Source organism: Mesorhizobium sp. M1348 (assembly GCF_040317925.1).
Classification (GTDB): domain Bacteria; phylum Pseudomonadota; class Alphaproteobacteria; order Rhizobiales; family Rhizobiaceae; genus Mesorhizobium.
In genome coordinates this window covers 108,622-166,292 of record NZ_JAMYLH010000006.1, presented here as the reverse complement: position 1 = coordinate 166,292, position 57,671 = coordinate 108,622, and the positions used below count along the sequence as shown (strand labels likewise).

The 57,671-nt window shown below is 63.3% G+C and carries 43 protein-coding genes and 2 pseudogenes (1 of these 45 running past the window's edge); 16 read left to right on the top strand and 29 right to left on the bottom strand.

What is annotated here, in order from left to right:
* The first annotated feature begins 106 nt into the window (after window positions 1–106).
* Complete coding sequence (locus NKH13_RS13300; RefSeq protein WP_352912730.1) at window positions 107–511, top strand: cupin domain-containing protein; 405 nt, start codon at window positions 107–109, stop codon at window positions 509–511.
* Between the two features lie 35 nt (window positions 512–546).
* On the opposite strand, the gene NKH13_RS13295 is transcribed toward NKH13_RS13300, so the two are convergent.
* The 5 genes from NKH13_RS13295 to aptA form a co-directional block, all read right to left on the bottom strand.
* Window positions 547–888 (bottom strand): hypothetical protein, encoded by a 342-nt coding sequence (locus tag NKH13_RS13295; protein WP_352912729.1) that lies wholly within the window; start codon window positions 886–888, stop codon window positions 547–549.
* Window positions 889–917: 29 nt separating this feature from the next.
* Window positions 918–2,369 carry a dihydropyrimidinase gene (gene hydA, locus NKH13_RS13290; RefSeq protein ID WP_352912728.1) on the bottom strand — a complete coding sequence of 484 codons (1,452 nt, stop codon included), beginning with the start codon at window positions 2,367–2,369 and terminating at the stop codon, window positions 918–920.
* 64 nt (window positions 2,370–2,433) lie between these two features.
* Complete coding sequence (locus tag NKH13_RS13285) at window positions 2,434–3,684, bottom strand: Zn-dependent hydrolase (RefSeq protein ID WP_352912727.1); 1,251 nt, start codon at window positions 3,682–3,684, stop codon at window positions 2,434–2,436.
* 3 nt (window positions 3,685–3,687) lie between these two features.
* Window positions 3,688–4,119 carry an endonuclease domain-containing protein gene (locus NKH13_RS13280; RefSeq protein ID WP_352912726.1) on the bottom strand — a complete coding sequence of 144 codons (432 nt, stop codon included), beginning with the start codon at window positions 4,117–4,119 and terminating at the stop codon, window positions 3,688–3,690.
* Window positions 4,120–4,243: 124 nt separating this feature from the next.
* Window positions 4,244–5,572 carry an omega-aminotransferase AptA gene (aptA, locus tag NKH13_RS13275; RefSeq protein WP_352465212.1) on the bottom strand — a complete coding sequence of 443 codons (1,329 nt, stop codon included), beginning with the start codon at window positions 5,570–5,572 and terminating at the stop codon, window positions 4,244–4,246.
* Window positions 5,573–5,815: 243 nt separating this feature from the next.
* On the opposite strand from aptA, the gene NKH13_RS13270 reads away from it, so the two are divergent.
* The gene (locus NKH13_RS13270) at window positions 5,816–6,457 is read left to right on the top strand and encodes a TetR family transcriptional regulator C-terminal domain-containing protein (RefSeq protein WP_352912725.1); all 642 of its coding nucleotides are present in this window, start codon (window positions 5,816–5,818) and stop codon (window positions 6,455–6,457) included.
* Window positions 6,458–6,467: 10 nt separating this feature from the next.
* On the opposite strand, the gene NKH13_RS13265 is transcribed toward NKH13_RS13270, so the two are convergent.
* The gene (locus NKH13_RS13265; RefSeq protein ID WP_352912724.1) at window positions 6,468–7,340 is read right to left on the bottom strand and encodes a helix-turn-helix transcriptional regulator; all 873 of its coding nucleotides are present in this window, start codon (window positions 7,338–7,340) and stop codon (window positions 6,468–6,470) included.
* Between the two features lie 105 nt (window positions 7,341–7,445).
* Between NKH13_RS13265 and NKH13_RS13260 the strand changes: the two genes are divergently transcribed.
* Both NKH13_RS13260 and NKH13_RS13255 read left to right on the top strand, forming a co-directional pair.
* The gene (locus NKH13_RS13260) at window positions 7,446–8,297 is read left to right on the top strand and encodes an SDR family oxidoreductase (protein WP_352912723.1); all 852 of its coding nucleotides are present in this window, start codon (window positions 7,446–7,448) and stop codon (window positions 8,295–8,297) included.
* Window positions 8,294–9,016 (top strand): SDR family oxidoreductase, encoded by a 723-nt coding sequence (locus NKH13_RS13255; RefSeq protein ID WP_352716893.1) that lies wholly within the window; start codon window positions 8,294–8,296, stop codon window positions 9,014–9,016. The genes NKH13_RS13260 and NKH13_RS13255 overlap by 4 nt, the downstream gene beginning before the upstream one ends.
* Window positions 9,017–9,043: 27 nt before the next feature.
* Here the strand turns inward: NKH13_RS13255 and NKH13_RS13250 are convergent, their stop codons facing one another.
* The 6 genes and pseudogenes from NKH13_RS13250 to NKH13_RS13225 all read right to left on the bottom strand — a co-directional run.
* Window positions 9,044–9,421, bottom strand: coding sequence for a DoxX family protein (locus NKH13_RS13250; RefSeq protein WP_352716895.1), 378 nt, complete (start codon window positions 9,419–9,421; stop codon window positions 9,044–9,046).
* A gap of 60 nt (window positions 9,422–9,481) precedes the next feature.
* Window positions 9,482–9,940 carry a carboxymuconolactone decarboxylase family protein gene (locus NKH13_RS13245; RefSeq protein WP_352912722.1) on the bottom strand — a complete coding sequence of 153 codons (459 nt, stop codon included), beginning with the start codon at window positions 9,938–9,940 and terminating at the stop codon, window positions 9,482–9,484.
* Window positions 9,941–9,953: 13 nt separating this feature from the next.
* A complete protein-coding gene (locus NKH13_RS13240) occupies window positions 9,954–10,472 on the bottom strand; it encodes an RrF2 family transcriptional regulator (RefSeq protein ID WP_352912721.1) in 519 nt (172 codons plus the stop codon).
* Window positions 10,473–10,573: 101 nt separating this feature from the next.
* Window positions 10,574–11,887: an NAD-dependent dihydropyrimidine dehydrogenase subunit PreA gene (gene preA, locus NKH13_RS13235; RefSeq protein WP_352717103.1), complete on the bottom strand. Its 1,314-nt coding sequence runs from the start codon at window positions 11,885–11,887 to the stop codon at window positions 10,574–10,576.
* Window positions 11,888–11,889: 2 nt separating this feature from the next.
* On the bottom strand, window positions 11,890–13,254 hold the full coding sequence (locus NKH13_RS13230; protein ID WP_352716900.1) for an NAD(P)-dependent oxidoreductase: 1,365 nt from the start codon (window positions 13,252–13,254) through the stop codon (window positions 11,890–11,892).
* A gap of 153 nt (window positions 13,255–13,407) precedes the next feature.
* Window positions 13,408–13,909: pseudogene (locus NKH13_RS13225) on the bottom strand (gamma-glutamylcyclotransferase); the annotation flags it as partial.
* A gap of 173 nt (window positions 13,910–14,082) precedes the next feature.
* On the opposite strand from NKH13_RS13225, the gene NKH13_RS13220 reads away from it, so the two are divergent.
* The gene (locus NKH13_RS13220; protein ID WP_352912720.1) at window positions 14,083–14,859 is read left to right on the top strand and encodes a VOC family protein; all 777 of its coding nucleotides are present in this window, start codon (window positions 14,083–14,085) and stop codon (window positions 14,857–14,859) included.
* Window positions 14,860–14,977: 118 nt separating this feature from the next.
* Here NKH13_RS13220 and NKH13_RS13215 read toward each other — a convergent pair whose 3' ends face one another.
* Window positions 14,978–15,484, bottom strand: a complete 507-nt coding sequence (locus NKH13_RS13215) for a hypothetical protein (RefSeq protein WP_352491127.1) — start codon at window positions 15,482–15,484, stop codon at window positions 14,978–14,980.
* Between the two features lie 180 nt (window positions 15,485–15,664).
* Between NKH13_RS13215 and NKH13_RS13210 the strand changes: the two are divergent.
* Window positions 15,665–16,041: pseudogene (locus tag NKH13_RS13210) on the top strand (DoxX family protein).
* 15 nt (window positions 16,042–16,056) lie between these two features.
* Here NKH13_RS13210 and NKH13_RS13205 read toward each other — a convergent pair.
* Both NKH13_RS13205 and NKH13_RS13200 read right to left on the bottom strand, forming a co-directional pair.
* Window positions 16,057–18,498, bottom strand: a complete 2,442-nt coding sequence (locus tag NKH13_RS13205; protein ID WP_352912719.1) for a GcvT family protein — start codon at window positions 18,496–18,498, stop codon at window positions 16,057–16,059.
* 83 nt (window positions 18,499–18,581) lie between these two features.
* Window positions 18,582–20,120, bottom strand: a complete 1,539-nt coding sequence (locus tag NKH13_RS13200; RefSeq protein ID WP_352912718.1) for a trimethylamine methyltransferase family protein — start codon at window positions 20,118–20,120, stop codon at window positions 18,582–18,584.
* Window positions 20,121–20,338: 218 nt separating this feature from the next.
* Here NKH13_RS13200 and NKH13_RS13195 point away from each other — a divergent pair, with 218 nt between their 5' ends.
* Entirely contained in the window at window positions 20,339–20,929 is a 591-nt protein-coding gene (locus NKH13_RS13195) for a transglycosylase SLT domain-containing protein (protein ID WP_352912717.1), read from the top strand.
* Window positions 20,930–20,943: 14 nt separating this feature from the next.
* Here the strand turns inward: NKH13_RS13195 and NKH13_RS13190 are convergent, their stop codons facing one another.
* From NKH13_RS13190 to NKH13_RS13165, 6 genes are all read right to left on the bottom strand, one after another.
* Window positions 20,944–23,367 (bottom strand): dipeptide ABC transporter ATP-binding protein, encoded by a 2,424-nt coding sequence (locus tag NKH13_RS13190; protein WP_352716910.1) that lies wholly within the window; start codon window positions 23,365–23,367, stop codon window positions 20,944–20,946.
* A 64-nt stretch (window positions 23,368–23,431) separates the two neighbouring features.
* Entirely contained in the window at window positions 23,432–24,589 is a 1,158-nt protein-coding gene (locus tag NKH13_RS13185; protein WP_292663612.1) for an ABC transporter permease, read from the bottom strand.
* 11 nt (window positions 24,590–24,600) lie between these two features.
* Window positions 24,601–25,635, bottom strand: coding sequence for an ABC transporter permease (locus NKH13_RS13180; protein ID WP_292663614.1), 1,035 nt, complete (start codon window positions 25,633–25,635; stop codon window positions 24,601–24,603).
* 221 nt (window positions 25,636–25,856) lie between these two features.
* Window positions 25,857–27,509 carry an ABC transporter substrate-binding protein gene (locus NKH13_RS13175; protein ID WP_352716912.1) on the bottom strand — a complete coding sequence of 551 codons (1,653 nt, stop codon included), beginning with the start codon at window positions 27,507–27,509 and terminating at the stop codon, window positions 25,857–25,859.
* Between the two features lie 261 nt (window positions 27,510–27,770).
* On the bottom strand, window positions 27,771–33,821 hold the full coding sequence (locus NKH13_RS13170) for a translocation/assembly module TamB domain-containing protein (RefSeq protein ID WP_352912716.1): 6,051 nt from the start codon (window positions 33,819–33,821) through the stop codon (window positions 27,771–27,773).
* On the bottom strand, window positions 33,821–35,746 hold the full coding sequence (locus NKH13_RS13165; protein ID WP_352912715.1) for an autotransporter assembly complex protein TamA: 1,926 nt from the start codon (window positions 35,744–35,746) through the stop codon (window positions 33,821–33,823). Before NKH13_RS13165 ends, NKH13_RS13170 begins: the two co-directional genes overlap by 1 nt.
* A gap of 272 nt (window positions 35,747–36,018) precedes the next feature.
* Here NKH13_RS13165 and NKH13_RS13160 point away from each other — a divergent pair, with 272 nt between their 5' ends.
* From NKH13_RS13160 to NKH13_RS13130, 7 genes are all read left to right on the top strand, one after another.
* Window positions 36,019–41,499, top strand: a complete 5,481-nt coding sequence (locus NKH13_RS13160) for an alpha-2-macroglobulin family protein (RefSeq protein ID WP_352912714.1) — start codon at window positions 36,019–36,021, stop codon at window positions 41,497–41,499.
* 178 nt (window positions 41,500–41,677) lie between these two features.
* Window positions 41,678–43,768 (top strand): penicillin-binding protein 1C, encoded by a 2,091-nt coding sequence (pbpC, locus tag NKH13_RS13155; protein ID WP_352912713.1) that lies wholly within the window; start codon window positions 41,678–41,680, stop codon window positions 43,766–43,768.
* Window positions 43,769–43,777: 9 nt separating this feature from the next.
* On the top strand, window positions 43,778–44,509 hold the full coding sequence (locus NKH13_RS13150; RefSeq protein ID WP_352912712.1) for a M15 family metallopeptidase: 732 nt from the start codon (window positions 43,778–43,780) through the stop codon (window positions 44,507–44,509).
* 219 nt (window positions 44,510–44,728) lie between these two features.
* The gene (locus NKH13_RS13145) at window positions 44,729–45,757 is read left to right on the top strand and encodes a sulfate ABC transporter substrate-binding protein (RefSeq protein WP_352912711.1); all 1,029 of its coding nucleotides are present in this window, start codon (window positions 44,729–44,731) and stop codon (window positions 45,755–45,757) included.
* An 18-nt stretch (window positions 45,758–45,775) separates the two neighbouring features.
* A complete protein-coding gene (gene cysT, locus NKH13_RS13140) occupies window positions 45,776–46,627 on the top strand; it encodes a sulfate ABC transporter permease subunit CysT (RefSeq protein ID WP_352665961.1) in 852 nt (283 codons plus the stop codon).
* Window positions 46,620–47,504: a sulfate ABC transporter permease subunit CysW gene (gene cysW, locus NKH13_RS13135; RefSeq protein WP_352912710.1), complete on the top strand. Its 885-nt coding sequence runs from the start codon at window positions 46,620–46,622 to the stop codon at window positions 47,502–47,504. The genes cysT and cysW overlap by 8 nt, the downstream gene beginning before the upstream one ends.
* Window positions 47,505–47,577: 73 nt before the next feature.
* On the top strand, window positions 47,578–48,618 hold the full coding sequence (locus tag NKH13_RS13130) for a sulfate/molybdate ABC transporter ATP-binding protein (RefSeq protein WP_352716926.1): 1,041 nt from the start codon (window positions 47,578–47,580) through the stop codon (window positions 48,616–48,618).
* 59 nt (window positions 48,619–48,677) lie between these two features.
* Here the strand turns inward: NKH13_RS13130 and NKH13_RS13125 are convergent, their stop codons facing one another.
* Window positions 48,678–49,154, bottom strand: coding sequence for a GNAT family N-acetyltransferase (locus tag NKH13_RS13125; protein ID WP_352912709.1), 477 nt, complete (start codon window positions 49,152–49,154; stop codon window positions 48,678–48,680).
* A complete protein-coding gene (locus NKH13_RS13120) occupies window positions 49,154–49,435 on the bottom strand; it encodes a type II toxin-antitoxin system TacA family antitoxin (RefSeq protein ID WP_352465242.1) in 282 nt (93 codons plus the stop codon). Before NKH13_RS13120 ends, NKH13_RS13125 begins: the two co-directional genes overlap by 1 nt.
* Window positions 49,436–49,706: 271 nt before the next feature.
* Here NKH13_RS13120 and NKH13_RS13115 point away from each other — a divergent pair, with 271 nt between their 5' ends.
* Window positions 49,707–50,693 carry a sulfate ABC transporter substrate-binding protein gene (locus tag NKH13_RS13115; protein WP_352912708.1) on the top strand — a complete coding sequence of 329 codons (987 nt, stop codon included), beginning with the start codon at window positions 49,707–49,709 and terminating at the stop codon, window positions 50,691–50,693.
* Window positions 50,694–50,943: 250 nt separating this feature from the next.
* Window positions 50,944–51,393 carry an RrF2 family transcriptional regulator gene (locus NKH13_RS13110; RefSeq protein WP_006202816.1) on the top strand — a complete coding sequence of 150 codons (450 nt, stop codon included), beginning with the start codon at window positions 50,944–50,946 and terminating at the stop codon, window positions 51,391–51,393.
* 121 nt (window positions 51,394–51,514) lie between these two features.
* On the opposite strand, the gene NKH13_RS13105 is transcribed toward NKH13_RS13110, so the two are convergent.
* From NKH13_RS13105 to gntR, 6 genes are all read right to left on the bottom strand, one after another.
* Window positions 51,515–52,012: a gluconokinase gene (locus NKH13_RS13105; protein ID WP_352912707.1), complete on the bottom strand. Its 498-nt coding sequence runs from the start codon at window positions 52,010–52,012 to the stop codon at window positions 51,515–51,517.
* Between the two features lie 53 nt (window positions 52,013–52,065).
* Window positions 52,066–53,052 carry an ABC transporter permease gene (locus tag NKH13_RS13100; protein WP_352912706.1) on the bottom strand — a complete coding sequence of 329 codons (987 nt, stop codon included), beginning with the start codon at window positions 53,050–53,052 and terminating at the stop codon, window positions 52,066–52,068.
* A complete protein-coding gene (locus tag NKH13_RS13095) occupies window positions 53,049–54,029 on the bottom strand; it encodes an ABC transporter permease (protein ID WP_292658929.1) in 981 nt (326 codons plus the stop codon). The genes NKH13_RS13100 and NKH13_RS13095 overlap by 4 nt, the downstream gene beginning before the upstream one ends.
* Entirely contained in the window at window positions 54,026–55,567 is a 1,542-nt protein-coding gene (locus NKH13_RS13090) for a sugar ABC transporter ATP-binding protein (RefSeq protein ID WP_352912705.1), read from the bottom strand. The genes NKH13_RS13095 and NKH13_RS13090 overlap by 4 nt, the downstream gene beginning before the upstream one ends.
* Before the next feature lie 80 nt (window positions 55,568–55,647).
* Window positions 55,648–56,772: a sugar ABC transporter substrate-binding protein gene (locus NKH13_RS13085; protein ID WP_352716936.1), complete on the bottom strand. Its 1,125-nt coding sequence runs from the start codon at window positions 56,770–56,772 to the stop codon at window positions 55,648–55,650.
* A gap of 296 nt (window positions 56,773–57,068) precedes the next feature.
* Window positions 57,069–57,671, bottom strand: the 3' portion of a protein-coding gene (gene gntR, locus NKH13_RS13080; protein WP_352716938.1) for an HTH-type transcriptional regulator GntR. It continues 426 nt past the right edge of the window; only the last 603 of its 1,029 coding nucleotides appear in the window; its start codon lies off the right edge, out of view; it ends in the stop codon at window positions 57,069–57,071.

Genomic DNA, 57,671 nt, shown 5'->3' with positions numbered 1-57,671 from the left:
TTACCCCGATGTTGCTTTCCACTCGCCCAGTCCTACTCGCCCCAGTTTTACTCGCCCCAGTTCTGCTCGCCCTTGTCGCATCAGATAGACGCCCGGAGTTGCCCCGATGTCGCCCAAACCCACTTGCCATCTTATCCGCCCTGAAAGCTCTTATGAAGGCAAACAGGGCCTGAGTTATTTCGCCGGTATCGCCGCCGAAACAGTCGGCTCGTCCGGCATCTGCATGCATCTGCTGACCATGCCTCCGGGCGCCCGCGCCAAGGCGCATATGCACGAAAACCATGAAACCGCGATCTATGTGCTCTCCGGCGAAGTTCATACCTGGTATGGCGAGCGGCTCGAACAGCACATCGTGGTCAAGGCCGGTGATCTTTTCTATATTCCCCCCGGCGTGCCGCATCTGCCGGCCAATCTGAGCGACAGCCCCGCCTCGGCGGTCATCGCCCGCACCGACCCCAACGAACAGGAAAGCGTCGTCCTGCTGCCGGAACTGGACGGGTTGGTCGCCTGACGCCGGCATCGAGGCAGCAGCCGTCATCGGCACCGTCACGAACATGATTTCAGCGGCCCTATCTCCTCAAGGCCGGGAATGGTCACGAAGAAACCGTCCCCTCCTTTGTTGATGACCTTGACGACATCAGTGCTCGTCCCCTCCTCGCCCTCGGCGAAACAGGTGGAACTCAACAACAGGGTGCCAGGCGCCGTCGTCAGTCGCTGTGCGAACTGGCAGCCGCTGCCATAGGTTTCGACGCCGTCGGCGGTCAGCACGACATAATCGTCGCTGTCCTGATAACCGAGCCGTACACCAACGCAACCGACCTCATTGCCAAAGGAGCCGGCAAGGACGTCCGCCGCCGCCGGCCCGGCGGCAAGGATCACCGCGGCCATTGAGATAATCGCTCCCTGGCTCGCCAAGCTCAAACGCCCGTCGCCGGGATGCCTGTCCGTTCCACCTTGCGCGGCGCGGAAATTTCCTTCCACGTCGACAGCGCCCGATTGACCGCCGCATTCGGTTCGCGAGCGACGAACTCGCCATGGCCGGGCTTTGCCTTGACTTCGTTTTCCTCGATCGACAGTTCGCCGCGCGAGAAGACGAAGCGCGGCAGGCCGGTTACCTCAAAACCTTCGAAGACATTGTAGTCGATCACCGACTGCTGCTTCTTGGCCGTGATCTTCTTCTTGCGCTTCGGGTCCCATACGAGGATGTCGGCGTCCGCGCCTTCGACGATGGCGCCCTTTTTCGGGTACATGTTGAGGATCTTGGCGATGTTGGTCGAGGTCACCGCGACGAACTCGTTCATCGTCAGCCGGCCGGTTTTGACGCCGGTCGTCCACAGCACCGGCAAACGATCCTCGAGCCCGCCCGTGCCGTTCGGGATCTTGGTGAAGTCGCCGACGCCGTTGCGCTTCTGTTTGGTGGTGAAGGCACAATGGTCGGTCGCCACCACTTGCAGCGACCCGGCCTGCAGGCCGGCCCACAGCGAATCCTGGTGCCATTTGTTGCGGAAGGGCGGGCTCATGACGCGCCGCGCCGCATGGTCCCAGTCCTTGTTGAAATATTCGCTCTCGTCCAGCGTCAGGTGCTGGACCAGCGGCTCGCCGAACACCCGCATGCCTTTCTGGCGCGCCCGGCGAATGGCCTCGTGCGCCTGCTCGCAGGAGACATGCACGACATAGAGCGGCACGCCGGCCATGTCGGCGATCATGATGGCACGATTGGTCGCCTCGCCTTCGACTTCCGGCGGGCGCGAATAGGCGTGTCCCTCCGGGCCGCTATTGCCCGCCGCCAGCAGCTTTTGCGACAGTGCCGCCACCACGTCGCCATTCTCGGCATGGACCAGCGGCAGCGCGCCAAGGTCGGCGCAGCGCTGGAACGACGAATACAACTCGTCGTCGTCGACCATCAGCGCCCCCTTGTAGGCCATGAAATGCTTGAACGAGGTAATGCCCCTGTCGACGACGGTGGCCATCTCGTCGAACACCTGCTTGCCCCACCAGGTGATCGCCATGTGGAAGGAATAGTCGCAGGACGCCTTCGAAGTCTTGTTGTCCCACATCTGCAGGGCCTCGAGCAGAGACTGCTGCGGCGCCGGCAGGCAGAAATCGACGACCATCGTCGTGCCGCCGGCAAGCGCGGCGCGCGTGCCGCTCTCGAAATCGTCGGACGAATAGGTGCCCATGAACGGCATTTCGAGATGGGTGTGCGGGTCGATGCCGCCCGGCATCACATAGCAGCCGGTGGCGTCGAACTCGTGGTCGCCATGCAGGTCCGGGCCGATGGCGATGATCTTGCCGTGCTTGAACAGCACATCGGCCTTCCACGTCCGGTCGGCGGTGACGATGGTGCCATTCTTGATGACTTTGGACATTTTCTTGTTCCCTTATTCTCTTCGCGCTTCTTGCGAGCGGCGTTGCGAGGCGGCAGCTATCCCATCATACGACAATCACCGCCGTGTCGACCACCGCATGGAACAGCACGTCGGCGCCGGCCGCCGCCCATTCCTTGGTGATTTCCTCGGCCTCGTTGTGGCTGAGACCGTCGACACAGGGGCACATCACCATTGCGGTGGGTGCAACGCGGTTGATCCAGCAAGCGTCATGGCCGGCGCCGGAGACGATGTTGCGATGCGTATAACCCAGGCGCTCCGCCGCATCCCGCACAGCCTTGACGCAGCCCGCGTCGAAGGTGACCGGATCGAAATGGCCGACCTGATCGATTTGATATTTGATGTCGAGCGCGTCACAGATCGTGTCGATGCCTTCGCGGATGCGGCCGTCCATGGCGTCCAGCACCTCCTTTTCCGGCGAGCGGATGTCGATGGTGAAGACGGTGCGCCCGGCAATGATGTTGCGCGAGTTCGGATAAACCTCCATATGGCCGACCGCGCCGACGGCGTCGGGTTGGTAGTCCATGGCGATCTCGTGCACCAATTCGATCACGCGCGCCATGCCGAGCCCGGCATTGCGGCGCTTCGGCATCGGCGTCGAGCCGGTATGCGCCTCCTTGCCGGTCAGCGTCACCTGCAGCCATTTCAGTCCCTGGCCATGGGTGACGACACCGATGTCGATGCCCTCATCCTCGAGGATCGGGCCCTGCTCGATGTGCAATTCGAAGAAGGCGTGGATCTTGCGCTCGCCGACTTTCTCGGTACCCTTCCAGCCGATCCGTTCGAGCTCCTCGCCGAATTTCTTGCCGTCCTTGTCGACATGCGAATAAACGTCGGCCTGATCGAGCACGCCGGCGAAAACGCCGGACGCCATCATGGCCGGCGCAAAGCGCGCGCCTTCCTCGTTGGTCCAGTTGGTGACGACGATCGGGTGCTTTGTCTTGATGCCGAGATCGTTGAGCGAGCGCACGACCTCCAGGCCGCCGAGCACGCCGAGCACGCCGTCATACTTGCCGCCGGTCGGCTGGGTGTCGAGATGGCTGCCGACATAGACCGGCGGCAGGCTGGGATCGGTGCCTTCGCGGCGGGCAAACATCGTGCCCATCTCGTCGACGCCCATTTCGAGCCCCGCCTCATCGCACCAGCGCTTGAACAGGTGCCGCCCTTCGCCATCCTCGTCGGTAACGGTCTGGCGATTGTTGCCGCCGGCAATGCCAGGGCCGATCTTCGCCATCTCCATTATCGAATCCCACAAACGGTCTGAATTGATTCGCAGATTCTCGCCGGGGGCGGCCATATTCTAAAACCTCATTGGTTGCGGCACGCCAGCGTCCCCCTCCCCCTCGAGGGGAGGGTGGCCGCGAAGCGGTCGGGTGGGGTCGGCTGACATGCGCGCGACCTTCTCCTTGACCACCTGTGCGACATGCCAAGCGCTGTTTATGACATCGGGCTCATCGACGCGAAAGATGTCGAACCCAAGCGATCGCAGATAGGCATCACGGACGGCGTCGTGCCGTTTGCCCTTCTCCTGTTCGTGCAGATCACCATCGACTTCAACGACCAGCTTTACCGCAAGGCAAGTAAAGTCGACGATATAAGGCCCGATCGGACACTGGCGGCGGAATTTCATGCCGGCCGATTTCAATTCGCGCAGTTCATACCAAAGCAGCGATTCGCCTTTGGTCGCATGAACTCGAAGCGCGCGCGCCTTTTGGCGCATTTCGAAGCTCACGCGGGTCCGGGGCATCAGAGACACCTATGCGGCCGAAGGTCAGGTTGGCGCGCTGCCGCACCGACCCCACCCGGCCGCTTCGCGGCCACCCTCCCCTCGAGGGGGAGGGAAAGCTGCACCTGGTTCAATCCACCGCCCTCAGCACTTCGCGCACATGGTCGATCAATTCGTTGATCTGGCCCTTGGTGATGATCAGCGGCGGCGACAGCGCGATGATGTCGCCGGTGGTGCGGATCAATGCACCACGCTCGAACGCCTTCACAAAGGCCGAGAAGGCCCGCTTCGTCGGCTGGCCGGCGATCGGCGCCAGCTCGATTGCACCGATCAGGCCGATGTTTCTGATATCGATGACGTTCGGCTCGCCCTTCAGCGAGTGCAGCGCGTCCTCCCAGTACGGCGCCAGTTCCTCGCCGCGCGTCAGCAGCCCCTCTTCCTTGTAGGTGTCGAGCGTGCCCAGCGCCGCCGCGCAGGCGATCGGATTGCCCGAATAGGTGTAGCCGTGGAAGAACTCGATCATGTGCTCGGGGCCGGTCATGAAGGCGTCGTGGATTTCCTTCTTGACGAACACCGCGCCCATCGGGATGACGCCGTTGGAGACGCCTTTGGCGGTGGTCATGATGTCCGGCGTGACGCCGAAATAGTCCGCGGCAAACGGCGTGCCGAGACGGCCGAAACCGGTGATGACCTCATCGAAAATCAGCAAGATGCCATGCTTGGTGCAGATCTCGCGCAGCTTCTGCAGATAGCCCTTCGGCGGCAGGATGACGCCAGTGGAACCGGCAACCGGTTCGACGATGACGGCGGCGATGGTCGACGCGTCGTGCAGGGCGACGATGCGCTCCAACTCGTTCGCCAATTCTGCGCCGTGCTCGGGCACGCCCTTGGTGAAGGAGTTCTTTTCCGGCAGATGCGTGTGTGGCATGTGATCGACGCCGCCGAGCAGCGTGCCGAACATCTTGCGGTTGGTGACGATGCCACCAACCGAAATGCCGCCGAAATTAACGCCGTGATAACCGCGCTCGCGGCCGATCAGGCGGGTGCGCGAGCCCTCGCCTTTTACGCGGTGATAGGCGATCGCCATCTTCAGCGCGGTCTCGACCGATTCCGATCCGGAATTGGTGAAGAACACATGGTCCATACCCTTCGGCGCGATGTCGACCAGCCGGTTCGCCAGCTCGAACACGATCGGGTGGCCCATCTGGAAAGCGGGTGCATAGTCGAGCTCGGCCGCCTGGCTCTGAATCGCCTCGGTGATCTTCGGACGGCAGTGGCCGGCATTGACGCACCACAGGCCGGCGGTGCCGTCGAGAACCTTGCGCCCGTCGCTGGTCGTGTAATGCATGTCCTTGGCCGACACCATCATGCGCGGCGCCTGCTTGAACTGCCGGTTTGCCGTGAACGGCATCCAGAATGCGCTGAGATCGTTCGGCGTGACTTTCAGCCGGTTGGACATGACCAAGACTTCCCCTTGTAACCTGTTTCGGTGCGGCTGACGCTTGGTCTTTCCAACACTTGGTCTTCGCGACGTTTTCGTGCTACGCAAATTTTTGACCGGTTGGACAAACGTTAGCACCGCCTTATCAGCGGTCAAGGGATTACTAGCGGAAATGCGGCTTTCGAAGTGCGCTCCACAGGGCGGAGAAAAACTGGTCCAGAGAATTGGTCCAGACACTCCTCGCAGTGAAGGTTTTTCGAGGTGACGGGGGCGGTCGAAAGCTCCGCTCCTCGCCGCACCCGCATCCAGCTGGAAAAGCGCGAGCTCATCCTCGAGGCGGCGCTCGAAGTCTTCTCGACCAACGGTTTTCGCGGCTCCACCATCGACCAGATCGCCGAAGCCGCCGGCATGTCGAAGCCGAACCTGCTCTATTATTTCCGCCGCAAGGAGGACATCCACGAGACGCTGATGCAGCGGCTTCTCGACACCTGGCTGGCGCCGCTGCGCGAACTCGACGACATCGGCGATCCCTTGACCGAACTGCGCAGCTACATCAGGCGCAAGCTCGAAATGGCGCGCGACTTCCCGCGCGAGAGCCGGCTGTTCGCCAACGAGATCCTGCAGGGCGCGCCGCGCATCATGCCGATGCTGGAGGGCGAGTTGAAGACACTGGTCGACGAGAAGGCCAACGTCATCAAGGGCTGGATGCGCGCCGGTAAGATTTCCCGCACCGACCCCTGGCACCTGATCTTCTCGATCTGGGCGACGACGCAGCATTATGCCGATTTCGACGTCCAGGTCCGCGCCGTGCTCGGCCCCGACCGCGGCGGCGATGGCCGCTTCGAGGATGCCGCAAGATTTCTCGAGCAATTGTTCATCGAGGGGCTGAAGCCGAAGGGCTAGCCTTGATGGTTCACGCGCTGCGCCGCTCGGCCGGAAGCGTCTCCAGCAGTTGTTCGAGCTTGGCGATCGAGTTCTGCTCGGCGAGCGGCGTGTAGACGATCAGCTTCATGTCCGAGCCGTCATCGATCGACAGGCTCATATGCTCGAACGCCATGGCGCCCGCTATCGGATGCCTGACATGCTTCACACCCGATAGGTTGCGGGCGACGTCGCGTAGCGGCCACCAGGCGCGAAACTCCGGGCTCGAGCGCGTCATCAGCGCGATCAGCCGCTCGAAATCCGGATCGCCGACATATCTGGCGCTTTCTGCCCGGAATGACGCCAGCACGGCACGCGCCAATTCCTCCCAGTCGACGAGCAGGCGCCGATGCTGCGGGCTGGTGAAAACCATGTGGACGATGTTACGGGCATCGCCTTCCAGCAGACCATAGTCGCCGAACACGGCTGCCGCGGCAGAGTTCCAGGCCAGCACGTCCCAGCGCCGCCCAACGACATAGGCCGGCTGCAGGACCAGGCTCTGCAGCATGTGCAGCAACGGGCCATCGACCTTTTCCGGCGCGTCGACGCGACGCTCCGGCTGCGGTCGGCCGGCAAGGATGAACAGATGCCGTTGCTCGGCCGCGTCCAGGCGCAGCGCCTGGCTGAGCGCCGTAAGCACTTCCACCGACGGCCGAACGTCGCGGCCCTGCTCCAGCCAGGTGTACCAGGTCGTGCCGACGCCGGCGATCATCGCCACCTCTTCGCGCCGCAGCCCGGGTGTGCGCCTGCGCAAGCCGGTCGAGATGCCCGTGGCCGAAGGCGTCAGCCTTTCGCGCCGCGAGCGCAGGAAGGCGCCAAGCTCGCGGCGGCGGCTGTCTTCGGCGGAGTGCGTGGTGGAATCCATCGGCGCTATTATAGCAGTATCGATACCAGGATAAAGTTTGAACTGTTTGGCAAGTGGCTGGTGCCCCATCTTTCCGCTCAGAACGATGAGACGGAGGCTCTGAACATGGAACTGAAAGACAAGACAATCCTCATCACAGGGTCGACCGACGGCGTCGGCCGCGTCGTCGCGCAAAGGCTCGGCGCCGGCGGCGCCCGCATCCTGGTGCATGGCCGCGACGCGACTAGGGGCAAGGCGATCGTGGCCGAGATCGAAGCCGCCGGCGGCAAGGCCGAGCTTCTCGTCGCCGATCTCTCCTCCCTGGCGGAAGTCCGCCGCCTCGCCGAGGCCGTGCGCGCAAGGACCAAGCGGCTCGATATCCTTATCAACAATGCCGGCGTCGGCACCGCCGGCCCCAACTCCAAACGGCAGGTCAGCGCCGACGGCTACGAACTGCGCTTTGCCGTCAATTATCTCGCCGGCTTCCTGCTCACCACGGAGCTGCTGCCGCTGCTCAAGGCCAGCGCGCCGGCGCGGATCGTCAACGTCGCCTCGGCAGGCCAGCAGGCGATCGATTTCGACGACGTCATGCTGACCCGCTCCTATGACGGCGTCCGTGCCTACTGCCAGAGCAAGCTGGCGCAGATCATGTTTACCATCGATCTGGCGGAGCAACTGAACGGCACCAATGTGACCGTCAACAGCCTGCATCCGGCAAGCTACATGAACACTACGATGGTGCGGCAGGCGGGCATCACGCCGTGGAGTTCGGTCAAAACCGGCGCCGAGGCCATCATCAATCTCGCGACGTCGCCGGCGCTCGAAGGGCGAAGCGGCCTCTATTTCGACGGCCAAAGAGAATCCCGCGCCGATGCCCAAGCCTATGACGCCAAGGCGAGGCAGCAGTTGCGCGAATTGACCCTCGGCCTAGTCGGGCTCGCACCCGCTTCCGCAACATCGAAGAAAGAAAATTCATGATCGAGAAAACCAGTCACACCGTGGTCGTCGGCGGCTCCTCCGGCATCGGCCTCGCCACCGCGAAAAAGCTGCTCGGGCCGGGCATGAAGGTGACGATCACCGGGCGCAACCGGGAAAGGCTCGACAATGCATGGCACAGCCTTGGCGGCGCGGTCGAAAGAGCTGCCTTCGATGCCGCGAAGCCGGACGAGGTTCGCCGGTTCTTCAGCGATCTCGGCCCTTTCGATCACCTGGTGCTGGCCGCCAGCGGCGGCAAGGGGCTCGGCCCGTTCGAAACGCTTGACCTGACCGACATCGGCGGCGGCGTCGACGAGAAGGTCCGGCCACAGCTCTCCTGCCTGCAGGCCGCCTTGCCGACGCTGAACAAGAGCGGTTCGGTGACTTTCATCTCGGCGGTGTCGGCGCAATTGTCGGCGCCGGGTGTCGCCGGCATCGCCGCCGTCAACGGCATGCTGCTGACCGTGGTGCCGATCCTGGCGATGGAGCTGAAGCCGTTACGCGTCAATGTCGTGGCACCGGGTGTCATCGACACGCCATGGTGGGATTTCCTGCCCAACGATCAGCGGCAGGCGGTGTTTGCCGAGTATGCCGGCAAGACGCCGGTCGGCCGTATCGGCCGGGCCGAGGACGTCGCCGAGGCGATTGCGTTCCTGGTTTCGAACAGCTTCGTCACCGGCCAGGTCCTGACCTGTGATGGCGGCTTGCGGTATGCGGCGTAACGGGCTACGTCGACGCGATGATCGCTGTCAAAGCAAGTGCGCGATCAGCGCCAGAAATCCTCCGGTCAGCGCGACGTTGCCGACAAAGCCATTGATACGGGACGCGCGCTCGGGCCCCTGGTGATCCCAGAAGTTATGGAACATCGGCGTGGCGACAATCAGGAACAGGATCAGGCATGCCGCCGCCGGAGCGGTCCAGATGCCCGCGATCACCAGCACTCCGGCGACGATCTGCAGGACAATCCCCAGCCACAGCACCAGCCGTGCCTGGGGCACGCCGCGCGTCGTCATCAATTGGGTCACAAAGGCCGCGTTCTGAATGTTGCGCAGGCCGGCAAAGACAAAGGCGCCGCCGAGCAGCAAGCGGGCGGCGACTAAAATCTCACTATCAAAGTTTGAAAACATGCTGTCGGTCCTTGGGCAGAAAAGAGGCGCGCGGCGCTAGGCCGCGCGCCTGGTCCATGGTCAAGCGGCCATGATCGCCGGCATCGGATGGATTGCATGGAACGGAACGCAAAGCCGGTTCCAGGTGTTGATCATGCCGAGCGCAACCGACAGCTTGACCAACTCTTCCTCCGAGAAATGCTTGAGCGTCCGTGCATAGAGTTCGTCCGACACACCGTTGTCGGCGATCCTGGTCAGCGCATCGGTCCAGGCGAAGGCTGCGCGTTCGCGCTCTGAAAACAGCGGCGATTCCTTCCAGGCGGAGACGAGATAGATCCGCTGCTCGCTTTCGCCTTCGCGGCGCGCTTCGCGGCTGTGCATCTCGACGCAATACGAGCAGCCGTTGATCTGCGACGCCCTGAGCTTGATCAGATGCAACAGGCTTTTTTCGAGCCCGCATTCGTCGACTGCCTTGTTGAGCGCCGACACCGCCTTCATGATCTCCGGCGCCGCGCCGAAAAATTGCAGCCTCTGTTTCATCGTCTGTAGCCTTTCATGCTTGCTTGGTTGAACTTGATTTCTGCGGCCGCTGGTGGCGCTCGACGAAGGCACAGTTGGCGGCGACCGAACGGGGATCGGCATCGGTCGTGTATTCTGCCACGATGTCGGACAGCCGGGCGTCGGCGAGCGCGGCGCGATAGGCACGCTCGGCCTTCAGCATGGCCACGTTGATGCCGCAAGGTTTGACATAGACCGAGGCATCGAGCTTCGCCGGGCCGCGCTGGCGGATTTCGGCGCAGCGGAATGCCGGTTCGCGCCCTTCGACGGCCAGCACGATATCGAGCAGCGTTATGCGTTCCGCCGGCCGCGCCAGCCGGTAGCCGCCGGACGGCCCCGGCACCGATTCCAGAATGCCCGACGCCGTCAGCGCGTTGAGATGCTTTAGGAGATAGCTCGGCGACAGCCCGAACGCTTCGGACATGGCCGCACCCGGCAAGGTCGCGGCGCCATCAACACCGGCAAGCATCGCGGCGCAATGAATGGCCGCTTCGACGCCTTCGCCCAGCTTCATTTCGCTCTCCTGTTCATGGATATAGATTATCGTGGATAGTTTTTATCCGCAATAGGAAAATTAAAAAGCGGCGCCCGTGAACGCCGCTTTTTTTCGCAATGCTATTCCGCCGCCACCTTGGCCATCGGATTGTTCGGATGCGTCGTCCAGTTGGCATAGATCGGCGACACCGGCTTGCCGGTGCGCTGATCCATCACACCGACCGCCAAAGGCTCCATGGTGATGCAGTTCTCGACCGGACAGACATTGACGCAGAGATTGCAGCCGACGCATTCGGCCTCGATCACCTCGAAATGCCTGACGCCGTCCACCATGCTGGTGATCGCCTGGTGCGCGGTGTCCTCGCAGGCGATGTGGCAGCGGCCGCATTTGATGCAGGCGTCCTGGTCGATATGCGCCTTGGCGATGTAGTTGAGGTTGAGATACTGCCAGTCGGTGACGTTGGGCGTGGCGCGGCCGATGATGTCGTCGAGCGTGGCATGGCCCTTCTCGTCCATCCAGTTTTCCAGGCCGGCCATCATCTCCTGCACGATCTTGAAGCCATAGGTCATCGCCGCCGTGCACACCTGCACATTGCCGGCGCCGAGCGCCATGAATTCGGCGGCGTCACGCCATGTGGTGATGCCGCCGATACCGGAGATCGGCAGGCCCTTCGTTTCAGGGTCGCGCGCGATCTCGGCCACCATGTTCATGGCGATCGGCTTCACCGCCGGACCGCAATAGCCGCCATGCGAACCCTTGCCGTCGATCGTCGGCTCCGGTGCGAAATTGTCGAGATTGACGCCGGTGATCGAATTGATGGTGTTGATCAGCGACACCGCATCGGTGCCGCCGGCAAGAGCGGCGCGTGCCGGCTTGCGTATGTCGGTGATGTTGGGCGTCAGCTTGGTGATCACCGGCATGCGGGTGTTGGCCTTGCACCAGCGCACCACCATTTCGATGTATTCCGGCACCTGGCCGACCGCCGCACCCATGCCTCGTTCCGACATGCCATGCGGGCAGCCGAAATTGAGCTCGATGCCGTCGGCGCCGGTCTCCTCGACCACCGGCAGGATCGCCTTCCACGCGTGCTCCTCGCAAGGCACCATCAGCGAGACGACAATCGCCCGGTCCGGCCAATCCTTCTTGACCTGCTTGATCTCGCGCAGGTTGACCTGCAGGTCGCGGTCTGTGATCAGCTCGATGTTGTTGAGGCCGAGCAGACGACGGTCGGCGCCCCAGATCGCGCCGTAGCGCGGACCGTTGACGTTGACCACCGGCGGCCCCTCTTCGCCGAGCGTCTTCCAGACAACGCCGCCCCAGCCGGCCTTGAAGGCGCGTATGACATTGTAGGCCTTGTCGGTCGGCGGCGCCGAGGCCAGCCAGAACGGGTTCGGCGACTTGATACCGACGAAATTGTTGCGGATGTCTGCCATGCTCATGCCCTCCCGTTCGAGGTCAGTGCCCGATGAATGCTTTCCGCCGCGTCGCGGCCTTGCGCGACGGCCGAGACTGTCAGGTCGTCGCCGCCAAAGATGCAGTCGCCGCCGGCCCAGACGTTTGGCAGCGACGTGCGGCCTTCGGCGTCGACCTTGATGCGGCCGGCTTCCAGCGCGATCTCCGCACCGCTGCCGTTGAGCGCAGCCGGGACAAAGCTCTGGCCGATTGCCTTGAACACCTGGTCGGCGGTCAGCGTCAGCCGCTCGCCGGTGCCGACGAGCCGGTCGCCGTCCATCGCGGTGTATTCGAGCTCGATCGCCGACACCTTGCCGCCGTCGGCAATGACCCGCTTCGGCTGCAACCAGTGCCGGATGATGACGCCGTTGGCGGCAGCCAGATCCTGCTCGAATTCGGAGGCGTTCATGTGCTCGGGGCCGCGCCGATAGCAGATCGTCACCTCTTCGGCTCCGAGCAGCTTCGATTGCACCGCCGCGTCGATCGCCGTCATGCCGCCGCCGATGACGACAACACGCCGGCCGACTGGCAGGCTGGCCAGATCACTGGCCTGACGAAGCTCCGCAATGAACTCGACAGCATTGGTGACGCCTTGCGCCTCCTCGCCATCCGCTCGCAAGGCATTGACGCCGGCAAGCCCCATGCCGAGGAACACCGCATCGTAATTCCTGGTCAGGTCCGACAGCTGGTAATCACGGCCGAGCGCCTTGCCGTTCTGGATGTCGATGCCGCCGATCGACGTGACATAGTCGACTTCGGCCTGGGCGAAATTGTCGACGCTCTTATAGGCCGCGATACCGTACTCATTGAGGCCGCCGGGCTTCGGCCGGGCTTCCAGGATGGTCACGTCATGGCCGTAGCGGGCGAGCCGATGCGCGGCTGCAAGCCCGGCCGGTCCGGCGCCGACCACGGCGACCGTTTTGCCGGTCGGTTCGGAGCGCTTGTAGAACTGCTTGCTTTCGGCCATGGCGACATCGGTGGCATAGCGCTGAAGGCGGCCAATCTGCACCGGCTTGCCTTCTGCCACCTCGCGCACGCAGACCTCTTCGCACAGCGTCTCGGTCGGGCAGACGCGGGCACACATGCCACCCAAAATATTCTGGTCGAAAATCGTCTTGGCTGAGCCGATCGGATTGCCGGTCGAAATCTGGCGGATGAACAGCGGGATGTCGATCGAGGTCGGGCATGCATTCATGCACGGCGCGTCATAGCAGAAATAGCAGCGATCGGACTCGACCAGTGCCTCGTGATGATCGAGCGGTGGATGCAGGTCGGCAAAATTATCGGCATATTGCTCCGGCGAGAGCCGCCCGCCGGCAATGCCTTGCTTGAACTGGCCTTCTGGCATCATCAGTTCCCCATGTTCTTGTTTTGGGGAAGGCTAGCACGTTTTATTTTTTTATCAATTGGTCAATTTTCGGCGCAAGCAACTGAAAAGCTTCAACAAACATGACAATAATAGTCATGTTTTCCAAACGGCCATGCGTCACGAAGCAGGTACGGAACCGCGTTCAGGACCGCCGACCCAGAAGCCCAGCGCCCTGACTGTGCCTTGGGCCGTATGCACGGGAAGCCACCTGACCGAACCGATGCTCTCGCGGTCGTCGATCTCGCGCCGCAACAGCCTTTCGACCTGCAGCGGTTTTTTCGCCTTCCGGCAAGCGGTAGATGACGCCGTTGCATCGCCCGCCCCGCTCGAGCGCCATCATCAGCCCGGGCTGCTCGACGCTGCCGCGCCAGCGGACCATGTCGAGACAGAAGGACCGGTGCCAGCCAAACGTGGTAGCGCGTTGTCGTTCGACGGACTCGAAGGCCGGCTTCCAGATCAGCGAACCATAAGCGAACACCCATAAGGGGGCCTTGTCTGCTTCGCCTGAGAGACGCAAGGCAAGAGCCCGGAAATCTTCGTCGGTCAGCTGCGTCCAGCTGCGGTCGGGGCCGAGATCGGTCTCTTCCCGATGGCACAGTGCGACAAGTTCGGAAGTGAGCGACATCCGGCGCATGGATCAACAACCCCTCGTTGACTGCAAGCAAAATCGAAAACCGCAGGGCGCGCAACCCGGTAACATTTCCAATTTGCCGTCATCTTTTTTGGTTGGCTGTCGGATTTTCGTCGTGAAGATCGTCTTAGAATAGATCGCGCATGATCGATGTACAAACCGCAAGGAGCACGACAATGCCACAGTCCCCGATGCCCTTCTTCTGGTACGAGCTGATGACCACCGATCTCGACGCCGCCGAGGCGTTTTACACCTCCGTGGTGGGCTGGCGGGGGCAGCCATTCGAAGGGGCCCCGGGCATGCCGCGCTATATCGTGATGAATGTCGGCGAGCGCGGCGTCGGCGGGCTGATGACGCTGCCCGAGGACGCGCGCAAGATGGGCATGCCGCCGGCCTGGATCGGTTATATCCTCACCAGGGATGTCGATGCCGCAACGGCCTCCCTCAAGAAGGCTGGTGGCGCGGTTCACCGCGAGCCCGACGACATTCCTGGCGTCGGCCGCTTTGCCGTCGTTGCCGATCCGCAAGGCGCGATGTTCAACTTCCTGCAGCCCAGCGGCCCCGACCAGCCGCCGCTACCGTTGGCGACACCCGGCAACATCGGCTGGCATGAGCTCTATACGTCAGACTGGAAGGCGGCGTCCGATTTCTATTCCAGCCAGTTCGGCTGGGAGAAGGGCGACGCCATGGATATGGGTCCGATGGGCGTCTACCAGCTCTTTGCCTTCGGCGGCGAGCCCGTTGGCGGTATGATGAACAAGCCCGAGCAGATCCCGGTCCCGGTCTGGCAGTTCTATTTCAACGTGCCCGGCATCGACGCGGCAGCCAAGCGTGTCACCGACAATGGCGGCAAGATCCTGATGGGTCCGATGGAGGTCCCCGGCGGCAGCTGGATCGTGCAGTGCACGGACCCGCAAGGCGCCCATTTCGCGCTAATGGCACCGGTGCGGTAGCAACGTCGCGTCGCGATTGGCGAAACCGGCAGCAAAAACCGATCTCCCCCCTCGAGGGGGGAGATGTCCGGCAGGACAGAGAGGGGCGCTGTCCCTCCAACCTTACGCTCTTTGAGAACTATTCCGGCGTCAGCACGGAAACTTTGAGATCGGGCTTCTTGGCGCCGCTGAGCTGGATGGTCGCCGGGCCGGCGGCTAGCTTGAAGCGCACGCTCTTGCGGATCCCCGGACAGGTTTTTATGCCACTGAAAGCCGCCGACTTCACCGCTTTACCGTCCTGAACGACATCGATCCAGGCCTCATCAGACAGGCTGATCTGGAGCTCTCCCTCCGGGGGCACGGCCACGCTCGCCGTCGCGCCGAATGTACCGGCTGCCGGCGCGCGTTCCGGCGGAACGGTGAAGCTGATCGTGCCGACCGGCGCCAACGCCACATCTGCAGCCTCGCCGACCGAAAGGTCAGCGCCGGACTGCGCGGCGGGCGCCGCCGCAAACAGGGCCTCCTCGCGCGTCACCGGCCATTTGAAAGCAGCACAGCCGGCGTCGTCGGCCATGGCGACGCTGGTGCCTGCAAGGATGGCGAATAGGCTGACGACGACTTTTCTCATGGCAAACGGAACCCACATGGTTTGGAGTGTCTGGATCTCAGTACAACTATAGCGGTTTAAATACAACCCTGGAGAGAAAAATATTGAAAGACGAGGAACATTTCCATCACTGATTGTTGATGGCGGGGCCATGCGAAGTGAATGGTCCCCTGCCGGGCGATAATCTATGGCCGGTTCGGGGGTAAAATGGAGTCTTAGATGAAGCTTTTCGACGGCCTTGCCAGATATCAGCCGCAGGCTCTGGCCGCATTGCGCATCATGACGGCACTGCAATTCATCGAACATGGTACGCAAAAGCTGTTCAATTTTCCCGCCGGCGACCATGCCGGTACATTGACCGGGCTGACGCTGACCGCTGGCCTCCTCGAATTCGTGCGCTTGGGCTCTTCGCCCGGCCGGTCGCCTTCCTCCTGGCTGGCGAGATGGCGATCGCCTATTTCATGGCGCACATGCCGCGCGACTTCTTCCCCATCAACAATGGCGGCGATTCGGCGATCTCGTTCTGCTTCATTTTCCTCTATCTGGTGTTTGCCGGTCCGGGTGCCCTGGCCCTCGACAACCGGCGCAACAGCTGAGGCGTCGGCGCGTCTTCACCCGCGCATCCGCTCGAAATTGGCGTCGAATAGCGGCGCCGATTGCATGCGCGCTGCATGACGTTTGCCCAGGACCTCGATCTCGAAACCGTCGGCCTCATCGGCGATCTCCTTCGGTACATAGCCCATGGCGACAGATTTCTTGGAATGATGTGCGTAGCCGCCCGACGTGACCCAACCGCGCACGGCACCGCCATGCCAGATTGGCTCGTCGCCGATGACGTCGGCATCGACAGTATCGACGACAAAGGCCCGCAGCCGCAGTCTGCCGCCTTGCTTGCGCTCGGCCAGCGCCGCCTGCTTGCCGATGAAATCGGCCTGCTTGCCGTAGGCGACGAAGCGGTCGAGCCCGGCTTCCAACGGCCCGTAGATCGGCCGGTATTCGCGCGCCCATGAGCCGTAATTCTTCTCAAGCCGCAGCGCATTGAGCGCGCGCGAGCCGAACAGGCCGATGCCGAATTCCTCCCCCGCGGCCATCAAGGCTTGCAATGCCGCACGCTGATATTCCGGAGCGACCCAGATTTCGTAGCCGAGATCGCCGGTGTAGCTGACGCGCCCGACCAGGCATGGCGCCATGCCGATGTCCATCCTGCTGATGGCCATGAACGGAAAGGCCGCATTCGACACGTCCGACCGTGTAACCTTTGCCAGCACGTCGCGCGCGCTCGGCCCGGCGATCGACAAGCCGGTGAGCTTTGCCCCGAGCGCCTCGATGCTGACAGAGCCGTCCTTCGGCAGATGCGCTTCGAACCAGCGCATGTGGTACTGCTCGGCGACGCCGGAGCCGGCCAGGAACCAATCGTTATTTTCAGAATTTGGACCGCCGAGATTGGCCAGCGTGAAATCGCCAATCAGCCTGCCGTCTTCCTTCAGCATCGGCGCCAGCGTCATGCGGCCGGGCCTTGGCAGCTTGCAGGCAAGCAGACGATCAAGCCAAGCCGCCGCCCCCTCGCCCGTCACCTTGTACTTGGCGAAGCTCGAAATCTCCGACAGGCCAACGCCTTCTCGAACGGTCTTGACCTCATTTGCGACATGCTCGAAATCGCTCGAGCGCCGCCAGGAGAATTCGTCCTTGACGCCTTCGGGCGCGTACCACAGCGGCACCTCCAGCCCATAGGCGACCCCCCATTGCGCGCCCTTGGCCGACAACAAATCGTAGACCGGCGTCGTCTTGAGCGGCCGTCCAGCCGACAGCTCCTCGTTCGGGAAGCGGATCGAAAACCGCCGCGAATAGTTTTCGCGCACCTTGGCGTTGGTATAGGCCATCGTCGCCCAGTCGCCGTAGCGCGACACATCCATCGCCCAGATATCGGCGCCGGGATCGCCTTCGATCATCCAGTTCGACAGCGCCAGCCCGACGCCGCCGCCCTGCGAGAACCCCGCCATGACACCACAGGCCACCCAGAACCCCGGCAGGCCGCGCACCGGCCCGATCAGCGGATTGCCGTCCGGCGCGAAGGTGAAGGGCCCGTTGATGATCTGCTTGATGCCGGTGTTCTGGAAGGCCGGGAAATGCCGGAAGCCGACCTCCAGCGACGGTGCGATGCGGTCGATGTCGGGTTCGAGCAGCTCGTGGCCGAAATTCCATGGCGTCTGGAACTCGGACCACGGCTTGTTGGCCTTTTCGTAGGTGCCCATCAGCATGCCGCCGCGCTCTTGGCGCAGATAGAGCTCGCCGTCGAAATCGACGGCATGGATGATCTCTGTGCCGGTCTTTTGGTTCCAGGCAGCGACTTCCGGCATGTCCTCGGTGATCAGGTACATGTGCTCCATCGCCAGCACCGGCAGCTCCAGCCCGACCATGCGGCCGACCTCGCGCGCCCACAGGCCGCCGGCGTTGACGACATGCTCGGCCACCACCTCACCCTTGTTGGTAATGACACGCCACAGGCCGTCGGCGCGCCGCACAATATCCTCGACCTTGGTGAAACGCTCGACCTCGGCACCAAGCTTCCTCGCCGCCTTGGCGTAGGCGTGGGTAACGCCGGACGGGTCGAGATGACCGTCCTCCTTGTTGCGAACGGCGCCGACGAACTGCTTGGGGTCGAGCAGCGGCATCAGCTCGGCCGCCTCATCAGGCGATATCTCCTCGAGCTCGATGCCGAGATAGCGGCCCTTGGCGACGACGCCGCGCAGCCAGTCGAGCCGCGCCTCGGTCGCCGCCAGCAAGACGCCGCCAGTCAGATGCACGCCGGTCGCCTGGCCGGACAGTTCCTCGATCTCCTTGTAGAGCGAGATTGTGTATTTCTGCAGCTTGGCGACATTGGGGTCGCCATTGATGGTGTGCATGCCGCCGGCCGCGTGCCAGGTCGAACCGGAGGTCAGCTCGTCGCGCTCCAGAAGCACGATGTCGGTCCAGCCGTGACGGGCCAGATGGAACAGCACGGAGCACCCGACGACGCCACCGCCGATGACCACGACCTTTGCATGCGATTTCATGGGATTCTCGTCATTTCAAAGAGTTGGTTGGGTTTCATGATTCTGTAGGAGAAGAGAATGAATCTGAACAAGAAGAGCAGCGCTTAAGGCTCGCTTTGCCCGATCGCTTCCTTGCGCTTGGCCACGTACGCCTCAAGCGCCTCGCGCCTGGAGATTTCCATCACCGGCTCGACATAGTCCTCCAGCGCCTTCTTCCACAGCCTCGTCGCCCGCGCCGTGGCATCGAGCCCGCCGGCCTCCTGCCAGGCCTCGAAATTCTGCCAGTTGGACAGCATCGGCTGGTAGAAGGCCGTGGCGTAGCGCTCCAGCGTGTGCGGCTCGCCGAAGAAGTGGCCGCCGGTCGGAACCGCACCCAGAGCCTCGACGGCAAGCTCGGCCTCGTTGACTTCGATCGGGCGCAAAAACTCCATCATGTGCTGGATCATCTCGACGTCGATGATGAACTTTTCGAACGACGCTGTCAGTCCGCCCTCCTGCCAGCCGGCGGCATGGTAGACGAGATTGCCGTGGCCGAGCACCGCGCCCCACAGCGCCATCAGCGTCTCATAGGCGCCTTGCGCGTCGGCGGCATTGGAAGCCGAGCCCGGTGTCGTGCGGTAAGGCAGCTTGTAGCGCCGCGCCAACTGTCCGGACGCTATATTCGCCTTGGTGTTTTCAGGCGTGCCAAAAGCCGGCGCTCCCGATTTCATATCGACATTGGAGGTGAAGGCGCCATACATCACCGGCGCGCCGGGGCGGACGAGCTGCGTCAGCACCACGCCGAACAGCGCCTCGGCATTCTGCTGGGCGAGCGCGCCGGCAAGCGTCACCGGGCTCATCGCCCCCATCAGCGTGAACGGCGTCACCGCGACGGACTGGCCGAATTCGGCCATCGTCATCAGCCCCTCGGCCATCATCTCGTCGAAGCGGCGCGGCGAGTTGACCGAAATGATCGTGGTGACGCCGGGATCGTCGCGCATCTCGTCAAGCGTCAGTCCGCGCGCGATTGCCATCATTTCGATGCCGTCGAGCGCCCTGCCGCGGCCGATGGCCGAGACGTGAAAGCTTTTGTCGGTTAGTGTCAGATTGGCGAAATAGGTGTCGAGGTGACGGGAATTCGCCGGCAGTTCCATCGGCGCGCAGACCTGGTTGCCGAGCATGTGGATGCAGTTGAAGTGCTGCGCCAGCCGGACGAGATCGGAATAATCGCGCAAATTGCCGGCACGGCGGCCGCGCTCCATGTCGTGCACATTCGGCGGCCCGGCGACGAGCGTGAAGTTGATTGTATTGCCGCCGAGGTGGACGGCATGGGCGGGATTGCGCGGCGTCAGCGTATAGCTGGACTGTGTCGTCCTCAGCGCTTCCTCGATCATGCCGCGATCGATGCGGACGTTCATCGAGGCATGATCGACCTTGGCCCCGGCCTTCTCGAACAGCGACAGCGCCCGCTGGCTCATCACCTCGATGCCGAAATTCTCCAGGATATGCATCGACGCCTGGTGGATCGCCTCGATCTGGTCGGCCGAGAGCATCGCCATCGGCGGATACGGATTTGTAACCCGCCTGAGCGGCAGTTGCGGGATGGCGGTCGGTCCCCTGTTGCTGGTTCGCTCGGCGCCGCGCTTGCGTCTTGGTTCGCTCATGCGGCGCATCAAAGCGCCGGCACGAAGATCGAGCTGTCAAGAATCCGCCACCTGCGGGCGTGATTTTAGCCAAGGCGCCATTGCGGGAATTTCACGTCGGTAAAAGCGACAACAAACGTCGGAATGTTCATACTTCCTCAGCGCCTGCCAAAGCGACCGACGAGCCGTTAAGAAACGCCGCAAGATTCCTTTTATGTTTTCGGCCTAATGCTCTTCCAATGCGTAGGTCGAGTTTTAGTAAAATTGTAGCGATTGCCGTGCCGCTGACACTTTCGGCCTGCGCGACGCCGCCGAACCACATCAACGATGTCTGTGCCGTTTTCGACCAGAATGACGGCTGGTTCGACAATTGGCAGGCGGCGGCACAACGCGCCGAGCAGAAATACGGTGTGCCGGTTCCCGTGCTGATGGCGACGGTGCGCAAGGAATCCGGCTTCAAGAGCAATGCCAGGCCGCCGCGCACCAAGCTGCTGGGTTTCATTCCCTGGAAACATATCTCCAGCGCCACCGGCTTCTCGCAGGCGCTCGACGGGACCTGGGCGCAATACCAGAACGAGACCGGCAGCTGGGCGGCGCGCCGCACCAGGTTTGCCGATGCCGTCGATTTTGTCGGCTGGTATCATTCCAAGACCGCCGACACACTCGGCGTCGCCCGCAACGACACCTACAATCTGTATCTCGCCTACTATCTCGGCTGGAACGCCTATAAGCGCGGCAATCGCGGCGACGCCGACGTGCAGCGCTATGCGCATGCCACCGAACAGATGGCGCAGGACTACGCCGCGCAGTTACGGCAATGCACGCCCTAGCGTATTAACGGCTCTCAGCCGCCCTTGGGTTTGCGCGGCTTGCGCGAGGCGTCCTCGGCCTGGCGGCCGTCGCCGACAATCGGCGGCATGATTGGTGCCACCGGGCTGCCGGCAGAGCTTGAGGTGCCGCCGGTCTCTGAAACCTCGTCGCGAACCTCGTGACTTCGGGCTTTGGCGACCGCTTCGGCATTCTCCGCTGCCTGACCCTCAGCATCGGCTTCAACGCTGCCAGTCTTTCCATGCGGGCGCTTGGGCGGATCTCCGGCAAAGCCTGGGCCAACACCGTGGTTTGCATCCTCGGGCACGCCCTCATTCGCGGCGTGCTCCTTGTCGAATTTGATCACCGGCTCCATTTTCGCCAGCACGTCGTCGGACAGCCAGCACAGGCTCATATGGCCGTCGCCGAGATTTTTGACTGGCGGCACCTTGGTTTCGCAAAGATTGTCCGGCACCAGTTTCTTGTAGCCGCAGCGCGTCTGGAACGGGCAGCCAGAGGGCGGGTTCATCGCCGACGGAATGTCGCCTTCGAGCACGATGTGCCTTTTCACCACGCTGGTATCGGCAATCGGAATCGCCGACAGCAGCGCCTCGGTGTAGGGGTGATAGGGCGGCGAAAAGATCTGGTCGGTCGTGCCTTGCTCGACGATATAGCCGAGATACATGACGACGACGCGGTCGGCGATGTAGCGCACCACCGACAGATCGTGGCTGATGAACAGCATCGTCGTCTTGTTCTTGCGCTGTATGTCCATCAAGAGCTCGGTCACCGCCGCCTGGACCGACACATCCAGCGCCGAGACCGGCTCGTCGGCCACCACCACCTTGGCGTCGCCGGCAAAGGCACGCGCCACGCCGATGCGCTGTTTCTGGCCACCTGAAAGCTGGCGCGGCTTGCGCGTCTCGAACGCCCTTGGCAGCTTCACCAGGTCGAGCAACTCCAGCATCCGCTTGCGGCGGTCGGCCACCGTGTTGCCGACATTGAACTTTTCCAGCGTACGGATGATCTGCGAACCGACCGAATGGCTAGGATTGAGTGTGTCGAACGGATTTTGAAACACCATCTGGATCGACGATACCGTGTCGACGGAACGCTTCTCGATCCCGGTCGACTGGATCTCCTTATTGCCGAGCTTCACGCGGCCAGAGCTTGCCGTTTCGAGGCCGAGCAGCACCTTGGCCAGGGTCGATTTTCCGCAGCCGGATTCGCCGACGATAGCGACGGTCTCGGATTCGCGCGCCATGAACGAGATCGTCTCGTTGGCCTTGACGACGCGGCCCTCGCTCGAGCCGAACACTTCGCTGCCGCCGACCTTGTAGTACTTCCGGAGGTCTTCGATCTGGAGCACCGGCGCACCGGGCACCACCCGCTCGTTGACCTTCTTGGCGCCGGGCGGCAGCGCCTCCCAGTCGATTTCGTTGAAGCGCACGCAGCGCGAGAAATGCCCGTCATGGCCGTCGACCGCGATCATCGGAATTTCGGCGGCGTTGCAGACGCCCTCGACGAAATGGTGGCAGCGCGGGCCGAAATTGCAGCCCTTCGGCCGCTCGTGCGGTAGCGGCAACTGACCCGGGATGGATATCAGCGGCCGCGAATTCTTGTCGGCGCCCGGCAACGGGATCGAGCGGAACAGGCCTTGCGTGTAGGGATGGCGCATCCGGTCGAAGACGTCCTTGATCTTGCCCGTCTCCACCGCTTCGCCCGAATACATCACCGTGATGCGGTCGCAGGTCTCCAGGATCAGGCCGAGATTGTGCGACACGAAGATCATCGAGGTGCCGAACTTCTCGCCCAGCCCCTTGACCAGGTCGACGATACCGGCCTCAACTGTCACGTCCAGAGCCGTCGTCGGCTCGTCGAGCAGAAGCAGCGCCGGTTTCGACAGCAGCGCCATGGCAATGACGATGCGCTGCTGCTGGCCGCCGGAAAGCTGGTGCGGGTAGGAACGCATCATGCGCTCGGGATCCGGCAACTTCACCGCGCGCACCATTTCCAAAGCGCGTTTATAAGCTTCGTCCTTCGACACCTTGTCGTGGATCAGCGGCACTTCCATCAGCTGCTGGCCGACCTTCATCGCCGGGTTCAGACTGGCCATTGGCTCCTGGTAGATCATGGCGATCTTGTTGCCGCGGATGGCGCGCAGTTCCTCGTCGGACAGTTCTCCCATGTCCTTGCCCTGGAACTTGATCTTTCCGCCGACGATCTTTCCGATGTTGGAGAGGTCACGCATGATGCCGAGCGACACGGTCGACTTGCCGCAGCCGGATTCGCCAACGATGCCCATCGCCTCGCCGGGCATGACCGTGCAGGAAAAATCCATGACGGCCGGGATCTCGCCCTTGCGGGTGAAGAAGGAGATCGACAGGTTCTCGATCTCGATGATCGGCCCATTGGTCGGCCCATTGGTCGGCTTGGCGGGATTTCGAACTGCCTCATTCATGGGTCGCTCCAATCCTTGTTCTTCAGGCATGTCGGGCCGAACCCGGCATCGATCTTTCCCGGTATCAATCTTTCATCGACTGTTCGCGCAACGAATCCGCCAGGAGGTTGAGGCCGAGCACGAACGACATCAATGCGATCGTCGGCGGCAGCGCCGGGTGGATGAACGAGCGCAGCAGCCGGCTGGCATCCTTGATCGCCGTGCCCCAGTCCGGGCTTTCCGGCGCCAGCCCCAGCCCGAAATAGCCGAGCGTGCCGAGCAGGATCGTAGTGTAGCCGATGCGCAGGCAGGCGTCGACGATCAGCGGCCCGCGCGCGTTGGGCAATATCTCCCACAGCATGATGTACCAGGGCGATTCACCGCGCGTCTGCGCCGCCGCAACATAGTCGCGCGTTTTGATATCCATGACCAGACCGCGCACGATGCGGAACACGCCCGGGCTGGAGGCGAACACCACCGCCACGAAGATGTTGAGCTGGTTGGGATCGATGTGGATGATCTTGAACGGATCGGCATCGAAGACAAGGCCGGCATAGATCCAGCCGCCAACGACCAACGTCAGGCCAAGCAGGATATAGAGGCGGTCGGGGCGGTTCTTGTAGCGCGTCCAGAACAGCACACTGAAGAAGATGATCGGAAACAGGAAGAACAGCCCTGCCATCGCGTAGGGGATCGGCGTGTCCATGATGCCCGGCGTCACCAGCAGGTAGAACAGCAGGATCACCGGGAAGGCCAGCACAAGGTTTGCGAGGAAGGACAGCACCGTATCGATCTTGCCGCCATAATAGCCGGCCGGAAGGCCGAGCGTAATGCCGACCATCAGTGCAAAACCGGTGGCCGCCGGCGCGATGATCAGCACGATCTGGCTGCCATAGACCATTCGGGAGAACACGTCACGGGCGAGCTTGTCGCCGCCGAAGAGATAGGCGAGCCCCGATTGCGGATCGATTGCCCCAGGCAGCGCGTCCTTCATGATCGGCACCTGGGCGAGCGGATCGAAGGGCGCGACCGTCGATGCGAAGATCGCCGTGAACAGCCAGAACAGGCAGATGCCGACGCCGACGATGCCGACGCCGCTGTCGAAAAGCTGGCCGTAAAGGCCAAGCTTCTTCTTGTAGCCGAAGCTCGCCCCCATCACCAGGGCGAGAGCGATCCAGACCGGCCAGAAGCGGGTAAGCACGCCGAGTACGACGTTGAAGGCGCTGAGATATTCGACCTGCATCCGCTGGTCTCCTATTGAACTCTGATGCGCGGATTGAGGAACGCGTAGCCGACATCGGAGATGAGCTGTGTGATCAGGACGATAAACACCGAGACCAGCGAGCAGCCGAGCAGAAGATCGATGTCGTTGTTGCCGGCGGCCTCGACCAGCGTGTAGCCGAACCCCTGGTAGCGGAACATCACCTCGACGATGACGACGCCGGTGAGCAGCCAGGGAAACTGCAGCATGATGACGGTGAACGGTGCGATCAGCGCGTTGCGCAGAGCGTGCTTTATCACCACGCTGCCGAAGGAGAGGCCCTTCAGCCGGGCGGTTCGGATATATTGCTGTGTCATCACCTCCACCATCGAGGCGCGGGTCATGCGGGCGATGTAGCCGATGCCGTAGATCGCCAGCGTCATCACCGGCAAGGTGAAATTGTAGAAGGTGATGCCCTGGCTGGCCGAGGCCGCCGAACCGTTCAGCACGCCGAGCCAGGAGGCGAAGATGACGGTGAAGATGACGCCCGAAACATATTCGGGCGTCGCCGTCGAGGCGATCGAAGCCACCGACAACGTGCGGTCGGTGCGGGAGCCCTCGCGCATGCCGGCAAGAATGCCGATCAGGAGCGAGACGGGCACCATAACCGCAAGCACGCAGAGCATCAGTATGCCGGTCGCGCTGAGCGCCGGAAAGAGCTTTGAGGCGACCGTCGTCTTGAACTTGGTCGAGCAGCCGAAATCGCCCTGCAGGATGCCGGAGAATGTCGGCACGACCGGATCGTTGCAGAAGGAGAAACGCTGTGCGGGCTTGCCGGTCGCCGGGTCGGTCACCGGCTGCTTGGGCATGACGCCCAGCCATTGGCCGTAGCGGATAAAGAAATTCTGCCGATAGCCATGGTTGACCAGCCAAGCTTCAAGCTGCTCGGCCGAGGTGTGCATTTCGGTCTGGCTGATCGCCAGCTTTTTCAGATTGGGCCCGAGATTGACCAGGAAGAAGACGATCATCGTCAGACACAGCATCGTCAATGCCATGGTGCCGAGACGCCTGATAACGAAAGAAAGCATGGCGGTCCCCTGCCGGTCGGGTTGGGGGTTGGAACCGGTTTGCAAGCCGTGCCCTGCCGCCAGCGGCAGAACAAGCCTTCAGACCAGTCCCAGATGCAACACCCTTTTTATTGCAGACCCCGACCGAAGAGTCCGCAACTTTTTGCTGCGCCGACTTCCGGTCCAAGGACCATGCAAAGAGCGACGGAAAGGGGCGAGACGCCCCTTTCCGGATCGTCCGGTCAGGCCTGGTCGAGCCAGACCTTGCCGTAGTCGCGCTCGAAGGTCGGGTGCATCTTGTAGTTCTGCACCGCCTTGACCGAATGGCTGTAGAGCTTGCGCCAATAAGGCTGGATGATAATGCCGGAATCCTGCAGGATCTGCTCGATATCCTTCATCATTTCCTTGCGCTTGGCTGCGTCGGCAACCGCGAGCGCAGCGTTGAGCTTGGCATCCCACTCCGGGTTCGACCAGGCCGTCTCGTTCCAGGCTTCACCTGTACGATAGCCGATCGCCAGAACCTGGACGCCGAGCGGCCGCATGTTCCAGTTGGTCATCGACAGCGGATACTTCGTCCAGTCGTTCCAGAAGGTCGAACCCGGCAGCACCGTACGCTTCACCTTGATGCCGGCGTCGCGCATCTGCGCGGCGATCGCATCGCCTGTGTTCTTGTGCCAGTCCTCGTCGACCGTGATCAGCTCGTGCTCGAAATCGGCTTGGCCGGCTTCCGCCATCAGCGCCTTTGCCTTGGCCGGGTCACGAGCAACCTTCGGCAACTCGTAGTATTCCGGATGGATCGGGGCGACATGGTGGTTTTCGGCAACCGTGCCGGCATTACCGTAGCCGAGCTGGAGGACGACAGCGTTGTCGACTGCGAGCTGCAGGGCGTTGCGAACCTTCTGGTCGCCGTAAGGCTTGTTGGTCACATTGGTGCGGCAGACGATCGTCGAGGCGGTGACAACCTCGGACTTCGCCAAGTCCATGCCGTCGAGGATCGACACATAGTCGGCCGAGGTTTCGAAATTGGTGTGCACTTCGCCAGCTTCGAAAGCGCTGACCATCGCCGCCGGATCGGTGCCGTAGTCGATGAACTCGATGCCGTCCAGGAACACCTCGCCATCCCACCACTTGTTGTCCTCACGACGCTTGTAGACCACTTTCTGGCCGACATCGTAGGAGACCAACTCGAACGGGCCGGTTCCGATCGGGCAGGCTTTGAAATCGCCGCCCTTCTCGTCGAAGGTCTTGTGGACGATAAGGCCGGGATAGTCGCACACGTTCGGAATGAGGGCGATATCCGGCTTGCTGAGCGTCAGCTTGATCGTGTGGTCATCGACCTTGGTCACCGCGCTCTCATCCAGCTTGTCGTCCTTGACCAGCGAACCGAGGCGACCGGGCATGGAATTGCCTTCGGCCTTCTTGTCGGCCCAACGCTTGAGGTTGAAGATGACGTCGTCTGCGGTGAACGGATCGCCGTTGTTCCAGGTGACGCCTTTGCGCACATGCAGCGTGTATTCGGTAGCGTCGTCATTCACGTCCCAGCTCTCCAGCAGATAGGGGCGGAATGTGTATTCGGTGGTATATTTGACCAGCGGCTCGAGCGCCTGACGCTCGGCATTGGCGATTTCCGACCAGTCGGACTTGCGCGGATCCTTCGGATCCTTGATCCATTGCGCGACCTTCAATACGCCGCCTTTCTTGCCCTGGACCTCTTCCGCCTTGGCCGGCGTCGGGTCTGCAAGGCCAAGCATGCCATAGGCCATCGCCGTCGACGCGCCGAAGACGCTGGCGAGAGCCAGAAATTCGCGACGATCCATCTTGCCTGCCTTGGCGTCTTCGGCCATGGCCAGGATGTGATCGGGAACGCGGTCGCCGTTACTCTTGTAGATCGTCATGAATAACTCCCATTGTTGGCTTTCTGCCTTTTAACATTCCGCATTCGCGCCATGATGTCAAAGACGGCACGGATTGGGAACATGCCAAGGAATGTGCAACTTTGAAAGCAGGGCGGTTCGCGCGATAACGACAGTCTTGGCGCAAATTTGCTACTGCGCCAGGGATTTCGTCCGAAATCTCAACGGGCGATTAAACTGGGACATTCGCGGCTGCGTCGCGCGTTCTTCGGACAAGCAACCGTTCTGCGCGAACGGCTGGTTTCAATATTCCCGTTCGTAGAAAACACCGCCTTTGGCTTCGCCGGCGTCGGTTGCCTCGCCACGCAGCTTGACGCCGCGCCCCACGTCGAGATCGACGGTTGCCTTGCCCGAGCCTGGCCTGTCGCCCTTCTGGATCGTCACATAGGTGCGGTCGTTGAGATACTTGCCCGCCGAGACGGCGGTGCCGCCCTGTTCGTCGGTGATTACGTCGAGATCGTCGACGCCGATCGCGCTGCGCAGGTTCTGCAGCAGGGAGGTCGAGCCGCCAACGCCGGCCAATTGTCCGGCAGCCTCGGCAAGCTGCGCGATCTGCAGCGGCGACAGGTTCGACATCGAACGGCCGAAGATCAGCTGCGCCAGCACCTCGTCCTCCGGCAGCGCCGGTACCGAGGAGAAGGTGAATTTCGGGTTGGTCGCCTCGCCCGACACCACGATGGTCACGGTGGCGCTGGTCGTCTTCGATTGCGCCGTGAGGTTGAGGTAGGGCACCAGAGAGCCGGAAAAGCCGACCGTGCCTTCCGTGAAGGTCAGCCGCTTGGCAAGGATCGTCAGCCGTCCGCGCCGCAACGTGAAGGTGCCGACCGCCTGGGGTGACGATGCCGGGCCGGTCAGCCGCAGCGAACCGCCGAGCTCGGCGTCGAGGCCCCTGCCCTGGATGAAGATCTGGCTCGGCGCATTGACCGTGACGTCGAGGTTGAGGCCGCTGCCGCCGCCACCGCTGCTTGCAGCGGCAGGGCGCAACGCCTTGTCCTGCGCACGCACGGCGGCAGGCGCATTCTTGTGCTTGACGTTGAGCTCGGCCAGCGAACCGGGCAGCTTTTCGGGTACAGTGATGACGGTCTTGGCCAGGTTGACGGTACCGGAAATCACCGGCGCGGAGGTGAGCGGTCCCTTGACGGTCAGGTCGCCGCCAAGATTGGCGGTGACCACCTTGCCGTCGGTATAGCGGCCGTCAACGAGCTTGACCGACAGATCGGCCGGAAAACCCTTAGCCGGATCGATGCCGACGGTGCCGCTTGCCGAAAGGCTGCCGCGCGTCGACAGCGTGCCGGTCAGGCGATTGATCCTTGCCACGCCGCCACCGATGGCGACATCGGCAGTGATGTCGTTGATCGCAAGCCCCGAGCGCGCGTCGAGCAGTCGGGCGCCTGACGTGCGAACCGTGCCTGAGATCACCGGCGACGTCGCCGGGCCGCGCACCTGCACATCGACGTCGGCCGTGCCGCTCAGAGACAGGCCTTGTGCGGCGAGGGTCCTGGTGAGGAAGGCGAACGGCACCTTGCCGGAAAAGTTGAGATCAAGGGTGGGCGCGCCTGATGTCGTCATCGTGCCGCCGCCCTTGAGGCCGAGGCCAGCGGCATCGCTCATGTTGGCGTCGAACGTCAGTCTGTTACCCGAATATGTACCTGAGGATGAAACACCCATGCCGCCGAAACCTGCACCACGGGTCTGCGAGGTCTGAACGCCTGCGGCCTCGATCTTGAAGGCAACGGCCGGATTGGCCGGCGCGCCCGTCACCTTCACAGTGCCCGAGATGGAACCGGCGGCATCGAGGCCCGGCGAAAAACTGTTGGCTATCGAGATCGGTACGCGCGCCAGCGTCGCGTTGAGGTCGAGCGCTTGCCCAGCCTTGCCCATGACCGTCGCCGTGCCGCCGCCGAGATTGAGCACCAGCCTGTCGAGGCTGGTCACTCCATTGGCGATGTTGATGGTCGAGGCCTGGGCGATGGCCGCCTTGATGCCGCGGATGGTCGCCTCCCCGGTGGCAAGTTCGACCGTCGTCGTGCCCTTGACCGCCTTGACCCGGCCGGCGGCCTTCAGGGGAATATCCTTGACGGAGGCGCCACCGGAGAAGCCGGTCCATTCGCCGTCGCGCTTGAGATCGACGTCGACGCCCCGAATAACCGTGCCGCCGGAGGTCACGTTGTCGGCACGGATTTTGCCCGAGATCACCGGTGCCGCCAGATAGTTGGCGATCAGCGCATCGATCGTCACGGCCTTGGCCGAGACATCGCCGCGCGAGATCGAGCCGGTCGTCGCCTTGACGGCGACTTGCGGCACGGTGCCCGCCTTGGAGAAGGCGATCGTGCCGCGCACATCGCCATTGGCCTTTTCCAGTGCCAGGGCCGCAAGCGGACCGATATCGGGCAGGTCGAGCGCCACGGTGCCGGCCGGTACGAAGGCATCGTCGAGCGCCAGGTCGCCGGAGATACGGTTCTTGCCGAGCGACAGCAAAAGCCCGTTGATGGCGCGTTTGCCGTCCGATGTCGCCAGCACGGCACTGCCCTGCAGCGGTTGGCCCCCGATATTTCCGATGAGTTGCACATTCGCAGCCGGGTTGGCGGCATCAGCCTTGCCGGTGGCAGTGAGCTTCAAGCCAGTGATCTCGCGCGCCGCGACCGAAAGCCTGTCGCTGTTGACAGTCAGCGACAGATCCGGCGCGGTGCTGGCGCCTTGCGCATTCAGCGCGAAAGAAATGGCGCCTTTGGCGTCCTTGGATAGCAGCGAGACGTCGCCTAGCGCGCCTTTGACGTCGGCGTTGAGCTTGTTGTCGGCAAGGCTCGCCTGCCCGTCTGCCGTCAGCGAACCGGACGACAGCCTGACGGCGTTGGCGGTGACATTGCCGTTGGCGTCCCGCTTCAGCGCGGCACTGAATTGCGTTCGCTCGGCGAGCACGCCACGCACCGCCACCGGCAGCGCCCCCGACGCGGCATCCGCCCTGATATTGAGGTCGATGTCACCGTCGGCCAGCGAGACCCGCCCGTTGAAGCCGCTGTTCAACGCGTCGCTGATCACAGTGCCGCTATCGATGATGACAGCGTCGGCGGCAAGGCTGCCGGCCAGTTTGGCAGTGACCTTGCCGGCGATCAGCGGCGCGATGGTCGGATTGTCGAGGCCGATTTTTTCGGCAGTCACGGTGCCGGAGATCGGCCCGCTCCGGGCTTTCACGTCGAAGCGATCGGAGTGCAGCGCAAGCGTGATGCCCTCGACCTTAGCGAGATTGGTGGCGGCCGATGGCAGCGTTGCGGAAATGTCGAGCTTCGGCTGGGTGCCCTGCCCGGCCGCCGTTAGCGATATCGCCTGCAGCTCAAGCTTGATCGGGCTCGCCTTGCTGCCGAGCGACAGCGGCAGGTTCGGGCCGGTCGAGGTGAGATCGAGCGAGAAATCGCTGGCGCCGTTCGGATTGATGGTGCCGGCTGCCTTGCCGGAGATTTTCTCGCCGGCAAGCGTCGCCTGCTCGATGGCCAGGCCGCTGACCGACGAGAAACGGCCTGCCGCATCGAGATCGAGCGGCCCGAGCCCAGCCTGCCGGGTCTGGCTGGTTTCGGCGCCGCTGAGCCGGGCGTTGAAGCGGATGTCGGGGGCAGCCGACGATCCCGTGACCTGCGCGGTGCCGCTGAGCGCGCCCACGGCATCGAGACCCGGTGAAAAATCATTGGCAAGCGCTGCCGGCACCGCCGACAAGGTGGCAGCGAGATCGAGCGCCTGGCCAGCCGTACCCGACACGGCAACCGAACCACCGCCGACACCGAGCGCCAGTTTCTCTATGCTCACCATGCCATTGGCGATTGTCAGCGCCGATGGCTGCGCGACCGCTGCCTTGATGCCGCGGATGGTCGCCTCGCCCGAGGCAAGCTCGATGCTGGTGATCCCGTTGGCGATCCTGATCCGTCCGACCGCATTTGCCGGAATGCCGGCGACTGTTGCGCCGCCGCCAAAGCCGGTCCAGTCGCCATCGCGCTTCAGGTCGACATCGATGCCGCTGATCACCGTGGTTCCGGAGGTGATCGTGTCGGCCTTGATCTTGCCGGAGATTGCCGGGGCTTTGAGATAATTGGCGACCAGCGCGTTGACGGCGATTGTCTTCGCCGCCAGTTCGCCGCGCGAGATCGCGGTGCTCGTCGCATCGATCGCGACCGTCGGCGCTCCGTTGTCGTTCGCAAAGCGGATGGTGCCGCGCACGTCGCCGGCTACCGACTGGTCTGCGAGTGTGGCCAGCGGAGCAATATCGGCGGCATCGAGGGTCAACGTGCCGAGCGGCAACAGGTTGTCGTCGAGCCCGAGGTCGCCGGAGACCTTGTTGTCGGCCAGTGAGACGGCAAGTCCATTGATGGAGCGCTTGCCGTCGGTGGTGACCAGCGATGCCTTGAGGTCCAGCGGCTGGTCGTCGACCGAGCCGGTCAGCGAGACATCGGCGGCGGGACTGGCGATATCGGCTTTGCCGCTCGCGCTCAGCTTGATCTGCTTCACCGCATGGCCGGACGCCGTCAGGCTGTCGCTGTTGGCCGAAACCGAGAAATCCGGTGCGCTGCGCGCGCCGCTTGCGGTCAGCGCGAAACCGACGGCGCCGCCGACCTTGGCGCCGACCAGCGGCGACAGCACCGACACGTCGCCCAGCGTGCCCTTGATATCGGCCCGGATATCGGTGCCTTGCGCACTGGCGGTGCCGCTGGCGCTAAGCGTGCCTGAGGTGAGTTGCAATGCGTTCGCGGCGAACGCACCGTCCGGGTCGCGTGTCGCGGTTGCGGAAAACTGCACCCGCTGGCCGAGAACCGAGCTGATCTGCGGCGGTAGCGCCGTCGAAGCCGCGTCGGCATTCATCTTGAGCGTCATCGACAGATCGGCAAGCGCCACTGTGGCCGTTACGGACGCATTGAGCGCGTCGCTGCGTAGCGTGCCTTCGTCGACGACAATCTGTTCCTTGCTGACCGAGCCGGCGAGACCGGCGCTGACCCTGCCCGTTACCAGCGGCGCCAAAGTCGCGACGTCGGTGTTCAGGCCGGCCGCCGTCAGCTTGATGGTGACGGGCCCGCTACGGTTCTGGATGTCGAAACCATCGGAATGCACTTGCCCGATCAGGTCGTCCACCCGCGTGCCGCCCGCCACCACCGAGACCAGCGACGCGCCGATGTCCACCATCGGCGCCTTGCCATCGCCGAAAGCGCGGGCCGTGGCATCCTTGATCGCCACGGTTATCGGCTGTGCCTCGCTGCCGAGGCTGAGCACGATCGGCGGCCCTTTCGCCGCGAGTTTCACAGAAAGATCGCTGGCGCCGTTCGGATCGACAATGCCGGCGGCGGTAGCGTGCATGGCGCCGCTGTCGATATTGGCGCGCTCGACATCGACGCCGCCGGCCGCGGTCGCTGTGCCGGCGAGGTCGAAGCTGGTCTTGCCGGCAAACAGCGGTTTCAGAGTTTCGGGCAGGAAGCGCTCGAATTCGCCATCGCCATTGGCCTCGACATAATGACCCTTGTCGGTGAGCTGATGGCGACCGGTAAGCTGGGTGACGATCCGGCCGTCGACAACGAAGGTCCCGATGCCATTCCAGTTGGCGAGCGGTCCGGTGCCGGAAACGACAATGTTGACCGGCGGCGCGCCCGGCAGGTTGAGCAGGTTGGCGATGATGCCGCCGGCCGGCTCGGATGCTTTAAGGTCGAGGTCGAGCTTGTTGTCGGCCGGCGCGAAATGGGCTTTGGCGTCGACCGTGCCTTGCTTGCCGTCGTGGCGAACGATGTTGAGGTTGGTCTCGATCGCCAATGGCGAGGCATCCGCCTTGAGCGCTCCCTTGGCTGTAAGTTCGGCGACCCCGCTGCCGGCCAGAGCCTGCCCGAGCGCGATTTCGGGAAGGTCGAGCTGCTTGACGTCGATGGAAACCGGCAGCGTCGTCGCTCCGCTTTGGCTCGGCTGTGTGCTGGCCACCGGCAGCCTTGCCAACTCGATACGCTCGGCGCCAATGCGATCGGCGCTGAAGCTCTTCGACAGAAGTGCCAGCGGCGACCAGTCGACAGCCACCTTGCGCGCCACCATCCAGGCGCCTTCGCGATCCTCCAGAACGACATGATCGACCCTGAGCGCGCCCGACCAGATGCCGTCGATGCCGACGACAGTGACCTTGCGATCACCGGTCGAGGCCATAGTCGAGATGATGCCGGCAAGGTTTTCGCGGCCGCCCTCGGTTTTGGTCAGCACGACGAGCGCCCCCACCGCCGCTGCCACGATGATGAGCAGCGTGTAGAAAAGGATACGGAGGATGCGCCTGAATATTGCCATCAGAATGCCTGGCCGATGCCGGCATAAATGCCGAAATGAGGATCGTCGGGGCCGCGGTTGAGCGGCACTGCCGCGTCGATGCGCAGCGGCCCGAACGCCGTCAGATAGCGCAAGCCTACACCCGCGCCGACCTTCATGTCCGAAAAATCGGGGACCTGCCTGGTCGACACCGTGCCGGCATCGACGAACGGCACGAGGCCGATCTTGTCGGTGACCGCGATGCGCATCTCGACCGAGGTCTCGAAGAAGGAAAGCCCGCCGATCGGCTCGCCGTTGCTGTCCTTCGGGCCGATGCCTTGATAGGCATAGCCGCGCACCGAGCCACCGCCGCCGGAGTAGAAGCGGCGGTCGGCCGGAACATCTTGAAGACCGGCGCCGATGATCGAGCCGATGGCGACACGTTCGGCGAAAACGAATTTCGAGGCCGAATCGAGCGACTGGTAGGCCGACCCCTCGCCCTTCAGCTTGACAAAGGCAGCCCCGCTCAAAATGTCGTAGCTCGGCTCGGCATAGGCCAGCACCCTGAAGCCCCGGGTCGGATTGAGCTTGTTGTCGCGATTGTCGTAGACATATTGCAGTGGAATGCTGGCGATCAGATACGTGTGCTTGCCGAAAGCGTCGTGGATTCTCGAATAATCAAGCGCGACTTGCGCGGAAACCGTCTGCTTCTTGTCGAGTTCGTAGGATAGGCCGGTGCTGCCCTTGACCGAGAAATGGTCGTAGGCGTCGGGGTGCTCCAGCACGGTATTGACGCTGGCAATGAATTTCGACGCCGGCCCTACCACGCCCGGCTTTTCGAACATGACGCCGGCATTGTAATTGAGCTGGGTCAAGTCGTTGCTGCCGATGCCGCTGATCTTGCCGTCGATGCGCAGCTTTTCGGCGCGGCCAAACAGATTGCGGTGCCCCCAATAGCCTTCGAGGCCCAGCCCTTCGGTATTTGAGAAGCTGCCGCCAATGCCGAAATAGCGCGGCTTGCGTTCGCTTACCTGGACACCGATCGGGATGTTGCCCTCGGCGTCGAGGGCGTCGGCTTCCTTCACCGTCACGCTGTTGAAGACCTCGAGCCCGAGCAGCCGGTCGCGTGCATCGTCGATCTCATCGGGCGAATATTGGCGGCCGCGCTTCAGGCCGGTCATATATTCGGTGAAGTCGCGGTCGACCTTTTCTGCGCCCTCGACAGTGGTGTCGCCATAGCCGGCGACCGGGCCGGCCGCGACGGTAAGCGTCACGTCGAGCGTCGAACCGGCGTGCTCGGCGACGATCTCGCGGCCCGTCACCTTGGCCAGCGGCCTGCCTTCTTGCTTGAGTGCCCGCACGATCGCCGCCTCGGCTTTGAGCACGGCGCCCGAACTGGCGTCACCGCCGGCGATCAGACCGAAATCGGCACTTGCCAGCCCCGCTGCATCGCCTTTCAGCCTGATGTTGCCAAGCGTGAATTTCGGCCCGGCTGCTATGCTTATCACCACCGGAATCGGCTGCGGGCCGGAAAACTCGGCATCGGGCGGCAGATCGTCGAGCGGCTTGCCCTGAATCGTGATGGTGACGACACCCTCGTAGCGGGCGTCCGCGTAGAGCGCGGCAACAAGTTGCTCACGGTCGCTGCGCGCCTTGGCCAAAAGACCCAGCGAACCTGATACCGGGTGTTCCTCGTCGGCTTTCAGCGCCGAGGCGTTTTCGAGCTTCTCGGCGAGATCCTTGTCGGCGTCCGGCGCCTCGATCGTCACCGCATAGCGCAGCGGGTCGACGATGTCGGCATCTTCGTCTTTGGATCCCCACAGTTTGATGCCGAAAATCTCGAAGGCGGCAGCGCTTCCGGTTTCGGCAACAAGTGCCGTCGAGCACAACAATGCGAAAAGCAGGGCGCGCGAAAGCGCGCGCCGTGGCGCGGTTCCTCCCGACATCTGCCTTTCATACGCCGGCATTACGCTCCTAGCCTAGTTCGCAAACCTAAAATTGGAATGAAGTTCTGAAGCACTCGTAAAGGGGCCACAATCCAATTGCTGAAATAGACAGGGCTTGGAACTCACACCTTCTGCGTCGCCGCAAGAAAGCGTGATCCCCTGTCCTATGGAGCTACTACCGGTCACCGGCCGGAAAGCAAACCGTTGGCAGGCGGATCCTGCCGCGTCCTGATGTTGACAAGCGCGATTGAAGCTTGAACATTTCTGGACGTAAGCACTGTCTGGAGGGGTTTATGGCAATGCGCGCGGCTCGTGGTCTATCGATTCTTTTCCTTCTGTTTTTCGCCTGGAGCGGGGTCGCGCAAGCGGCCGAAGCCCGGCGGGTGATGACATCGGACAATTCCGACTATTTTGGTTTCGATCTCAGATCCGACCAGAATGTCAGCCTCGACCAGTGCAAGACCACCTGCCTCGGCGACCCGGCCTGCCGCGCCTTCACCTACAACCTCAAGGCCAAATGGTGCTTCCTTAAATCCGATTACAATTCATTGAAACCCTTCGGCGGCGCCGTCGCCGGCAAGGTCGTCAACATCGATGGCGATCCCGACATCGGCGCGCCACCCGAGCTCGCCTTCTTCCCCAACTGGATGGCCGACCAGGCCCAGCAATACCGCAACAAGCTCACTGGCCCGACCTACACCAAGCCGACCGAGGGGCTGACGGCGCTGAGGGCGGCCGCCGAACAGTCGGCGCTGACGGGCGATCATCGCTCGGCCATGCACAAATACGAGGCGGCGGTTTCGGTGTTACCTGATGATGGCCAGCTCTGGCTCGAGCTGGCGCGCGAAACGCTTGCCGTCCATCCGACCGCCAACAGTTCGGAGCCATCGACGCTGCCGGCGAACGCCACTTCCGCCGCCTTCAACGCCTACAAATTGCTGCGTACCACCAAGACGCGCGCCGACGTGCTGGCGCTGCTCGGGGACGGCCTTGATCGCCGCGATCTCTACAGGCCGGCCCTGCAGGCCTACGAGGCGAGCCTCGCTTTGGTCAATTCGCCGGCAGTCAGGGCCGCCTATCAGGATCTCAAGGCCCGCAAGGGCTTCCGCGTCATCGATCATACCGTCGATGCCGACACCAGCGCGCCACGCATCTGCGCGCAGTTCTCCGAGGAGCTGGTCAAGACCGGCGTCGACTACTCGCAATTCGTTACCGTCGACAACGCCGCTCCCAAGGGCGTCGAAGCCAAGGACAAGCAGATCTGCGTCGAAGGGCTCGAGCACGGCCAACATTATGACGTGACCTTCCGCGCCGGCCTGCCGGCCGCCATTGGCGAGGTCACCGCGGCACCGGTGGTTTTGTCGATCTATGTGCAGGACCGCGCGCCTTCGGCTCGCTTCACCGGCGACAGCTTCGTGCTGCCCGCCGGCGCACGCCGCGGCATACCGGTCGTCACCGTCAACATGAATGCCGCCGAAATGAAGCTCTTCCGCATCGGCGACCGCTCGCTGGCCCAGCTTCTGTCGGGATATCAGTTCCTGCGCCAACTTGACGGCTACGACATTTCGAACATCTCCGAACAGATGGGCGAGCCGGTCTGGCAAGGCCAGCTCGAAATCGCCAACGACCTCAACAAGGAAGTCACCACCTCCTTCCCCATCGACGAGGCGTTGCCGAAGCGCAAGCCCGGCGTCTATGTGCTGACCGCACAAGCCGTCAACGATCGCAGCGACGACTATGATTCGCACGCCACGCAGTGGTTCGTCGTCTCCGATATCGGCCTGTCGACCTATACCGGACAGGATGGGCTGAACGTCTTTGCGCGTTCGCTCGCAACCGCCAAGCCGATTGCCGGCGCCGAGCTGACGCTGCTGGCCAGGAACAACGAAGTCCTTGGCACCGCGACTACCGACGCGGAAGGGCGGGCGGTGTTTAATCCCGGCCTGACGCGCGGCGACAGCGGCATGGCGCCGGCCGTGCTGATGGCCAAACAGGGCGGCGACGATTTCGTCTTCCTCGATATGGGCCGCGCCGGCTTCGACCTGTCCGACCGTGGCGTCGCCGGACGGCCGGCGCCTGGCGCGCTCGACGTCTATGCCTGGACCGAGCGCGGCATCTACCGCGCCGGCGAGGACGTCCATGTCGCGGCTCTTGCCCGCGACAGTGCCGCCAAGGCGGTCGAGAACCTGCCGCTGACCTTCATCTTCTCGCGGCCCGACGGCGTCGAGGACCGCCGCATCGTCAGCGACGGCGCATCGGCCGGCGGTCACGCGGTCGACCTGCCGCTGGAACCCAACGCCATGCGCGGCACCTGGACGGTGGCGATCCATACCGATCCCAAGCAGGCGGCGGTCGCCAGCCAGATGTTCCTGGTCGAGGACTTCGTACCGGATCGCATCGAGTTCGACCTGTCCTCCGACAAGCAGGAGATCGCCCAGGGCGAGACCGCCAACATTACCGTCGACGGCCGCTTTCTCTATGGCGCGCCGGCCGCGGGCCTGGCGCTCGAAGGCGAATTGACGCTGTCGACCGGCCGCGACTGGGACCGCTTCAAGGGCTATTCCTTCGGTCTGGCTGACGAACAGTCGGCAGAACCGACGGTGACGCCCTTCACCGGCCTGCCGGTGGTCGGCGAGGACGGCAAGGCGACCTTCCCGGTTTCCGTCGATCAATTGCCGTCGACCACCAAGCTGGTCGATGCAAAGGTCACGGTCAGGATGCGCGAAACCGGCGGCCGTGCGATCGAGCGCTCGCTGAACATCGGCATCCGCCCGCAGGGCCACATGATCGGCATCCGCCCGGATTTCGACGACGACGAGGTGCCGCAGGGCGGCACGGCCAAGTTCAGCCTGATCGCCGTCGACCCAGACGGCAAGCGTGAGGCGCTGAAGGGCGCGCAGTGGTCGCTGGTCAAGGTCGAGCGCAGCTACCAGTGGTACCGCTCGAGCAACTCCTGGAACTATGAGCCGGTCACCTTCACCAAGGCGGTGGCCAACGGCCAGGTCGACCTGAGCGCCGATGGCGAGGCTACCATGTCGCTGCCGGTCGACTGGGGCCGCTACCGGCTCGAGATCGAGACAGCCGATCCGGAAGGCCCGGCCACCAGCTACGAGTTCGACGCCGGCTGGTATGTCAGTTCCACCACCACCGAAACGCCCGACGGGCTCGAGATCGCCCTCGACAAGGATACCTATGCGGCGGGTGAAGTGGCCAAGCTCAAAGTGTCGCCGCACTTTGCCGGCGAGCTGCTCGTCACCATCGGCGCCGACAAGCTCCTGAAGACCGTAACCGCCAGCGTGCCGGCAGGCGGCAGCACCGTCGACATCCCGGTCGGCGACGACTGGGGCGCCGGCGCCTACGTCACGGCAACGCTGTTCAGGCCGGGCGATGCGCAAGAGACACGCATGCCGGCCCGCGCCATCGGCGTCAAATGGCTGAAGCTCGATCCCGGCTCGCGTAAGCTTGCCGTCACCTTGGCGCCGCCGGACAAGACCATGCCGCGCCAGCAGCTGTCGATCCCGGTCGCCGTCGCCGGCGTGCAGCCCGGCACCAACGCCTATGTCATGGTCGCGGCCGTCGACGTCGGCATCCTCAACCTGACCAACTACAAGGTACCGGATCCGGAGAACTGGTTCTTCGGGCAGCGCATGCTCGGTCTTGAGGTTCGCGACATCTATGGCCGGCTGATCGACGGCTCGCTGGGCACGACCGGCAAGCTGCGCACCGGCGGCGACGGCGCCAACATGCAGTCCCAAGGCAGTCCGCCGACCGAAAAGCTGGTCGCCTTCTTCTCCGGCCCGGTTCAGCTCGATGCCGACGGCAAGGCGCGGATCGACTTCGACATTCCGCAGTTCAACGGCACCGTGCGCGTCATGGCCGTCGCCTGGACCAAGGAGGCGGTCGGCCATGCCCAGTCCGATGTCATCGTGCGCGATCCGGTGGTGATCACCGCCGGCCTGCCGCGCTTCCTGGCGCCCGGCGATTCCGCCGTCATGCGGCTCGACGTCGCCGACACCGACGGCCCCGCTGGCGACTACAAGCTGACCATCGACACGACGGGCGACCTGTCTACCGGCAGTGCCGCCTTGCCTGAAAAGCTGACGCTGGCCAAAGGCAAGCGGCAGACACTGACCGTGCCGTTGATTGCGCAGACCGCGGGCAACGCCTCAATCACCGTCAAGCTTGCGCATGCCGACGGCACCGCCGTCGAGCAGACGCTCTATGTGCCGGTGCGCCCGGCGCAACTGCCGGTGACCACCCGCATGGTCGTCGACCTCAAGGGCAATGGCGGCGCGCTGCGCGTCGACAAGGAACTGCTGGCGGCAAGCCTGCTCGATGGCGCTTCGGTCAGCGTCGGCGTTTCGCAGGCGGCTGCCTTCGATGTGCCGTCACTGCTGATGACGCTCGACCGCTATCCTTATGGTTGCGCCGAACAGACCACCAGCCGCGCCATGCCGCTTCTCTACGTCAACGAGATGGCTTCCGGTATCGGCATGGCCAGCGACCCCGATCTGCATGGCCGCGTCCAGGACGCCATCTACAAGGTGCTGAGCTACCAGGCCTCGGCCGGCAGCTTCGGCCTATGGGGTCCGGGTTCCGGCGATCTGTGGCTCGACGCCTATGTCACCGATTTCCTGACCCGGGCGCGCGAGCAGAAGTACGACGTACCGGCCCTGGCAATGAACCAGGCGCTGAGTAATCTGCAGAACGCGATCGGCTACGATCAGGACGTCCAGGATCGCGGCAGCGAGATCGCCTATGCGCTCTATGTGCTTGCCCGCAACAAGAAGGCTTCGGTCGGCGATCTGCGTTATTATGCCGACACCCAGCTCGAAGCCTTTACCAGCCCGATGGCCGTCGCCCAATTGGCGGCGTCTCTCGCGCTCTACGGTGACACGCAGCGCTCGGAGGCAACCTTCCAGGCCGCGCTGCAACTGGCCAAGTCGACGCCCGAATATGACTATTACCGGTCCGACTATGGCTCGCCACTGCGTGACGGCGCGGCGATCCTGGCGCTTGCCGCGGAAAGCAAGCCGGTGCCGACCATTGTGCCGGCGCTGATCCAACTGGTGACCAGGGAACGCGCCGACGCCAGGTGGACCAGCACGCAGGACGAGTCCTGGATGCTGCTGGCGGCCCGCGCGCTGAAGGCCGGCAATGATTCGATCGCGCTGACCGTCAACGGCGCACCGCACGCCGGCGGTTATTCGGACCAGATCGCCGGCAGCGACCTGGCCGACAGTCCGCTGACCATCGTTAATACCGGCAGAAATCCGCTGCAGGCGGTCGTCACCACTGTGGCCTCGCCGATCCAGCCTCTGCCGGCCGGCGGCAACGGCTTTACCATCGGCCGTACCTACTACAAGCTCGACGGCACAGGGGCCAACGTGACGGAGGTCAAGCAGAACGAACGCTATGTCGTCGTGCTCAAGGTTTACGAGCAGAACACTTGGCCTTCGCGGCTGCTGATCACCGACCTGTTGCCGGCCGGCTTCGAGATCGACAATCCGGGCCTGGTCTCCAGCGCCCAATTGACGAACTTCTCCTGGCTGGCGCAGACCGATGCCGCCCATCTCGAATTCCGCGACGACCGTTTCGTCGCGGCGTTCAATCCGAACGACGGCGACGGCGACCGCAATATCACGCTCGCCTACGTCGTGCGCGCAGTGACGCCGGGCACCTACGCCCACCCGGCAGCAACGATCGAGGACATGTACCGGCCGCAATATTCGGCCCGCACCGCCACCGGCATGATGGAGGTCAAGGCGCCGTAACGATGGAGAGGGACGCAAACTGGTTGGTTGTAGCTAACGACGTGATGCGGCGCCGCCCCTCACCCTTACCCTCTCCCCGTGAAGGACGGGGAGAGGGGGTCGCCAGCGTTGCGGACAAGCCCCTTCTCCCCGTCCTTCACGGGGAGAAGGTGCCGGCAGGCGGATGAGGGGCGGCGCCATGCTCTCCAGAAAATTCCTGCGCCGAGCGGCCATCACGGGCATTTCCTTCGCCGGTCTCGCTGCAATCACCGCCGCCGCCCTCTGGCAGCTCGACCGCGCTTTTCCGCCGCCGCTGCCAGCTGCGCTGACGGTCTCGACCGAGGTGCATGACCGAGACGGCCAGCTGCTGCGCGCCTCCGCTACGCCGGATGGCTATTGGCGGCTCGCTACCAGCCTGGACCAGGTCGACAAGCAGTTCGTCGACATGCTGGTCACTTATGAGGACAAGCGCTTCTGGGATCATCAAGGCGTCGACGTGCTGGCACTGGCGCGTGCCGCCGGCCAGTTCGCGACCAGCGGCCATATCGTCTCCGGCGGTTCGACGCTATCGATGCAGCTCGCCCGGCTGATCGAACCGCGCGACAGCCGCAGCCTCGGCTCGAAGATCAAGCAGATGCTGCGCGCCGTCCAGATCGAACGGCGGCTTTCCAAGCGCGAGATCCTCGAACGCTATCTGACGCTGGCGCCCTATGGCGGCAATCTCGAAGGTGTGCGCGCCGCTTCGCTTGCCTATTTCGGCAAGGAGCCGAAACGGCTGACGGTCTCGGAGGCGGCCCTGCTCGTCGCTTTGCCGCAATTGCCGGAAAAGCGGCGCCCTGACCGCAACCTCGACGTCGCCCATGCGGCCCGCGACCGCGTGCTGACCCGCATGGTCTCGGCAGGCCTGCTCGGCGAACGCGAGGCCGCGCGAGCGGCGCTCGACGATGTGTCGGGGCTGCGGCGCACCTTGCCGGCACTCGCCGCCCATGCGGCCTATGCAATGCTGTCCAAGGCCATCCCCGGCCAGAAGCTGCAACTGACGATCCGCAAGAGTGTCCAGGAAGGGCTGGAGCAGGTGGCCAAGGACGCCGCCGCCAGGCTCGGCCCTCGCCTCTCGGTGGCCATGGTACTGGCCGATGCCCGTACCGGCGATATCCTTGGTGAGGTCGGCTCTGCCGATTTCTTCGATGCCAGCCGTTCGGGCTGGATCGACATGACCAAGGTCGTTCGCTCGCCTGGCTCGACGCTGAAGCCGTTCATCTACGGCCTCGCCTTCGAACAAGGCCTGGTGGCGCAGGAGACGCTGATCGAGGACAGCCCCGCCGATTTCTCCGGGTATCGGCCGAAAAACTTCGACATGGGCTATCAGGGCGATGTCAGCATCAGGCAGGCGCTGCAATTGTCGCTCAACGTCCCGGCGATCCGCGTGCTCGACGCGGTTGGCCCGGCCCGGCTGATGGCGCGCTTTCGCCAGGCCGATGTGACCCCTATCTTGCCCATCAACGAAGCGCCCGGCCTGGCGATCGGCCTCGGCGGCGTCGGGGTGACCCTGCGCGACCTGGTTCAACTGTATGCCGGCCTTGCCAATGGCGGCAAGGCACACACGCTGCATGACGGCACCGAGCCGGCGAACGCCGAACGCTCGACCACCACCATCCTCGACGGGCAGGCGAATTGGCAGATCACCGACATCCTGTCAGGCGTCAAGCCGCCCCAGGGTGCCGCCCAACGCGGCATCGCCTACAAGACCGGCACCTCCTACGGCTATCGCGACGCCTGGTCGGTCGGCTTCGACGGCCGCTACGTGCTCGGCGTCTGGGTCGGCCGCCCGGATGCCGGCGCGGTGCCTGGCCTGTCCGGCTACGTCTCGGCCGCGCCCATCCTGTTCGAAGGCTTTGTCCGTTCCGGTTTGGCCGCAGTGCCGCTGCCAAGCCAGCCGGCCGGTGTCCGGCGGCCAAAGCGCGAGGAGCTACCGGTGACGCTGACGCGCTTCGGCGCCGGCACCGATGGGCTGGTGCAGGCGACGCCGACCGAACCTGCGCCAACCATCATCTTTCCGCCCGACGGCGCCCGCGTCGATCTCGGCACTTCCTCGGCCGATGCCTCGCCGCTGGTGCTCAAGCTGCAGGGCGGCCGCGCACCATTCCGCTGGCTGGCCAACGGCAAGCCGCTGGTCGGCATTGACAGGCGGCGCACCGCGACCTGGCAGCCGGACGGCGCCGGCTATTCGACCCTGACCGTGATCGACGCGGCGGGACGCGCGGCCAGTGTGAAGGTTTTCGTCGAGTGAAAGTTTCCCTTGAATAGATTCTGGCAGGTGATTCAGGGGATTGGGTTTTACGTCTTGCTTTCGGCCGCCGGTATTTCCTCGGCCTCTGCTGACACCCTCCCCGCCGGCTTTGTTCGGCTGGCCGACATCGATCCCAGTATCCGGCAGGATATCCGCTATGCCGGCCTCGAAAATTTCCTGCATCGCAAGGTAAGCGGCTACGATGCGCCGGCATGTGTCCTCACCAGGCAAGCGGCGCAAGCGCTTTCGGGAGTGCAGAAAGCGATTGCTGCCGAAGGGCTGACGTTGGTCGTGTTCGACTGCTATCGCCCTGCGCGGGCTGTCTCCGACATGGGTGAATGGACAAAAACGGGCGGACCACCGGACCCGCAATGGTACCCAAAGGTCAAGCGCAAGGATCTCATCGCCAAGGGTTATATCGGCGAACTGTCCACCCATTCGCGCGGATCGACGGTTGATGTCGCGATCGCGCGAGCCGACCGCAAGAGCGCTCCGAAACCGGCCTGCGGCGCGACGAATGCCGACACGCTCGACTTCGGCACCGGTTTCGACTGTTTCGATCCGGCGAGCGAAACGGCTCATAGGCCGCTCGCCAGTGAAGCGGCGGCAAACCGCAAAAAACTTGTCGAGGCGATGCGCGCCGGCGGCTTCAAGAATTACGCCCGCGAATGGTGGCACTTCACGCTGGAAAACGAGCCGTTTCCAAGAGAGCGCTTCAACTTTCCCGTTACCGCCGAATAGCCGGCCGAAACCTTCGGACGCGACGCAGCCATTGCCGAAGAGCTAGCCGTCTCTAGATAATCGCGTCGGGAGCGCGATCATGGTCCATGCGGGGAAAATAGTTTCTCGCATCGCCGAAAGTAGGCGAAAAATTGCTTCAATAGGCCAAAAAAGGCAACATTGAATGCATCTAAATTCTATCAATTCGGTAGATTTGGCGCGAGTTCAACGGAGGCGGAAATGACCAAACCTCATTTCAGGAAACTGCTCGGCGCACTGGTCGCCACGTCTGTCCAGTTCGGCACGCTCGGTTTCGCGTTTGCCGACACCACCATTCTCAACGTGTCCTATGATCCGACGCGAGAGCTCTACAAGCAATTCGACGAGGCCTTCATTGCCCACTGGAAGGCCGAGACAGGCGAGACGGTCACCGTCCAGCAGTCGCATGGCGGATCCGGCGCGCAGGCGCGCGCCGTGATCGACGGGCTCGATGCCGACGTGGTGACGCTGGCGCTCGAAGGCGATATCAACGCCATTGTCTCGAAAGCGAAGAGGATCAATCCCGACTGGCGGACGAAATTCGAAAACAATTCGGCGCCCTACACCTCGACCATCATCTTCCTCGTCCGCAAGGGAAACCCCAAGGGCATCCATGACTGGGGCGATCTGGTCAAGGACGACGTCCAGGTGATCACGCCGAATCCCAAGACCTCCGGTGGCGCGCGCTGGAACTATCTCGCCGCCTGGGCCTACGCCAGCGCCAAGGATGGCGGCGACGAGGCCAAGACCAAGGAATTCGTCGGCAATCTCTACGCGCATGTCCCGGTTCTCGACACGGGTGCGCGCGGCGCCACCGTGACATTCGCGCAAAAAGGGCTGGGCGACGTGCTGCTCGCCTGGGAAAACGAGGCCTATCTGGCGCTCGCCGAGTTCGGCGCCGACAATTTCGATATCGTCTACCCGCCGACCTCGATCCTGGCCGAGCCGCCGGTCGCCGTGGTCGACGCCAATGTCGACGCCAAAGGCACGCGGAAAGTTGCCGAAGCCTATCTGAGCTATCTCTATTCCAAGGAAGGCCAGACGATCATCGCCAAGAACCATTATCGCCCTTCGAAGCCCGACCTGGTACCGGCGGAGGACCTGGCCAAGCTGCCTGAGATCAAGCTGATCACCATCGACGACCCGCTTTTTGGCGGCTGGAAGAAGGCACAGCCTTATCATTTCGGCGATGGTGGTATATTCGACCAGATCTACAAGCCGGCCCAGTAGCATTTAGATCAGGACGACATGACCACAGCACCCGCCAAGGCGGGGTGGCGATTCAGGCAGCCGAGCGTCATTCCGGGTTTCGGATTGACGCTCGGCTTCTCGCTTGCCTACCTCACCCTCATCATCCTCATTCCCCTGTCCGGGCTGATCTGGCGCTCGGCGGCGCTCGGCTGGACCGACTTCTGGGCGATCGTCACCGATCGCCGCACCATCAACGCGCTTGAAATAAGCTTCGGCACCGCCTTCATTGCCGCCGCCGTCAACGTCGTCTTCGGCACGATCGTGGCCTGGGTGCTGGTGCGCTACAGCTTTCCCGGCCGCCGCATCGTCGATGCCATGGTCGACCTGCCCTTCGCGCTGCCGACGGCGGTCGCCGGCATCGCGCTGACAACGCTTTACGCACCGAACGGCTGGATCGGAAGCCTGCTGACGCCGCTCGGCATCAAGGTCGCCTACACGCCGCTCGGCATCGTCATCGCGCTGGTCTTCATCGGCCTGCCCTTCGTCGTACGCACCGTGCAGCCGATCATGGAGGAGATCGACAAGGAGGTAGAGGAAGTGGCCGCCACGCTCGGCGCCAATCGCTTCCAGATCATCAGCCGCGTTCTGCTACCCGGACTGGCGCCTGCCATCGTCACCGGTTTCGCGCTGGCCTTCGCGCGCGGTGTCGGCGAGTACGGTTCCGTCATCTTTATCGCCGGCAACCTGCCCTTCAAATCCGAGATCGCACCACTTCTGATCGTCATCCGGCTGGAGGAATATAATTACGCGGCGGCGACCGCGATCGCGGCGATCATGCTGGCGCTGTCCTTCGTCATGCTGCTGGTCATCAACCTGGTGCAGACCTGGAGCCGCAAGCGCTATGGCTGACCCGGAGATCAAATCCTACGCGCTGCACCACGAGAGCCAGTCGCCGGCGGTGACTGAAAGCCCCACGGCGAGAACCGTGCTGATGATCGTGACCTTTGCCTTCCTCGGCATTTTCCTGCTCCTGCCGCTGATCATCGTCTTCAAGGAAGCTTTCGCCAAAGGTATCGAGGCTTACACACAGGCGCTGGGCGAACCGGACACGCGCTCGGCGATCCGCCTGACGCTTCTGGTCGCGGCGATCTCGGTGCCGCTCAACATCGTCTTCGGTATTTCCGCCGCCTGGGCGATCGCCAAGTTCGAGTTCAAGGGCAAGGCGTTTCTGACCACACTAATCGACCTGCCGTTTTCGGTCTCGCCGGTCATTTCCGGCCTGGTCTATGTGCTTCTGTTCGGGGCGCAAGGCCTGCTCGGCGCCTGGCTCAAGGCGCATGGCATTGTCATCCTGTTTGCCGTGCCGGGCATCGTGCTGGCCACGATCTTCGTCACCTTCCCCTTCGTCGCCCGCGAATTGATCCCGCTGATGCAGGAACAGGGCAATGGCGACGAGGAGGCAGCCCTGTCGCTCGGGGCCAATGGCTGGCAGGCGTTCTGGTACGTGACGTTGCCCAACGTCAAATGGGGATTGCTCTACGGCGTGCTGTTGTGCAATGCCCGCGCGATGGGCGAGTTCGGCGCGGTCTCGGTGGTGTCGGGCCACATACGCGGGCTGACGAACACCATGCCACTGCATGTCGAAATCCTTTATAACGAGTACAATGCCGCCGCCGCCTTTGCCGTCGCTTCGCTGCTTGCCGGCCTGGCGCTCGTCACGCTGGTCTTGAAAACACTTCTCGAGATGCGCTACGGCGCCGAGATCGCCGCGACGCGCGGACACTGACAAAATGCATGTCGCCCAAAAGTGGGAACCGGTTTTGGGATAACGACATGCATCAACCACAAAAGGGATTTGCATGGAAGTTCGCGTTGCCAACGTGCGCAAGGAGTTTGAGCGGTTTCCGGCCCTCCACGACGTTTCGCTTGACATCAGGTCCGGTGAGTTGATCGCGTTGCTGGGGCCATCCGGTTCCGGCAAGACGACGCTGCTCAGGCTGATTGCCGGGTTGGAGCGGCCGACCCGCGGAAAGATCTTCTTCGGCGAAGAGGATGCTTCGCAAAAGTCGATCCAGGAGCGCAATGTCGGCTTCGTCTTCCAGCACTACGCGCTGTTTCGCCATATGACGGTCGCCGACAATATCGGCTTCGGACTCAAGGTCCGGCACGGGCCGTCACGCCCGTCGGCGAAGGAAATCCGCCGCCGCGCCTCGGAACTCCTCAACCTCGTTCAGCTTTCCGGTCTGGAAAAACGCTATCCGGCGCAACTTTCGGGCGGCCAGCGCCAGCGCGTGGCGCTAGCCCGCGCCATGGCGATCGAGCCAGCCGTGCTTTTGCTCGACGAGCCGTTCGGCGCGCTCGACGCGCAGGTGCGCCGCGAGCTGCGCCGCTGGCTGCGTGACATCCACGACGCCACCGGCCATACCACGGTCTTCGTCACCCATGACCAGGAAGAGGCGCTGGAGCTTGCCGACCGCGTCGTGGTGATGAGCCAGGGCCGCATCGAGCAGGTCGGCACCGCCGACGAAATCTACGACACGCCGAACTCGCCCTTCGTCTACGGCTTCATCGGCGAATCGAGCTCGCTTCCGGTCAAGGTCGAGGACGGCCAGGTCTGGATCGCCGACCGGCCGATCGGGCTTTCCGCGCCACACGCACCGCAAGGCGAAGCGACGCTGTTCTTCCGCCCACACGACGTCGATCTTGTGGAAGAATGCAACGGCTGCATCGCCGGCACGGTCGCCGCCAGCCGCCGCGTCGCCGGCACCAGGCGGGTCGAGCTCGAAATCGGCGGCGAACGACAGCGGGTCGAGATCGAATTGCCCGTCGACCATCCGGCGGCGCAGAAAAGTCGAGTGGCTTTTCGGCCGCGGCGCTGGAAGCTTTTTCCGGCTGCTTAGCTACAAGGCAATTGTGGATCCGTACTGCGGTCGCGCTTTCATGCAGAGCGACATTGCCTTCAACGCGCCTTTAGCGAAAGCACCAGGGTCATCGGATTCTTCGGGGAAGCCGAAAAGCCGTAGTGCTCATAGAAAGCTTTCGCTTCAGCCGATATGGCATGAACAAAAATGCCGCGAATCCCGAGGATCGTCGCGGCGTGACCGGTGCGCAGAACGGCGTCTTGCAACAGCGCTGAGCCTAGTCCCTTCCCTTGCCAGCTTGCGTCCACGGCGAGACGCCCGAGTACGACCATCGGAACAGGGTCTGGCATATTGCGGCGAATGGCGCCTGGAGCTTCCGCAAGATCAAGCCCACCCGAGGAGAGACAGTAGTAGCTGACAACGCGCACGCCTTCCGTCACGACATACGCACGCGAGGCGCCGCTGATCTGGTTGATCCGCGCCCTGCGACGAAGCCATTGATCCAGGTTCTCGGTCCCGCATTGGAAAAGTTCGAGATCGTGGCTGTCGGCAAGGGGCGTGGGCGCCGAAAGCATCAGTCCTGCCAGGGCTTGGGCGCATTCATCAGGCGTGCAAAACCTTCACCACTCGGTGGCGCATCAAGAATGCCGAGGTAATGCTGGTAACTCTCGGGATCGACCTTGATCAGCGCTTGGTCGAGCAGCGTGTCTTCGGCCGCGCGGTAGGCGGCATCGATCATAAACTCGGAACGGGTTTTCCCGCGCATTTTCGCGGCGCGATCAATCAGAACACGCACATCCTCTCGGATGCGGAGATTGACAGGCTTGGCATGGGTCTCTGGTGTAGTCTTTGTCATGAGGGCTCCTCTCTCCTACCTGTAGCACATTCGCATACACAATGTGTATCTATTTCGCAGCCTGACCAGAGAAGTGTGGAAACGACCGGGGGCGGCAGAACGCGTCGAAATGCGGCCGCTTGGAAGAAAATTCCAGTAATGGGCCATTTCAGCAATACTTTTCTCGCAGCCAGGCCATAGATCCGACCGGCATGCCTCGTCGCGTCGAGCACTGCCCGACTATTCTTCGGCATTCCATTCGATGTACGGTGTTTCAAGGAGCCCTGTTTTTATGAAGCGATTTTTGCTTGGCGTCGCCACGTTGGCCGGCCTGTTCCTCGCATCCTCCCAAGCCTGGTCGGCCGACAAATTGCTGAACGCTTCTTACGATGTCGGCCGCGAACTGTTTGCACAGGTCAACAAGGCGTTCGTCGCCGCGCACCCAGGCGTCACCATCGATCAGTCGCATGCCGGGACGTCTGCGCAGGCACGCGCCATTGCCGAAGGCCTCGGCGCCGACGTGGTCACGTTCAACCAGGTCATCGACATCGACTTCCTGGTCAAGAAGGGCCTCATCTCCGCCGACTGGCAGAAGGACTTTCCGGACAACGCCTCGCCCTTCTATTCGCTGCCGTCCTTCCTGGTGCGCGCCGGCAATCCGAAGCACATCAAGGATTGGAACGATCTCGTGCGCGACGACGTCCAGGTGATCTTCCCCAATCCGAAAACATCGGGCAATGCGCGCTACACCTACCTCGCGGCCACCGCCTACGCCAAGGAAGCCTTCAAGGGCGACGATGCCAAGGTGAAGGAGTTTGTGACAAAGCTGTTTAACAACGTGCCGGTCTTCGACAGCGGCGGACGCGCTGCGACCACCACTTTCGTGCAGCGCGAGATCGGCGACGTGCTGATCACCTTCGAGTCGGAAACGCGCGGCGTCCGCAAGGAATATGGCGACGACAAATTCGAGCAGGTGACGCCTTCGGTCAGTCTGTTGGCGGAATTTCCGGTGGCGATCGTCGACACGGTCGCCGACGAGCATGGCACACGCGATCTCGCCAAGACCTATCTCGACTTCCTCTATACGCCGGAGGGCCAGGACATCGCCGCCCGCAACGGCCTGCGGGCCCGCGACCCGGCGGTCGCCGCCAAATACAAGGCTGAGTTTCCCGATGTCCGCCTGCTGACGGTGGAGGACGTCTTCGGCGGCTGGGCCAAGGTCCAGGCCGAGCATTTTGCAGCGGGCGGCCTGCTCGACCAGACTTACGGCAGTCGCTGACGTCGCCAACCTCGCGAACTGATTGAAAGCCGGCGTTTGCCGGCTTTCTTCATTTGCCCGCCGAAATTGCAGCTTCCGCCCGTTCCGACCGCCCGCCCGCCAAAACGTTACGAAGAATCAACGCGTTTGCGCGCAATATGTCGTCGGACGGCCTGTCTGCGCGAACGGCATCGCGCGGCCAAACCGTCATTATTTGCACACAAACAGCCGCCAGATGCGGGTGGTTGGGGCTTTATGGGTTGACTCGGGCATGCTTACCAAAAAAGGCAAATACGGCCTCAAGGCCCTCGTGCATCTGTCAGGCCTGCCGGTCGGCCAGCTCGCATTCGTCAACGACATTGCGGTCGCCAACAACATCCCCAAGAAATTTCTGGATGCCATCCTGGGCGAGTTGCGCAACGCCGGCTTCGTCCAGAGCCGCAAGGGCAAGGAAGGCGGCTATCGCCTCGCCCGGCCGGCCTCCGAGATCAAGATCGGCCATGTCGTGCGCGTCCTCGATGGGCCGCTGGCGCCGATCCCTTGCGCCAGCCGCACGCAATACCAGCGCTGTGAGGATTGCGACGAGGCGACCTGCCAGGTCCGGCACATGATGCTGGAGGTCCGTCAGGCAATCGCCGAGGTGCTCGACAACCGCAGCCTCGCGGCCATGCGCGACGCCGACAATGACGATTTCCCGGTCGAGCTGACGTCGCAGATCTAGAGCAATTCCAGGAAAAGTGAGAAACGGTTTTCCCGGGAAAAGCGCGTAGCGCTTTCCCTAGGGAATTGCGCAAAAACAACAGATAGAGCGGTTCGGCGTTTCGATGAAACGATGAACCGCTTTAGCGCGCGAGCAGGCTCAAGGCCGTCGCGACAGTGTCGGCGGTCGGACGCGTGCCATCCAAGGTTATCGCCGCCTCGTCCGCCGCTGGCGCCTCGAGCGTGGCGAACTGGCTGTCGACCAGGCTTGCCGGCATGAAATGACCCTTGCGATTGCCGACGCGCTGTTTTGCCGTTGCCGGGTCGATCTCCAAATAGACGAAAACGATATCCGGGCAAAAGCCGCGCAGGCGATCGCGATAGCTGCGCTTCAGCGCCGAGCAGGCGGCGACCACACCTTGCCCGCTTGCGACCGATGCTGCCATGCGCTGGCCGATCGCGTCGAGCCAGCCCTCGCGCAGCGCGTCGGTAAGTGGCTGCCCGCTCGCCATGCGCGCGACGTTTTCGGGCGGATGCAGCCTGTCGCCTTCGATAAAGAGGGCGCCTAATGCTGCTGCAAGCGCTTCGCCGATGACCGACTTGCCGCAGCCGGCAACGCCCATCACCACGATGGCAGGCATCGTTCGAACAGTGCTCGCCGGCTTATATGCCACGTCTTTCCCGGTCATGCAGGTCAGCGGCTTGCCGGCGCGCGGCCATAGAGCAGCAGCATGGCGACGATAACGACGCCGTAGATGATCTGCCGCCCCGCCTCCGGCATCTGCATGACAGAGAGAATGGATTGCAAGAGGGTGATCAGGATTACCCCGGCGACGGTGCCGAGATAGGAGCCGCGCCCGCCGAGGATCGAGGTGCCGCCGAGCACCACGGCGGCGATCGACGGCAGCAGATAGGCATCGCCCATCGATTGTGCCGCCTTGGAGGCATAGCCGGCCAACAGCACGCCGCCGAAGGCCGAGAGCCCGCCCGAAACCGCAAAGGCGATCATCACTACGCGCCTTGTATCGATGCCGGAAAGATAGGCGGCACGCTCGCGATTGCCGATGCCGTAGACGGTGCGGCCGAAGCCGGTGCGGGTCAGCACGAACACCATTGCGGCGCCGATCAATGACCAGATGAGAACTGCGTTGGGCACGCCAGGAACGGCAAAGCCGGTCGCCAGATAGCGCATCGCACCGGTCGCCGAATCCTGCGGCGAGAAACCGCCGGTGTAGACCACCATCAGCCCCTGCGCGACGGCGTTGGTGGCAAGCGTGATGATCATCGAGGGAATGCGCAGATAGGCGACGCCGATGCCGTTGACGATGCCGATCAGAACACCGCAGAAGATGCCGAACGGAATGGCAAGCGCCACGCCGACCGGGCCGTATGCGGCCGCGGCACAGGCCATCATCGCGCCGGCCGCCACCGACCAGGGTACCGACAGGTCGATCTGGCCGAGCAGGATGACCAGCATCATGCCGGTGGCGATGACGCCGAGAAACGACGCCACCTTGAGCTGCTGCAAAAGGTATTCAGGCGACAGGAAGCTGCGCGAATAGAGGCTGCCGAGGAACAGCAGCAGCACGATACAGGCGAACGCCGTCAGCACCGCCGGATCGGCGCGGCGGAGGAATTTCGGCATGCGGCCGGCGAGACCACTTACAGTCGTTTCGCTCACAAGAACCACTCCAGCCGGTTGCGGACCCGAAACAGGGCGAAGGCGCCGAGGCTGACCGCGATCAGCAGGATGACGCCCTGGAACAGGGGCTGCCAGAGCGGATCGAAATCGAAGACGAACAGCAGGTCGCCGATGGTGCGGAAGGCAAGCGCGCCGAAGATCGCGCCGATGGCGCTGCCCTTGCCGCCGAACAGCGACACGCCGCCGAGCACGACCGCGGCGATCGAAAACAGCGTATAGGCGTTGCCGCTGGCATAGGCCGCATCGCCGGTATAGGTGAAGAACGTCAGGAACAGTCCGCCGATCGCGGCAAGCAGCCCGGCAAGCGCATAGGCGGCGAACTTTCCGCGCCGGATCGGCACGCCGGACATGTAGGCCGCCATCTCCGAGGAGCCGGCTGCATAAGCGGCGCGGCCGAGCACCGACCGGCTGAACGGCACCCAGACCACGAGCACGACCGCCAGCAGCGTCACCAGGCTCGCCGGCACAATACCAAACAGGCGCCCGGTCAGCGCATCGGCGAGCCCCTCATTGACCGAGCCGCCCGGAAACGGCCGCAGCAGCAGCGCGATGCCGAAATAGACCGCGCCGGTGGCGATGGTGGCGACGATCGGCTGCAGGCGTCCATAGATGACGATGGCGCCGTTGATTGCCCCGCACAGCAGCCCGGTGCCGAGCACGGCGATGACGCCGAAGGCGGTCTCGATGCCGGTGCCGACGACCAGCCACGACGCCAGGCAGTTGGTCAGCGTGAAGATCATGCCGACCGAAAGATCGATGCCGGCGGTGATGACCACCAGCGTCTGCGCCATGGCGACGAAGGCGAGCAGCACGCCCTTGTTCGAGGCCGTCTGTACGACATTGGCGGTGAAGCCCGCTGGATGGTTCGAGGTGTAGATGACGAACATGACGATGAAGATGCCGAACGCCAGGAGCGTTCCGCGCTGTTCGGCAAGCCAGTAGCGCCAATCCTTCACGCGTCCGCTCCTTGCCTTGGCATCTCTTCGTGAATGTTGAGCGCGCTGGCGATCAAGGCCCGCTCGGTGATTTCGGCGCCGACCAGTTCACGCTTGACCGCGCCGTCATAGAGCACCAGCACCCGGTCGCAGCAGCCGATCAGCTCGTCATAATCGGTCGAATAGAACAGGATTGCCGCGCCCTGGTCGGCAAGCTTGCGCATCAGCTGGTAAAGCTCCTGCTTGGTCCCGACATCGATGCCGCGCGTCGGATCGTTGAGCAGGATGATCCGCGGCTGCCGCATCAGCCATTTGGCGATGACGACCTTCTGCTGGTTGCCGCCGGACAGTGCGCCGACCGGAATGTCGAGCCCGGCCGTCTTGATGGCCAGAAGGCCGACCATGTCGTCGATCAGCCGTTGCTCGGCGGCGCGATCGATGATGCCGGCCCTGGACAGCCGGTCGAGGGCGGCGAAGGAGAGGTTTTCGCGCACCGTCATCGGCAGCATCAGCCCCTCGGTCTTGCGGTCCTCCGGGATCAGCGCCATGCCGATCCGGTCATCGCGCGCCGCGGCCGGGCTGGCGATCGCCACCGGCCTGCCGTCGATCAGGATCTGCCCTGACAGGCCGCGCAGCACACCGAAGAAGGCGAGCAGCAATTCGCGCTGGCCCTGGCCGTCGAGACCGCCGAGGCCGACCACCTCGCCCGCCCCGACCGATAGCGAGACATCGTGCAGCCGATCCGTCCATGACAGGCTGCGCGCCTCCAGAACCGGCGTGGCTGCAGCAGCCGCCCGCGCGGGCTTGGGCGGAAAGATGTGGCTGTATTCGCGCCCGATCATCAGTTCGACGACCTCGTTGTCGCTCTTGGTGCCGGCAGCATAGCTGGCGACATTGCGGCCGTTGCGGAACACCGTGCACTGGTCTGCCAGCTCGGCGATCTCGTTCATGCGGTGCGAGATGTAGAGCAGCGCCAGCCCTTCCGAACGCAGCCGCTTCAACACGGCGAAAACCCTGGCGACGTCGGCGGCGGTCAGCGCCGAGGTCGCCTCGTCGAGGATCAGGATGCGTGGCTTGCGCGCCAGTGCCTTGGCGATCTCGACCATCTGCCTTCTCGAAAGTGGAAGATCCTTGACCAGCGCCAGCGGATGGATATCGGAGGCGCCGGCGCGAGCAAGGGCCTCTTCGGCGATGCGGCGCTGCGCCTTGCGGTCGATCATGCCGAAACGCTTCGGCGGATCGGAAATGACTATGTTGTCGGCAACGCTGAGTTCGGGGACGAGCGACAGTTCCTGGAAGATGCAGACAATGCCGGCCTGGTTGGCAGCGGCCGGCGAAGCGAAGCTCACTTCGTTTCCGTCCAGCATCATGCGGCCCTCGTCGGACGCGACGACCCCCGCCATGACCTTGATCAGCGTCGATTTGCCGGCGCCGTTCTCGCCGAGAATGGCGTGGATGCTGCCTGGAGTGACCGACAGCTCGGCCTTCTCCAGCGCCCGCACGCCGCCATAGCGCTTGGATATGCCTTCCATGCGGAAGAGCGGAACCGCACCGTCCATCGGCCCTCCCCAGGCGCTTGGCAATCAGGATGTCGAGCGCCGACGCCGCGGAATTTCCCGCGGCGTCGGGCTATCGGAGTTTACTGGTTTTCCTTGCTCTGGCCCATGATTTCCTGCGCCGTGAAATTGATCCCGCAGGTCGGGAAGGAATTGCCGACGAAGAAATTGTCGGATTGGTCGGGGAAGAAATCCTGGCCTGCCTTGAAGTTCGGATCCTCGACGATCGCCAGCGGCAGCTTGACCGCTTGCGGCACGACCTGGCCTTCAAGCGCTGCAATCGCCGTCTTGATGGCAACCGCCACCTGAGCCGGGCCGGTGCCGGCCGACGAGCATTTCAGGCCGTCAGCGGCGAATTTGGCGCAGAATTTGCGGAAGCCATTCTCCGTCTCGCCGCCGAACGGCACGAACGGATGCTTGGCATCGATCATCGCCTGCACGATGCCGGTATCGCCGCCCTGTCCGGTAATGCCGTCGAAGGGACCGTTGGTGGCAATGGCATCGGCCGTAGCCTTTTGCGCAACGCCGTCATCCCATTTGCCGACGACCTCGGTGACATCCCATTTCTTGCCGGAAGCGTCGAGAACCTCGTGGATCCCGTTGTGGCGGTCGGTGTCGACGGACGTGCCGGCTACGCCGCGCACTTCCAGCACCTTGCCGCCGTTCGGCACGTGCTTGACCAGCCAGTTGCCCCACAATTCGCCAAGGCCTTTCTGGTCGACATTGACGTTGATGGCATCCTTGGTGTCGAGGATGTTGTCGAAGGCGACCAGCACCACGCCGGCTTCCTTGGCCCGCTTGATGACAGGGCCGAATGCGGTCGGGTTCTGGGCGTTGACGACAATCGCGTCATAGCCGGAATCGATGAAATTGTTGATTGCCGAAATCTGCGCCGGCACGTCCTCCCCGGTCGAGACCACCTTGAATTCCTTGAGCTTGGCCGCGACATCCGGCTGCGCTGCATAGGCCTTCGCCGTCTGCACCATCTGGATGCGCCACGTATTGGCGATGTAGCCGTTGGCCAGAGCGATGCGGTACGGGCCGTCTTTCTTGGGGAACTTGAAGAACTGCGTATCGGCCGACCAGGGCGCGAAGCACTCAGGCTCGGCCGATGGCCCCTTGACGATTTCAGGATCGGCGATTGCCGACGAGCTCAGCATGACAAAAGCAGTGGCGGCAACGATACCGCCAACGAGTGACTTGATCATCGATATTCCTCCCAGTTGCAGTTTTGTTTGTTCTTACGCCGATGAATTTGCGCATTACCGGCCCGGCACCTCCCGCCGTACCCGTTGCGCGTTCAGGTGGCCGAACGCCGACCCGATCCCCTCCTTTGTTGCCCGGCTAGTCCCGCAAAAACTATCATATTATACATAATAAACAAGCGTGAGCTGTCGCTTATGTATAATAAACAGCCTCCCATCTTCGGGGCGAAGTACCGCCCGGCGGTAAGTGGTAGCGCTACCATGACGTTGTGTAAAGCACCATTGCGTTGAAGCACGCTTCAGCGCGCCGTGCTTTCACGTCGCTTGAGTTCGAAGCCAAGGTCGACGACCCGCTGCTCCGGCCTGTTGCCCTCGATAGCCGCAAGCGCCATGGCGACCGCCCGCCGGCCGATCTCGTAACGGTAGGTCCGAACGCTGGTGACCGACGGAAAGGCCACCTCCATCATGTCCAGATCATTGAAGCCGACGATGCCGATCGTCTTCGGCACGGCGATCGAAGCGCGATGGCATTCGAACAGCACGCCGAGGGCGATATCGTCATTGTTGCAGAACACCGCGTCGAGGCTCGGCAACTTGGCCAGCGCGTCGCGGAACAATTCGCGGCCGAGGGTGACGCTGGAGGGCACCGGCGTCGTGGTGGTAAGCCGCGCGTCGAACAGGCCGGCCGCCTCCATCGCCGCGCGATAGCCGGCAAGCCGCCGCTGCGAACGCGGATCCATGCGCGCGCCGATGAAGCCGATCCGGCGATAGCCTGCCTCGATCAGATGTTCCGCAGCCGCCTTGCCGCCCTGGAAATGTGAGAACCCGACCATCATGTCGACCGGATCGGGCCCGGTCTCCATCACCTGCACCACCGGACAGCCTGCCGCTTCCAGCAGTTT

Excerpts from the sequence above, each read along its gene's own strand:
- NKH13_RS13250 (WP_352716895.1), bottom strand. The coding sequence starts at position 9,421 with ATGTTTTCAAACTTTGATAGTGAGATTTTAGTCGCCGCCCGCTTGCTG.
- cysW (WP_352912710.1), top strand. The coding sequence starts at position 46,620 with ATGGCTGACCCGGAGATCAAATCCTACGCGCTGCACCACGAGAGCCAG.
- NKH13_RS13185 (WP_292663612.1), bottom strand. The coding sequence starts at position 24,589 with ATGCAGGTCGAATATCTCAGCGCCTTCAACGTCGTACTCGGCGTGCTT.
- NKH13_RS13240 (WP_352912721.1), bottom strand. The coding sequence starts at position 10,472 with ATGAAGCTGGGCGAAGGCGTCGAAGCGGCCATTCATTGCGCCGCGATG.
- pbpC (WP_352912713.1), top strand. The coding sequence starts at position 41,678 with ATGCTCTCCAGAAAATTCCTGCGCCGAGCGGCCATCACGGGCATTTCC.
- NKH13_RS13130 (WP_352716926.1), top strand. The coding sequence starts at position 47,578 with ATGGAAGTTCGCGTTGCCAACGTGCGCAAGGAGTTTGAGCGGTTTCCG.
- NKH13_RS13085 (WP_352716936.1), bottom strand. The coding sequence starts at position 56,772 with ATGATCAAGTCACTCGTTGGCGGTATCGTTGCCGCCACTGCTTTTGTC.
- NKH13_RS13110 (WP_006202816.1), top strand. The coding sequence starts at position 50,944 with ATGCTTACCAAAAAAGGCAAATACGGCCTCAAGGCCCTCGTGCATCTG.
- NKH13_RS13195 (WP_352912717.1), top strand. The coding sequence starts at position 20,339 with ATGCGTAGGTCGAGTTTTAGTAAAATTGTAGCGATTGCCGTGCCGCTG.
- NKH13_RS13145 (WP_352912711.1), top strand. The coding sequence starts at position 44,729 with ATGACCAAACCTCATTTCAGGAAACTGCTCGGCGCACTGGTCGCCACG.
- NKH13_RS13265 (WP_352912724.1), bottom strand. The coding sequence starts at position 7,340 with ATGGATTCCACCACGCACTCCGCCGAAGACAGCCGCCGCCGCGAGCTT.
- NKH13_RS13255 (WP_352716893.1), top strand. The coding sequence starts at position 8,294 with ATGATCGAGAAAACCAGTCACACCGTGGTCGTCGGCGGCTCCTCCGGC.
- NKH13_RS13115 (WP_352912708.1), top strand. The coding sequence starts at position 49,707 with ATGAAGCGATTTTTGCTTGGCGTCGCCACGTTGGCCGGCCTGTTCCTC.
- NKH13_RS13105 (WP_352912707.1), bottom strand. The coding sequence starts at position 52,012 with ATGCCTGCCATCGTGGTGATGGGCGTTGCCGGCTGCGGCAAGTCGGTC.
- aptA (WP_352465212.1), bottom strand. The coding sequence starts at position 5,572 with ATGTCCAACCGGCTGAAAGTCACGCCGAACGATCTCAGCGCATTCTGG.
- NKH13_RS13295 (WP_352912729.1), bottom strand. The coding sequence starts at position 888 with ATGGCCGCGGTGATCCTTGCCGCCGGGCCGGCGGCGGCGGACGTCCTT.
- NKH13_RS13175 (WP_352716912.1), bottom strand. The coding sequence starts at position 27,509 with ATGACGATCTACAAGAGTAACGGCGACCGCGTTCCCGATCACATCCTG.
- NKH13_RS13300 (WP_352912730.1), top strand. The coding sequence starts at position 107 with ATGTCGCCCAAACCCACTTGCCATCTTATCCGCCCTGAAAGCTCTTAT.
- NKH13_RS13285 (WP_352912727.1), bottom strand. The coding sequence starts at position 3,684 with ATGGCCGCCCCCGGCGAGAATCTGCGAATCAATTCAGACCGTTTGTGG.
- NKH13_RS13180 (WP_292663614.1), bottom strand. The coding sequence starts at position 25,635 with ATGCTTTCTTTCGTTATCAGGCGTCTCGGCACCATGGCATTGACGATG.
- NKH13_RS13215 (WP_352491127.1), bottom strand. The coding sequence starts at position 15,484 with ATGTGGGTTCCGTTTGCCATGAGAAAAGTCGTCGTCAGCCTATTCGCC.
- NKH13_RS13260 (WP_352912723.1), top strand. The coding sequence starts at position 7,446 with ATGGAACTGAAAGACAAGACAATCCTCATCACAGGGTCGACCGACGGC.
- NKH13_RS13170 (WP_352912716.1), bottom strand. The coding sequence starts at position 33,821 with ATGGCAATATTCAGGCGCATCCTCCGTATCCTTTTCTACACGCTGCTC.
- NKH13_RS13245 (WP_352912722.1), bottom strand. The coding sequence starts at position 9,940 with ATGAAACAGAGGCTGCAATTTTTCGGCGCGGCGCCGGAGATCATGAAG.
- NKH13_RS13165 (WP_352912715.1), bottom strand. The coding sequence starts at position 35,746 with ATGCCGGCGTATGAAAGGCAGATGTCGGGAGGAACCGCGCCACGGCGC.
- NKH13_RS13120 (WP_352465242.1), bottom strand. The coding sequence starts at position 49,435 with ATGACAAAGACTACACCAGAGACCCATGCCAAGCCTGTCAATCTCCGC.
- NKH13_RS13205 (WP_352912719.1), bottom strand. The coding sequence starts at position 18,498 with ATGAAATCGCATGCAAAGGTCGTGGTCATCGGCGGTGGCGTCGTCGGG.
- NKH13_RS13090 (WP_352912705.1), bottom strand. The coding sequence starts at position 55,567 with ATGGACGGTGCGGTTCCGCTCTTCCGCATGGAAGGCATATCCAAGCGC.
- NKH13_RS13160 (WP_352912714.1), top strand. The coding sequence starts at position 36,019 with ATGGCAATGCGCGCGGCTCGTGGTCTATCGATTCTTTTCCTTCTGTTT.
- NKH13_RS13220 (WP_352912720.1), top strand. The coding sequence starts at position 14,083 with ATGCCACAGTCCCCGATGCCCTTCTTCTGGTACGAGCTGATGACCACC.
- NKH13_RS13200 (WP_352912718.1), bottom strand. The coding sequence starts at position 20,120 with ATGAGCGAACCAAGACGCAAGCGCGGCGCCGAGCGAACCAGCAACAGG.
- NKH13_RS13125 (WP_352912709.1), bottom strand. The coding sequence starts at position 49,154 with ATGCTTTCGGCGCCCACGCCCCTTGCCGACAGCCACGATCTCGAACTT.
- cysT (WP_352665961.1), top strand. The coding sequence starts at position 45,776 with ATGACCACAGCACCCGCCAAGGCGGGGTGGCGATTCAGGCAGCCGAGC.
- preA (WP_352717103.1), bottom strand. The coding sequence starts at position 11,887 with ATGGCAGACATCCGCAACAATTTCGTCGGTATCAAGTCGCCGAACCCG.
- hydA (WP_352912728.1), bottom strand. The coding sequence starts at position 2,369 with ATGTCCAAAGTCATCAAGAATGGCACCATCGTCACCGCCGACCGGACG.
- NKH13_RS13190 (WP_352716910.1), bottom strand. The coding sequence starts at position 23,367 with ATGAATGAGGCAGTTCGAAATCCCGCCAAGCCGACCAATGGGCCGACC.
- NKH13_RS13230 (WP_352716900.1), bottom strand. The coding sequence starts at position 13,254 with ATGCCAGAAGGCCAGTTCAAGCAAGGCATTGCCGGCGGGCGGCTCTCG.